Origin of the sequence: Methylotenera sp., assembly GCF_030653755.1 — a bacterium.
GTDB lineage: Bacteria > Pseudomonadota > Gammaproteobacteria > Burkholderiales > Methylophilaceae > Methylotenera.
Window position 1 is genome coordinate 57672 of record NZ_JAURYU010000001.1, and the last position, 57671, is coordinate 115342.

The 57671-nt window shown below is 42.7% G+C and carries 49 protein-coding genes (1 of these 49 only partly in view); 16 read left to right on the forward strand and 33 right to left on the reverse strand.

All coding sequences use genetic code 11. The features are described from left to right. The 4 genes from Q7U33_RS00285 to Q7U33_RS00300 form a co-directional block, all read left to right on the forward strand. A protein-coding gene (locus Q7U33_RS00285; protein WP_304857322.1) for a TonB-dependent siderophore receptor crosses the window boundary here: on the forward strand, nt 1-1186 show its 3' portion. Its footprint begins 800 nt before the window's first position; the window shows 1186 of its 1986 coding nt (coding positions 801-1986); its start codon lies off the left edge, out of view; its stop codon occupies nt 1184-1186. Continuing rightward, complete coding sequence (locus Q7U33_RS00290; protein ID WP_304857326.1) at nt 1186-1704, forward strand: YfiR family protein; 519 nt, start codon at nt 1186-1188, stop codon at nt 1702-1704. Before Q7U33_RS00285 ends, Q7U33_RS00290 begins: the two co-directional genes overlap by 1 nt. 84 nt (nt 1705-1788) lie before the next feature. After that, on the forward strand, nt 1789-3786 hold the full coding sequence (locus Q7U33_RS00295; protein WP_304857329.1) for an EAL domain-containing protein: 1998 nt from the start codon (nt 1789-1791) through the stop codon (nt 3784-3786). A gap of 272 nt (nt 3787-4058) precedes the next feature. Next, entirely contained in the window at nt 4059-5201 is a 1143-nt protein-coding gene (locus Q7U33_RS00300) for a class I SAM-dependent methyltransferase (protein WP_304857333.1), read from the forward strand. Between the two features lie 167 nt (nt 5202-5368). Here the strand turns inward: Q7U33_RS00300 and Q7U33_RS00305 are convergent, their stop codons facing one another. The 8 genes from Q7U33_RS00305 to Q7U33_RS00340 all read right to left on the reverse strand — a co-directional run bounded on the left by Q7U33_RS00305 (nt 5369) and on the right by Q7U33_RS00340 (nt 11949). Next, nucleotides 5369-6490: a pseudouridine synthase gene (locus tag Q7U33_RS00305; protein ID WP_304857336.1), complete on the reverse strand. Its 1122-nt coding sequence runs from the start codon at nt 6488-6490 to the stop codon at nt 5369-5371. Nucleotides 6491-6654: 164 nt separating this feature from the next. Further along, nucleotides 6655-7194, reverse strand: coding sequence for an SMC-Scp complex subunit ScpB (gene scpB / locus Q7U33_RS00310; protein WP_304857341.1), 540 nt, complete (start codon nt 7192-7194; stop codon nt 6655-6657). Beyond that, entirely contained in the window at nt 7187-7975 is a 789-nt protein-coding gene (locus tag Q7U33_RS00315; protein WP_304857343.1) for a ScpA family protein, read from the reverse strand. The genes scpB and Q7U33_RS00315 overlap by 8 nt, the downstream gene beginning before the upstream one ends. A gap of 27 nt (nt 7976-8002) precedes the next feature. Continuing rightward, nucleotides 8003-8335 carry a multidrug efflux SMR transporter gene (locus Q7U33_RS00320; protein WP_304857345.1) on the reverse strand — a complete coding sequence of 111 codons (333 nt, stop codon included), beginning with the start codon at nt 8333-8335 and terminating at the stop codon, nt 8003-8005. An 89-nt stretch (nt 8336-8424) separates the two neighbouring features. Beyond that, nucleotides 8425-9627: a tryptophan--tRNA ligase gene (locus Q7U33_RS00325; protein WP_304857347.1), complete on the reverse strand. Its 1203-nt coding sequence runs from the start codon at nt 9625-9627 to the stop codon at nt 8425-8427. Nucleotides 9628-9698: 71 nt separating this feature from the next. Continuing rightward, entirely contained in the window at nt 9699-10334 is a 636-nt protein-coding gene (locus Q7U33_RS00330; protein WP_304857349.1) for a site-2 protease family protein, read from the reverse strand. A 110-nt stretch (nt 10335-10444) separates the two neighbouring features. Beyond that, nucleotides 10445-11071 (reverse strand): L-threonylcarbamoyladenylate synthase, encoded by a 627-nt coding sequence (locus tag Q7U33_RS00335; RefSeq protein WP_304857351.1) that lies wholly within the window; start codon nt 11069-11071, stop codon nt 10445-10447. 20 nt (nt 11072-11091) lie between these two features. After that, entirely contained in the window at nt 11092-11949 is an 858-nt protein-coding gene (locus Q7U33_RS00340; RefSeq protein WP_304857353.1) for a 3',5'-nucleoside bisphosphate phosphatase, read from the reverse strand. A gap of 205 nt (nt 11950-12154) precedes the next feature. On the opposite strand from Q7U33_RS00340, the gene Q7U33_RS00345 reads away from it, so the two are divergent. The 7 genes from Q7U33_RS00345 to Q7U33_RS00375 all read left to right on the forward strand — a co-directional run bounded on the left by Q7U33_RS00345 (nt 12155) and on the right by Q7U33_RS00375 (nt 17800). Continuing rightward, nucleotides 12155-12736, forward strand: coding sequence for a septation protein A (locus Q7U33_RS00345; RefSeq protein WP_304857355.1), 582 nt, complete (start codon nt 12155-12157; stop codon nt 12734-12736). After that, entirely contained in the window at nt 12736-13035 is a 300-nt protein-coding gene (locus Q7U33_RS00350) for a YciI family protein (RefSeq protein ID WP_304857357.1), read from the forward strand. Before Q7U33_RS00345 ends, Q7U33_RS00350 begins: the two co-directional genes overlap by 1 nt. Before the next feature lie 43 nt (nt 13036-13078). Further along, complete coding sequence (locus Q7U33_RS00355) at nt 13079-13333, forward strand: BolA family transcriptional regulator (protein WP_304857359.1); 255 nt, start codon at nt 13079-13081, stop codon at nt 13331-13333. Nucleotides 13334-13411: 78 nt separating this feature from the next. Continuing rightward, a complete protein-coding gene (locus tag Q7U33_RS00360; protein ID WP_304857361.1) occupies nt 13412-14200 on the forward strand; it encodes a peptidylprolyl isomerase in 789 nt (262 codons plus the stop codon). A gap of 158 nt (nt 14201-14358) precedes the next feature. Further along, a complete protein-coding gene (locus tag Q7U33_RS00365; protein ID WP_304857363.1) occupies nt 14359-14586 on the forward strand; it encodes a FeoA family protein in 228 nt (75 codons plus the stop codon). Between the two features lie 9 nt (nt 14587-14595). Beyond that, nucleotides 14596-16386, forward strand: coding sequence for a ferrous iron transport protein B (gene feoB, locus Q7U33_RS00370; RefSeq protein ID WP_304857364.1), 1791 nt, complete (start codon nt 14596-14598; stop codon nt 16384-16386). Between the two features lie 163 nt (nt 16387-16549). Next, entirely contained in the window at nt 16550-17800 is a 1251-nt protein-coding gene (locus Q7U33_RS00375; RefSeq protein ID WP_304857367.1) for a TIGR03862 family flavoprotein, read from the forward strand. A 43-nt stretch (nt 17801-17843) separates the two neighbouring features. Here Q7U33_RS00375 and Q7U33_RS00380 read toward each other — a convergent pair whose 3' ends face one another. The 6 genes from Q7U33_RS00380 to sucC form a co-directional block, all read right to left on the reverse strand. Then, the gene (locus Q7U33_RS00380; RefSeq protein WP_304857369.1) at nt 17844-18185 is read right to left on the reverse strand and encodes a DMT family protein; all 342 of its coding nucleotides are present in this window, start codon (nt 18183-18185) and stop codon (nt 17844-17846) included. Nucleotides 18186-18290: 105 nt separating this feature from the next. After that, nucleotides 18291-18629, reverse strand: coding sequence for a P-II family nitrogen regulator (locus tag Q7U33_RS00385; RefSeq protein WP_304857371.1), 339 nt, complete (start codon nt 18627-18629; stop codon nt 18291-18293). 120 nt (nt 18630-18749) lie between these two features. Beyond that, nucleotides 18750-20369, reverse strand: coding sequence for an NAD+ synthase (locus Q7U33_RS00390; RefSeq protein ID WP_304857373.1), 1620 nt, complete (start codon nt 20367-20369; stop codon nt 18750-18752). 58 nt (nt 20370-20427) lie between these two features. Beyond that, nucleotides 20428-21381: an ankyrin repeat domain-containing protein gene (locus tag Q7U33_RS00395; protein ID WP_304857375.1), complete on the reverse strand. Its 954-nt coding sequence runs from the start codon at nt 21379-21381 to the stop codon at nt 20428-20430. 28 nt (nt 21382-21409) lie between these two features. Next, complete coding sequence (gene sucD / locus Q7U33_RS00400; protein WP_304857377.1) at nt 21410-22291, reverse strand: succinate--CoA ligase subunit alpha; 882 nt, start codon at nt 22289-22291, stop codon at nt 21410-21412. Continuing rightward, nucleotides 22288-23451, reverse strand: a complete 1164-nt coding sequence (gene sucC, locus Q7U33_RS00405; RefSeq protein WP_304857379.1) for an ADP-forming succinate--CoA ligase subunit beta — start codon at nt 23449-23451, stop codon at nt 22288-22290. Before sucC ends, sucD begins: the two co-directional genes overlap by 4 nt. A 285-nt stretch (nt 23452-23736) precedes the next feature. On the opposite strand from sucC, the gene serB reads away from it, so the two are divergent. Continuing rightward, on the forward strand, nt 23737-24576 hold the full coding sequence (serB, locus tag Q7U33_RS00410) for a phosphoserine phosphatase SerB (protein ID WP_304857381.1): 840 nt from the start codon (nt 23737-23739) through the stop codon (nt 24574-24576). A gap of 106 nt (nt 24577-24682) precedes the next feature. Here serB and Q7U33_RS00415 read toward each other — a convergent pair whose 3' ends face one another. From Q7U33_RS00415 to Q7U33_RS00470, 12 genes are all read right to left on the reverse strand, one after another. Further along, nucleotides 24683-25471 (reverse strand): ferritin-like domain-containing protein, encoded by a 789-nt coding sequence (locus Q7U33_RS00415; RefSeq protein ID WP_304857383.1) that lies wholly within the window; start codon nt 25469-25471, stop codon nt 24683-24685. Nucleotides 25472-25553: 82 nt separating this feature from the next. After that, on the reverse strand, nt 25554-26441 hold the full coding sequence (locus Q7U33_RS00420) for an SMP-30/gluconolactonase/LRE family protein (RefSeq protein ID WP_304857385.1): 888 nt from the start codon (nt 26439-26441) through the stop codon (nt 25554-25556). Nucleotides 26442-26510: 69 nt separating this feature from the next. Further along, the gene (locus Q7U33_RS00425) at nt 26511-27107 is read right to left on the reverse strand and encodes a hypothetical protein (protein ID WP_304857387.1); all 597 of its coding nucleotides are present in this window, start codon (nt 27105-27107) and stop codon (nt 26511-26513) included. An 8-nt stretch (nt 27108-27115) separates the two neighbouring features. After that, nucleotides 27116-28258, reverse strand: coding sequence for a sorbosone dehydrogenase family protein (locus Q7U33_RS00430; RefSeq protein ID WP_304857389.1), 1143 nt, complete (start codon nt 28256-28258; stop codon nt 27116-27118). A gap of 157 nt (nt 28259-28415) precedes the next feature. Then, nucleotides 28416-29696: an FCSD flavin-binding domain-containing protein gene (locus Q7U33_RS00435; RefSeq protein ID WP_304857391.1), complete on the reverse strand. Its 1281-nt coding sequence runs from the start codon at nt 29694-29696 to the stop codon at nt 28416-28418. Further along, the gene (locus Q7U33_RS00440; RefSeq protein ID WP_304857393.1) at nt 29689-30081 is read right to left on the reverse strand and encodes a c-type cytochrome; all 393 of its coding nucleotides are present in this window, start codon (nt 30079-30081) and stop codon (nt 29689-29691) included. Before Q7U33_RS00440 ends, Q7U33_RS00435 begins: the two co-directional genes overlap by 8 nt. A gap of 136 nt (nt 30082-30217) precedes the next feature. Beyond that, nucleotides 30218-30703, reverse strand: a complete 486-nt coding sequence (locus Q7U33_RS00445; protein ID WP_304857395.1) for an ankyrin repeat domain-containing protein — start codon at nt 30701-30703, stop codon at nt 30218-30220. Between the two features lie 126 nt (nt 30704-30829). After that, complete coding sequence (gene purL / locus Q7U33_RS00450) at nt 30830-34753, reverse strand: phosphoribosylformylglycinamidine synthase (protein ID WP_304857397.1); 3924 nt, start codon at nt 34751-34753, stop codon at nt 30830-30832. Nucleotides 34754-35014: 261 nt separating this feature from the next. Then, the gene (gene corA, locus Q7U33_RS00455) at nt 35015-36127 is read right to left on the reverse strand and encodes a magnesium/cobalt transporter CorA (protein ID WP_304857431.1); all 1113 of its coding nucleotides are present in this window, start codon (nt 36125-36127) and stop codon (nt 35015-35017) included. Between the two features lie 46 nt (nt 36128-36173). Beyond that, nucleotides 36174-36749, reverse strand: a complete 576-nt coding sequence (locus Q7U33_RS00460) for a flavin reductase family protein (protein ID WP_304857399.1) — start codon at nt 36747-36749, stop codon at nt 36174-36176. 1 nt (nt 36750) lies between these two features. Beyond that, nucleotides 36751-38124 (reverse strand): P-loop NTPase fold protein, encoded by a 1374-nt coding sequence (locus Q7U33_RS00465; protein ID WP_304857401.1) that lies wholly within the window; start codon nt 38122-38124, stop codon nt 36751-36753. Then, a complete protein-coding gene (locus Q7U33_RS00470) occupies nt 38125-39906 on the reverse strand; it encodes a glutamine--tRNA ligase/YqeY domain fusion protein (RefSeq protein ID WP_304857403.1) in 1782 nt (593 codons plus the stop codon). A 192-nt stretch (nt 39907-40098) separates the two neighbouring features. Between Q7U33_RS00470 and birA the strand changes: the two genes are divergently transcribed. Then, complete coding sequence (birA, locus tag Q7U33_RS00475) at nt 40099-41088, forward strand: bifunctional biotin--[acetyl-CoA-carboxylase] ligase/biotin operon repressor BirA (protein WP_304857405.1); 990 nt, start codon at nt 40099-40101, stop codon at nt 41086-41088. 15 nt (nt 41089-41103) lie between these two features. Here birA and Q7U33_RS00480 read toward each other — a convergent pair whose 3' ends face one another. Further along, entirely contained in the window at nt 41104-43347 is a 2244-nt protein-coding gene (locus tag Q7U33_RS00480; protein ID WP_304857407.1) for a TonB-dependent receptor, read from the reverse strand. A gap of 89 nt (nt 43348-43436) precedes the next feature. Between Q7U33_RS00480 and Q7U33_RS00485 the strand changes: the two genes are divergently transcribed. Both Q7U33_RS00485 and Q7U33_RS00490 read left to right on the forward strand, forming a co-directional pair. Then, complete coding sequence (locus Q7U33_RS00485; RefSeq protein ID WP_304857410.1) at nt 43437-44279, forward strand: type III pantothenate kinase; 843 nt, start codon at nt 43437-43439, stop codon at nt 44277-44279. Nucleotides 44280-44289: 10 nt separating this feature from the next. Next, complete coding sequence (locus Q7U33_RS00490) at nt 44290-44958, forward strand: sporulation protein (protein WP_304857411.1); 669 nt, start codon at nt 44290-44292, stop codon at nt 44956-44958. A 44-nt stretch (nt 44959-45002) separates the two neighbouring features. On the opposite strand, the gene Q7U33_RS00495 is transcribed toward Q7U33_RS00490, so the two are convergent. The 6 genes from Q7U33_RS00495 to aceE all read right to left on the reverse strand — a co-directional run bounded on the left by Q7U33_RS00495 (nt 45003) and on the right by aceE (nt 55849). Then, nucleotides 45003-46397: an FAD-binding oxidoreductase gene (locus Q7U33_RS00495; RefSeq protein WP_304857413.1), complete on the reverse strand. Its 1395-nt coding sequence runs from the start codon at nt 46395-46397 to the stop codon at nt 45003-45005. Next, complete coding sequence (locus tag Q7U33_RS00500) at nt 46394-46903, reverse strand: hypothetical protein (protein ID WP_304857415.1); 510 nt, start codon at nt 46901-46903, stop codon at nt 46394-46396. Before Q7U33_RS00500 ends, Q7U33_RS00495 begins: the two co-directional genes overlap by 4 nt. A 78-nt stretch (nt 46904-46981) precedes the next feature. Further along, the gene (gene lpdA / locus Q7U33_RS00505) at nt 46982-48742 is read right to left on the reverse strand and encodes a dihydrolipoyl dehydrogenase (protein WP_304857417.1); all 1761 of its coding nucleotides are present in this window, start codon (nt 48740-48742) and stop codon (nt 46982-46984) included. Between the two features lie 256 nt (nt 48743-48998). Continuing rightward, nucleotides 48999-51509, reverse strand: a complete 2511-nt coding sequence (locus tag Q7U33_RS00510) for a bifunctional diguanylate cyclase/phosphodiesterase (RefSeq protein ID WP_304857419.1) — start codon at nt 51507-51509, stop codon at nt 48999-49001. Nucleotides 51510-51823: 314 nt separating this feature from the next. Further along, the gene (aceF, locus tag Q7U33_RS00515; RefSeq protein WP_304857421.1) at nt 51824-53152 is read right to left on the reverse strand and encodes a dihydrolipoyllysine-residue acetyltransferase; all 1329 of its coding nucleotides are present in this window, start codon (nt 53150-53152) and stop codon (nt 51824-51826) included. A 12-nt stretch (nt 53153-53164) separates the two neighbouring features. Beyond that, on the reverse strand, nt 53165-55849 hold the full coding sequence (gene aceE, locus Q7U33_RS00520; RefSeq protein ID WP_304857423.1) for a pyruvate dehydrogenase (acetyl-transferring), homodimeric type: 2685 nt from the start codon (nt 55847-55849) through the stop codon (nt 53165-53167). Between the two features lie 287 nt (nt 55850-56136). Here aceE and Q7U33_RS00525 point away from each other — a divergent pair, with 287 nt between their 5' ends. After that, a complete protein-coding gene (locus Q7U33_RS00525; RefSeq protein ID WP_304857425.1) occupies nt 56137-57591 on the forward strand; it encodes a leucyl aminopeptidase family protein in 1455 nt (484 codons plus the stop codon). Nucleotides 57592-57671: the final 80 nt, after the last annotated feature.

Consider the following 57671-nt stretch of genomic DNA (forward strand, 5'->3'; position numbering starts at 1 on the left):
TTGGCTGCTTAGTTCAGGCTACAGCCATCGAGGAAAAGATATTCCCACAGCACCTTATGAGACTGACTTTAATAGCCAGTATCTTTATAACGACACCAGTAAATTTGTCTCTGGGCAATACCATACGGACCTTTCAGAGCATCTGAAACTTTCACTACGAACTGACTATAGTGATTATTTTTACCAAGGGAAATCTTACTACAGCGGTGAAAAATGGCAAGACAGCGCCACAGGCAGAAAATGGGAAACTGACGCAAAGTTTGTCGGAAGCTGGTTTAAAGATCATCAGCTTGTACTTGGTATTACTTACAGAAATGATTATGAGAGAAAAATTAAAACACCAGCAGTTACAACTGATCGCGGACGTCAAAGCACTAGCATGTATATCCAAGATGAAATCACCTTACGCAACAACTTATGGCTCAATCTAGGGGCCAGATATGACTACTTCACCGATGATGGGGATTCAGTGTCACCACGTGTTGCGCTTATTTATGAACCAGCACCATCTTACACCTTACGCCTATCACACAGCGTAGCTCACCGTACACCCACGGCTTTTGAGAAGTATTACACCGATGGTAGCACGCAATCAGCCAACCAAAACCTTAAGATGGAAAGGGTTGCAGCCACAGAGCTAGTGATAGAGCGTCGCTGGAGCAATCGGTCACGTGTACTTGCTACGATATATGAGCAATCTACCGACAATATGATTAGTAGCACCCCTTACGATAATATACAATATTTCAACGCCAAAAATACTCATACAAATGGTATAGAGTTTGAGCTTGAGCACCACGCGCAATACGATGTGCACTTACGTACTAGCTATGCTTATCAGAATTCAAGAGATGCAGAAGGTAACTGGGCAGCCAACTCTCCACATCACCTTGCTAAATTTAATTTATCAGCCCCATTGTTTCATCATTCATTTAGGGCTGGCTTAGAAGTACAAGCAGTTTCTCATCGTACCTCAGCGCAAGACACAAAAGCAAACGGTTACGCACTCACCAACTTCACAGTGAGTGCTCAACAAATACTGCCGAACCTTGATGCGGCGCTCACAGTGCGTAATTTATTTGATAAATATTACGACCATATTGCACCAGACTACACCACGCCCATTTCCGTGATCCCGCAAGATAGACGAAATCTTTGGCTACAATTAACCTATGGGTATAAATAATGATGCGCCGACTAGCTTGCTTCATTGTTGCACTTGTCGGCTTACCATTTATATCCATTGGCTTTGCTGGGCCTTTACCTGAATACGCGATGAAAGCAGCGTTTGTTTACAATTTCACGCTTTTTACTGAATGGCCAACACTCCCGAATAACACGCTAAAAATCTGCACCTTAGAATCAGACACGTTAAAACAAGAGCTAGAAAAATTTAGAAATAACCAACCGCATGGCGCAACACTCCTCATTAGCCGCATAACTAGCCTTGAGGCAATAAAAGAATGTCAGGCACTTTACCTTTCAGAGGAAGATAAGAAACGTCTTCCAGTCATAATGTCACTATTAGAAAATACGCCAGTACTTACAATTACCGATGTACCTGAATTAGTTGGCAAAGGCGTAATGATTGGCATCAAAACTGAAAATAAACGGTTAGTCTTTGTAGTGGATACTCAGGCCGCAAAGAAATCTAGTTTATATTTAAGCTCTAAATTATTGAGTTTAGCTAAAAAGGTTTATTAGGTAAATTAATCACTTATGTTGCTACACGATTTAAAAATTGGAAATAAATTACTGCTGATTAATCTAATCGTAGCATGCGTATCGATGACAATGCTTGTTGTTTGCATCGCGGTTATTGCATTCCATAGCAACCGAACTAATTTAATTCACGATCTTAATGCAGAGGCTCACATTTTAAGTGAAAACTTAACAGCATCACTTGCTTTCAACGATACAAAGTCCGCACAGGCGCTACTTCAAGCCCTGCGCTGGTCACCTCATATCAAACAAGTGATCATATTAGATAGCGAGGGGGAAATCTTTTCCAAATATCCACCAGGTGCTAAACAAAACCTTAATGAAATAGATACGCTATCTAGCTACTTATCCGCTGTGTCAGTACAGCAACCAATTAAAATTGGTACGCAACAAGTGGGACAGATTCAAATTAATGCATCTCTTAACCATATCTATAGCCAGTTAAAACAATTTTTACTATTTATCACGTTTGCAATGCTAATAGCTGGCGGGCTAGGTGCGTTTATGATACGTCGCTTACAAACGTATCTCACCAAGCCAATTATTGAGCTTACAAAGTCTATGCGACTCGTTTCCAATACGGATAACTATGGATTGCGTTTTAACTTAGAAAGCAAAGACGAGCTCGGTGAGTTGGCCACTGGCTTTAACACTATGTTAAGCACCATTCAGTCTCATGAAGCAGAACTAGACTCCGAGCTAACTTTACGAATGCAGGCTGAAAATCGTCTTCAGCAGCTTGCCTATTATGATGAAGTGACTAAGCTTCCTAATCGCCATCATTTCAATGAAAGAATGGCAAAGGTGGTTGCATCATCCATTCAAAATAACGCACTTTGCTGCATCATGGTGATAGATCTTGATGACTTTAAAATAGTGAACGACACGCTGGGACACCATATTGGTGATGACCTACTCTTTGCTGTTGGCAAAAGGCTCGGGCATGACCTGAGAGTAGAGGATATACTCTGCCGTATTGGTGGGGATGAGTTTGCTTTAATTTTAGACAACCTCACCAGCATAGAGCAAGCTCAACATGTCGCAGAGAAAATCATTCAACTGATGGCACTGCCTTTCATCCTACAAGACAGAGAAGTGTTTATTGGTGCCAGCATCGGCATCAGCTTTTGCCCGAACGATGCCACAAATATCCCTGTTTTACTACGTAATGCAGATACCGCCATGTATAACGCCAAAAGGCTGGGGAAAAACTATTTTCAGATGTACTTACCAGAAATGGAAGCAAAAAATATACGGCGCTTTGCACTGGAAAGTGCGCTACATCGCGCATTAGATCACAAAGAACTGTTTCTACATTATCAACCTCAGATTAATATCAAAACTAATCAGGTCACTGGGTTTGAAGCGCTAGTGCGCTGGGATAACCCTGAGCTAGGGTTAATTAGCCCAGTGGACTTCATTCCCCTCGCGGAGGATATCGGCCTCATTATCCCCATTGGTGAGTTTGTTTTATATCAAGCATGCCTGCAATCACAACAATGGCGCGAGCGTTATCAAGTTGATACAGAAATAAGTGTTAATTTGTCTGGCCGCCAACTAATACAGAGTAATATTGTTGAACGTATTATCAGCATCGTCAATTCAACTCAACTACCGTTTAATTTAGTTACCATTGAGTTGACCGAGAGCATTTTGATGGATCACACGAAAGAAACACTTGATAAACTTGAAAAATTATCAGCATCAGGCTTCACAATTTCTATTGATGATTTCGGCACAGGTTACTCTTCAATGAGTTACCTGAAGCGCTATCCTATCGATACTTTAAAAATTGACCGTAGCTTTGTTTCCGACCTTCCCGATGACACGAATGACGTTGCCATCACCCAAGCGATTATTGCGCTAGGTAAAAATTTAGGGATGAAGCTAGTAGCTGAAGGAGTTGAAACAGAAGCACAACTTGCATTTTTAAAAATGCATGACTGTGACACTGCGCAAGGCTTTCTATACAGCCGACCTATCCCTGCCAGTGAGGCTGAGCATTACCTGATTGCGCTTAGCGATGCTAAGAATAATGCAGCAGAAAAAACAACCCTCGCTTAAAACACCGCTAGCTCAGAACCTTTCGCCAGCAATCCGATGCTTGTGATGAAGCGCTTTCCGTCACAAGCAGAACACCCCCTAACGAGGCAAACCGTACGTTCATAGTAAATACTACGAATGCTCACATTACGCTTATAATTCATCCTTAGACTCAAGCTAATTAGCAGAAAAAGCAGAAAGTTCGCTAAAGTCAGTCATAATCACGGCTCAACCAGCAACAATCTGTATTTGTAGAACTGTATATACACAACTATCATCAAGGCTATACCATTTTGAACAACACCCCAACCATCAGCTGGCAAGAAGCTGGCAAAACCAAAACCAGTATCTGGCATTCTGAAAATGAGACCCCCGCACCTAAAAAAGTGCAAATTGCAGATGATACAATTAAAGCAGATGCCGCATACAAGCTATGCTGTGAAGGTACTGCGCTTTTATGGCGAGGTGATTTTCAAAATGCAAAACAGCTGATGCAGGCCATCTCTCGCAGAATAGACCGCCCAGGTAAAAAACCTAAGAAAGCACCTGCCAATATGACAGAGGCCTTTCACTTACACCGTCAAGCCCAGTCTCAAAAAGCTAGAATTTTAGGGATGTTATTACTGGAAGTAAGCGTTGGCTACCACATCAACCTACGCCGTGCGCCAGATATCAAAGCCGCCTGTGAACATGCTTACGGTAAAAGTACACAATCATTTGTTGTATCACTACGCGAGATTTTAGGTTTAATCGGCGCCTATGAGTGGAGCAAAAATGGCGTTGAGATTAGTGTCATCAATCATAAAATTCATCCAAGCTACGGTGTATTCTCACCTATTCGTGGTGAATACCTAACGCTAGTAGATACCGCTCCATTACCTACCCCATGCACCACTGCATTTGATATTGGCACTGGCACTGGCGTACTGGCAGCGATACTGGCAAACCGTGGCGTAAAAACGGTGATTGCAACAGATAACGCGCAACGCGCTTTAGACTGCGCACAAAAGAACATCAATCAACTTGAAATGAAAAATGCAGTGACAGTAATTAATGCAAACTTATTTCCAGATGATTCTTATGGCAAAGCTGACTTAATTGTATGCAATCCACCATGGTTACCAGCAAGACCAAGTTCAGTGTTGGAGTCTGCAATCTACGATGAAAATAGCCAAATGCTAAAAGGCTTCTTAACTGGCCTTAAAGCGCATTTAAATGAGACTGGTGAAGGTTGGCTAATACTTTCAGACTTTGCTGAACACTTAGGCTTAAGAACACGCGACGAACTACTAGCATGGATAAGCGCAGCAGATTTAAAAGTGATTGATAAAATGGACACCAAAGCATCTCACAACAAAACACTAGATGCCAGCGATCCATTGCATGCTGCGAGAAAAGCAGAAGTAACGTCATTGTGGCGACTAGGTAAAGTTTAAAACTAAATAATTAGATACCAATGCGTTGCATGGCGCATCATTGATCTAATCAAAAAAATGGCTAAAGAATAAATCTTTAGCCATTTTTACTAATACAACCAAATCAGACAAATAACTTTTAGAGACTTATAGTCTTTCGATTTTTCTTAAACAATCAGCAAGACAAACTAACCACGCCCACGATTTCGATCACTCTTCTTCTGCATCTGTGGCGCACTTAAATCACTAGTTTGACGCACACGTCGATTAGCTGATTTTCTTGGTGTGGGCTTCTTGGCAGCAGGACTACGTGCCGTATCTGGTTTACCACGATACCCTTTAGCTTCACCTTCAGCGGCATCACGAGGTGGCCGGTCTAATGCACTGATACGCTGCCTACGTACTTTAGGCGTAAATACCGCTGTTGACTTCAATTTCTCGCGCTGTGTTAATTGTCTTAATGGTGCTTTTGGTAGAGGTAAATCTGCCCACTCCAATAAACCAACAACTTCTTTTTGTTCTAATTTAAGCATCTTTCCGCGTTTAACCCGTGGTGGCAAGTTCACTGGGCCAAAGCGCACACGCATTAGTCGGCTTACTGGTAATTGGAACGCTTCAAACAGTCTGCGTACCTCACGGTTACGGCCTTCACGCAAAATTACTTGGTACCAGTGATTAGCGCCCTCACCACCTTGTGGGATAATGCTGTCAAAGTTAGCTGGGCCGTCTTCGAGCTCAATACCTTCTTTAAGCTGTGCTATTTGGCCTTCTGTCAGCTCGCCAAAAATACGTACAGCATACTCACGCTCAACCTCATAACGTGGATGCATAAAACGATTAGCCAACTCACCAGAAGTAGTAAATATTAACAGGCCGCTAGTGTTCATATCTAAACGACCAATCGCAATCCACTTACCATTCTTCACTTTTGGTAACTTATCAAACACGCTGGCACGGCCCTCTGGGTCATCCTGACTGACAATTTCGCCTTCTGGCTTATGGTAAATCAACACTTGTGGCAACTCGGCTTCAAATGGTAAACGTAATGGACGGCTATCCAAACGCACCACATCATGCTCAGTCACGCCCGCACCTACAGTCGCTATTTGACCGTTAACGGTAACACGTCCGCTAGCGATCAACTCTTCCATATCACGGCGCGAACCTAATCCAGCAAGTGCCAACAACTTATGTAACCTTTGCGTTGGTACAGCAGGTGCATTTGGGTCAACTGGTAGTGGCGTGAAGTTAGTAGTTGGTCTGCGTGCGGGACGTTGCGGATCGCGTTGTTGCTTAAAAGGACGTGCCATGATAATTCGCTAATTTGATTGAATGTTGCAATTTTACCGCAGATAAAGTGAATCGCAGTAGATAAAATAGATTTATCACGACTTATACTGATTAGATAGATACTGAAGCTTGTTTACGTAATTTCAGTGATACTAAAGATGCTCTCTTACGTTAAAGAGATACGCTATATTTCAGTCTGAACAAAAGCTTCCATCGGCGGTAATTCTGCTAAAGAACGCAAGTTAAAGTCATCTAAAAAATGTTTGGTAGTCGCGTATAAGGATGGTCGCCCTGGCACTTCGCGCTGACCAACCACATCGACCCAATCGCGCTCTTGTAGCTGCCGCATAACATTAGGGTTAACCGTGACACCACGAATCTCTTCAATATCGCCACGCGTGACTGGCTGACGATAAGCAATAATTGCCAATGTTTCCATCACGGCACGGGAATACTTAGCCTGTTTTTCAGGGTTAAGCCGCATCAGATAAGCAGTATATTGCTCACGCGCCTGAAATCGATACCCAGAAGCCACCTGCACCAACTCCATGGTACGTTCAGCCCAGTCCTGCCTTAACTCATCAAGCAGCATACGTAGGGTTGCTCGCTCCATGCGTTCAGCAAACAAGCGCAACATATCATCTAAAGATAATGGCTGATGCGAGGTAAGCAATGCTACCTCGAGTACATTTTTCAATTCACGAATATTGCTGATTTCACTCATCGCCGTTTATTTGTACATAAATAGGTGAAAAAGCCTGCTGTTGTGTAATACGTAGCAATCCCTCACGCGCAAGCTCTAATATAGCCAGAAAACACACTACTAATTTTGGAATACCATCACTGGCTACATTAAACAACTGGGTAAACTCCAGCATGCGCTCAGATTTAAGGCGCCGTAATATCATACTCATATGCTCACGCACAGAAAGTTCAGCACGCCCTACTTTGTGATGCTGAAAATGACTAGCCCGTTTAAGGACATTACGCCATGCTTCCGTGAGGTCATCTAAACTGACTTCTGGTGGTTTTACCAAGCTGATATGCTGAAAATAAGCACTAGCTATATGGACACCATCACCTACTTTAGGCATTTCATCAAGCCGCTGTGCTACAAGCTTAATCGCTTCGTACTCCATCAGGCGCCTTACCAACTCAGCACGTGGATCATCTTCTTCCACAACCTCTGTAGGCTTGGGCAACAACATGCGTGATTTAATTTCAATCAGCATCGCAGACATCAGCAAATAGTCACCAGCCAGCTCTAGCTTGATGGCACGCATTTTCTCTACATACACCATATATTGACGGGTTAAATCTGCCATCGGAATATCGAGAATATCTAGATTGTGCTTACGGATTAAATATAACAGTAAGTCCAAAGGACCCTCAAAGGCATCTAGATAGACTTCTAATGCATCAGGCGGTATATACAAGTCATGGGGTAATGCTGTAAGCGCTTCACCCTTAATCTTGGCTAGACCTTGAGAAATAGTTTCCGTCATTTAAATTGAATGAACATTGCATCCATACTAGTGACCAACTGCGTTAGAAAACAAATTAATAATCACAACACCTGCAATAATCAAGACTAATCCAAGTATTGCAGGTAAATCCAACACTTGCTTATAGACCACCCAACCTACAACAGTAACCAAGACAACACCTAGCCCAGCCCAAATCGCATACATGATACCAACGGGCAACACGCGCAGACTAATCGTCATAAAATAAAAAGCTACAGCGTAACCAACCACAACAACCAAAGATGGGACAAGCTTTGTAAACTCTGCTGTCATTTTCAAAGTAGACGTCGCTACTACTTCAGCAACAATTGCAATTGCTAATGCCACCCAATGATTCATTTTGGCTATTTCTTTCTAAAATTACATTTAATTAAAAATATAGCCCAGTGTATGGTCACAACACTTTGTTATCACTATAAATCATCATATTAGTTGTAATTCAAACCCATGGCATCACGCACATCGCGCATGGTTTCACGCGCTAATTTTCTGGCACGTTCACAACCATCGGCAACGATATTTTTTACTAATGTTGGGTCTTCAGCATATTCTGATGCGCGTTCTTGAATCGGTTTCAATTCTTTTAACACACCTTCAATCACAGGGCCTTTACATTCTATACAACCAATGCTTGCACCTTTGCAACCTGCTTGTACCCAATCTTGCGTAGATTTATCTGAGTAAATTTCATGTAATTGCCATACAGGACATTTTGCAGGGTCACCTGGGTCTGTACGGCGAATACGCGCAGGGTCAGTTGGCATCGTTTTGATTTTTTTGGCAACGCTATCTACATCTTCACGCAATGAAATCGTATTGTTGTAAGATTTAGACATTTTCTGACCATCTAAGCCTGGCATTTTTGATGCAGGGGTTAGCTTATAATCTGGCTCTATCAAAATCATCTTGCCACCACCCTCAAGGTAGCCAAGCAAACGCTCTTTATCACCCATGCTCATGCCTTGTTGCTCTTGAATCATGGCACGCGCTGTCTCTAAGGCCTCTTCATCACCACTTTGTTGGTAAGCGGTACGCATTTCTTGATATAGCGAACCACGTTTACTGCCTAGTTTTTTAATCGCGGCTTCAGCTTTTTCTTCAAAACCTTTTTCTTTGCCGTAAATATGATTAAATCGGCGTGCAATCTCACGGGTGAATTCAATATGCGGGATTTGGTCCTCGCCCACAGGCACTTGTGTCGCTTTATAGATTAAGATATCAGCACTTTGCAGTAATGGGTACCCTAAAAAACCATACGTTGACAAATCTTTGCTCGATAATTTTTCTTGCTGATCTTTATAAGTAGGGACGCGCTCTAGCCAGCTTAATGGAGTAATCATAGAGAGCAATGTATGCAACTCAGCATGCTCAGGCACGCGAGATTGAATAAAAATGGTGGCACTTGCTGGGTCAACCCCAGCAGCTAACCAATCAATCACCATTTCCCACACGCTCTCTTCAATCACTTCAGGGGTATCGTAGTGCGTAGTTAAAGCATGCCAATCAGCAACAAAGAACAAACATTCATGCTCATGCTGCAAGCGTATCCAGTTTTTCAACACGCCGTTGTAGTGCCCTAAATGCAGATTGCCTGTAGGGCGCATGCCCGATAAAACGCGTTCTATTGCCATGTGATGAAAAACCCTAAAATAAATATGTGCTTATTATACTAACTATGCCTGCAAAACCAACCATACTAAACCTACAAAATACTCACCAGCAAACCATTAACAATAGCAATCAATGGCTGCAATATGCTCCCTAGTAGCCCTGTAAATAAAACTACAATCAAAATAACAAAACCATATGGCTCAATATTCGCGAGAGGTTGTGCAAAACGATATGGGAGCAAACTTACAGCAATTCTACCTCCGTCTAATGGCGGCAATGGAAGTAAATTAAGCACCATAAGGATGACATTAATCGCAATTCCCGCTTTAGCCATCAGCGCTAAAGGATAAGCAAGTGCTTCTGGCGCAAACACAGAATACTTAAGCACCAGTACCCAAAACACAGCCATCACAAAATTTGAAGCTGGACCCGCAGCAGCAACCCAAAGCATGTCTTTTTTAGGGTTACGCAAGCGCCCAAAATCAACGGGAACAGGTTTTGCCCATCCGAATAAAATACCCCCCAACATGATGGTAATGGCTGGCAGTAAAATCGTACCAAAGGGATCAATATGTTTAATCGGATTAAGTGTAATACGCCCTGCATTAAAGGCCGTCATATCGCCGAAATACTTTGCTACGTAGCCATGTGCGGCTTCATGTACCGTGATTGCGAAAATCACTGGTAATGCATAAATCGCTATTTTTTGTATTATCGTTAGTTCCATCAGTTACTCAATTTATTAATTTTAAAACAGGTATTTATCAACTCAATCAATTGGGCCTAGTTATATAGTTAAGAACTTAGTTATATAGCTAAGGCTTAACACAATCAACTTTAAAAAGAAAATGGGCTTAGGTCACCCAAGCCCTCACGAATCAGTGCAGGATTTTCTCCTGTTAAATCAATCACGGTAGTAGCGCCTGCTTCACAATGCTCTACTTCAATCACCAAATCCACGACATGCTCCAAACGCTCACGTATCTCCCACAGCACCATCATCGAGATATCTTCCTCATTAGGTAGACTTAGCGTCATACTAAGCATAGGGGTATCTATCGCCTCAAGCAAAGCCTGTACAACATGATGCTCTGGCACACGAATGCCAATTGTACTGCGCTTAGGGTGCTGCAATTTACGCGGCACTTCACGCGTAGCATTTAAAATAAAAGTGTACGCGCCAGGGGTGTTTGCTTTAAGTAAGCGAAACTGACTATTAGTCACCACTGCATAATTGCCTAACTCGCTTAAGTTTCGACACATTAACGTAAATAAATGCTTATCATCTACCGCACGAATTTGACGTATACGCATTTGTGCATCCGCATGCCCAAGCATGCATCCTAACGCATAACCAGAGTCTGTAGGGTAAACAATCACACCACCTTTACGCAAAATATCGGCCGTTTGTGCAATTAAACGCGGTTGAGGGTTACTCAAATTAATATTAAAAAATTGCGACATGTATCCCTATTTTCTATCTCTTATGACAACTTAATACAAGGCAAGTCTGGCATATTAGCCCAATCCTGCCATACAGGAACACATCCACTAGGCAATGCTGGTAATCGACCCATTTCCATAAAGCTAATGCCTTTACCGTGGTAGTCTGAGCCTTGCGATGCCTTTAAGCCAAACAGTTGCGCATATTTTGCATATTCAACATACTGTGCGGCAGTATGGCTACCCGTCACAACCTCAATCGCTGTACCGCCGAGCGCTCTGAACTCTTCAAGTAACAATAACATATTAGTTCGGCGTATATCATAGCGCCCAGGATGCGCCAACACAGCAACACCACCAGCGTTTACAATCAAACTAACTGCTGATTCTAAATCCATCCATTGGTGGTCCACAAAGCCTGGCTTGCCTTTTACCAGATATTTTTTAAATACAGACTTAGGGTCTTTTGCGTACTGATGTTCCACCAGAAAACGTGCAAAATGCATACGTGTCAGTATGCTTTGTTTAGCATATGCAGAAGCCCCTTCAAAACTACCATGGATGCCAGATTTTTCTAAACCCGCCGCCATCTGCCTTGCTCGATCTAGCCTACTTTGCCGCACTGAAGCTAATTGGGTCTTTAGCGCGTCATTCTCTACATCGATATTTAAACCAACAATATGCAATGTGCGTTTTTTCCAGGTAACAGAAATCTCCACCCCATTAATCAACTGGATATTATGCAAGCGCGCAGCTTGCCTTGCCTCAGACAAGCCGCTGATGTCATCATGGTCAGTCAACGCTAACACACTCACGCCATGCTCGGCAGCATGCGCAATTAGCTCAGTTGGAGAAAATAGACCATCAGAAATATTGGAGTGCGAATGTAAATCTATCATTAAACCATTGGTAATAAACGACTTGCGCCAGCTCAACCCCTAAGAAAGTATCTACCACTAAGGCGTATCAAGTATTTTAATCAATTAAAATTACGCCTTGCAGATGAGTAACTATAATAGCAAAATAGCGCATTCGGCTAAAGTATTGTTTTTAGATTTGTTTTAGCATCTAAGTATCCTAAGTTTTCCTTAATAAAGAGTGAATATGAAGTTTCTATTTGATTTATTTCCCGTCATTTTGTTTTTTGTGGCTTTCAAATTTTTCGGTATTTTTACTGCAACAGCAGTGGCGATTGTTGCAACAATCGCTCAGATTATTTATGTCAAAATCAAACATGGCGTTGTTGAGAAAATGCTATTACTCAGCGGCGTCATCATCACTGTGTTCGGCGGCGCAACTTTACTGCTTAAAGATCCAACGTTTATTCAATGGAAACCAAGCATCTTATACTGGCTGTTCGCAGCTGGCTTGCTCGCATCTCAATTTATCTTTAACAAAAATCCGATGCGCAGCCTAATGGAAAAGCAAGTTAAGTTACCAGATAATGTATGGTCTACGCTAAACATCGCTTGGGCACTACTTTTCACAGCACTTGGTTTTATTAACCTTTATGTGGCGTTTAATTACTCACAAGACACATGGGTAAACTTTAAGCTTTTCGGCATTACTGGCATCATGTTTGGCTTTATTATTTTACAAACCATCATGATCAGTAAATATCTACCAAAAGAAGATACCTCAAAAAACAACAACCCAAAAGAAGCCACCAAGGGAGATGCTGAATAATGTGGTACGCAATTCTTGCAGAAGACACCCAGAATAGTTTAGAGAAACGCTTAGCCGCAAGACCAGAACACCTTAGCCGGCTACAAACACTACAAAATGCAGGACGCTTACTGCTTGCAGGCCCTTTTCCAAGTATCGATAGCAACGACCCTGGTCCAGCAGGGTTCTCAGGCAGTTTGATTGTTGCTGAATTTACAAGCCTTGAAGAGGCAACCACATGGGCAAATAATGACCCATTCGTGACTGCTGGTGTTTATGACCAAGTAACCGTGAAACCTTTTAGAAAAACACTACCCTAACCAACTACAATTAAGCATAAGTTATCTACTATATAAACCTACCATGATTGATGAAATTAAAACACGCCTACAAGCTTTAGCACCGACATCTATTGATTTAATGGATGAAAGTGCACAGCATGCAGGCCACAAAGGTAATGGCGGTGGCGGCCACTACAAGCTCAATATCACAAGCTCGCATTTTTGTGGTAAATCACAGATAATGCGACATCGCCTTGTTTATCAGGCACTAGCTGATTTAATACCGCACAAGATTCATGCACTAAGTATTCACGCAATTGCAACAGATGAAGTTTAAAATACGTGTCAAATTTTTTAACTAAATTTAATACGCTGAATTTAACACTTAAAATTTAATACTAAGGATTCTCTACTAATGAAATTTACCCAAACATTAATTGCCGTTGCTATTTTATCAATGACGCCATCAGCGTTTGCCGCTGATGCAGTAGCAACAGTGAATGGCAAGCAAGTTAAGCAATCACTCTATGATGTCATCGTAAAAGATGTCACTGCTAATGGCCAAAAAGTTGATGCAAATACAAAAGAAGCGATTGTTGATGAGCTTGTTAGTTCTGAACTTGTCTACCAAGAAGCGCAGAGGCTTGGCCTAGATAAACAGGCTGATTTTACCGCGCGTAATGAGTTGGCTAGCCGTAAATTGCTGACCAGCATGTTTTTACAAGACTATGTTAAAAAGAACCCAATCTCAGATGCAGACACAAAAGCTGCCTACGAAAAATACAAAACAGCCTATGGCGACAAAGAATACAGTGCCCGTCACATCTTAGTTAAAACAGAAACAGAAGCTAAAGACATTATTGCGCAACTTGGCAAGGGTGGCGATTTTGCAAAAATTGCAAAGGAGAAATCATTAGATCCTGGTTCTAAAGACAAAGGTGGTGATTTAGGTTGGTTCTCACCAGCAACGATGGTAAAACCATTTAGCGATGTCGTTGCTAACTTACAAAAAGGTGCTACCTCAAACACACCAGTGCAAACTCAATTTGGCTGGCATGTTATTAAGTTGGTAGACACCCGTGCTGCTCAACCACTTGCTTACGACAAATTGAAAGATGGTTTACAAAAAAACTTGCAACAACGTAACCTAGAAAAGCTCATGAGTGATTTACGTGCTAAAGCTAAAATAGATATTAGTAAATAAATTAAGTCAGATCAAAGGCTCCAATAATGGAGCCTTTTTCTTAGTATTTTTCTTAATTTACGCCCTTAGTTATTTTTAGACAACTACCTGCACATTAGTTTTAAATTATGCGATAATAAGAATTGTTATCATCTACAAAATGCATCATTCACACTATTATGCAATTTTTATCACAATTAAAAGCTGGTCAACAAGCGGTTATCTCAGCCATAGAAGCTGAAGAATCATTGTTTCATCGTCTCTCAGCCTTGGGTTTTCGCGTAGGTAAGCCTTTAAGCATTATGCGCCGTGCCAGCTTCAACGGCCCCCTGCATGTGCGTCTTGGTACAACCGATGTCATTCTGCGTGTTACAGAAGCCAACCGCATTCAAATCAACGCAATATAAAGTTAAAAAATGAAGCGTATTGCGCTACTCGGCATGCCGAATACTGGAAAATCCACGTTATTTAATCGCATTAGCGGTGCCTCTGCGCGCGTAGGCAATTGGCCTGGCATCACTGTTGATTTAATGAGCGCTAAAATATTACTTGGTGGCAACATTGCCGAGCTAATTGATTTACCTGGGATTTATGACCTTCATGGCTTTTCAGAAGATGAACAGGTAGTTAGACACTTCATTACCAACAATCCCGTCAATTTGCTAGTGGTATTACTCAATAGCACGCAAATTGACCGCCAGCTATCACTATTACTACAAATTAAAAAACTTGGCTTCCCAATTGTGCTTGTGCTTAACATGGCGGATGAAGCTAAGCGTGCTGGCATTACCATTGACACGGAAAGTTTAAGCCAAACCTTAGGCTTGCCTGTTATCCAGATCAGTGCAAAATATGGTGATGGCCTGCCAAAAGCATTAGAGGCAGCCACAACGATCATTAATCAACAAAATACGACAACTAATCCTCAAAGCATCAGTTTATTGTTAAAAGAAGAGCATGATATTGAACATGAAATGCATGAGCTTATTCAGCAGCATGTTCAGATTCCAGCAACGCTTACGGATGATTCTACCGACAAAATAGACAAAGTATTGCTACATAAATGGTTCGGCTTACCGCTATTTTTTGCCGCCATGTTTTTACTGTTTCAGTTTATATTTACTGTCGGCGCCCCAATACAAGATGGCTTAGCTTGGTTACTAGACCTCATTCGCTCCGAATTGCTAAACCCGCTGTTTAGTGATTCGCCTAAATGGTTAAGTGGCCTGATGCTAGATGGTATCTATAACGGTGTAGCCACGGTTGCAGCATTCGTGCCCATCATTATTTTATTTTTCTTAGTCATGTCGATGGTAGAAGACAGCGGCTACTTATCACGTGCGGCCTTTTTGATGGATACCATCATGGCAAAAATGGGCTTAGATGGACGTGGGTTCGTCATGATGTTGATGGGGTTTGGTTGCAATGTTCCAGCTATTATGGGCACCAGAATCATGCGTTCTCGTAGCATGCGCCTACTCACCATGCTCGTCATACCACTATCATTATGCTCAGCCAGAATGCAAGTATTTATCTTTATGATTGCAGCGCTGTTTAGCCCAAGCCACGCACCATTGGTATTATTTTCGTTATACGTGATGAGCTTTTTCACCATGTTCTTAACAGCCGTCTTATTTCAAAACCAGTATAAAAATACAGAGCCATTTATTTTAGAACTACCGCCTTACCGCTTCCCAACACCACGCCAGATTGTGTTGCGAGGCTGGCATGAGGTAAAACACTTTTTGAACAGAGCAAGTAAGTTCATCGTATTGGGTGTTGTACTTGTATGGTTGTTGACCAACTTCCCAAGCAATGTAGCGCCAGCGAGCGTAGAGACCTACGCAGGGCAAATCGGTGTGTTTTTTGCGCCAATATTGGACCCAATCGGCATTAATCACGAACTTGCCATTGCCCTGATTTTTGGTTTTGTTGCTAAAGAAATTGTAGTTGGCGCACTTGCCGTAATTTACGGCTTACAAGGTGATGCACTGATGGTGCAAATGGCAACACAAATCGACTGGGTGCAAGCCATGAGCTTTATGCTATTCACTTTGATTTACACACCTTGCCTATCTACCATTGCCACCATTAAAAATGAATCCAAAAGCACCGCTTTCATGTGGCTATCTATCATTTGGTCTTTAGGGCTTGCGTGGATTATCAGCTTTGTGTTCTACCAGAGCGCACGCTTACTCGGATATTAAGTCGCCATTCATTAATCACTTTATGGGTCGCTATATTTATTAATGAGTGATCAAAATAATCGCTCATTAATAAATTACCCCTCCACAAAATATAACACCGCTGACAACATCGCTTTACAATGTGACCTTAGCAATTTAGCCTAACCTTTAGCCGCATTGAATCGTGACAAATCCATCTAACATCATTAAATCTTCTAAAGTTGCCATCATCGGCGGTGGTCCTGCTGGCCTCATGGCGGCAGAAACCTTAAGCCTCGCAGGGATCAATGTAGTCCTATATGATGCAATGCCAACCGTGGGACGTAAGTTTCTCATGGCTGGTAAAGGTGGCATGAATATCACCCACTCAGAAGCACTAACACCATTTATCTCTCGTTATGGCACACGTCAAACGCAAATTGCGCCACTACTTAATGCAATGAGTCCACAAGCACTACGTGAATGGATACATGGGCTTGGTATTGAAACTTTTGTAGGTTCCTCTGGTCGCGTATTTCCTACTGACATGAAAGCCGCTCCATTATTACGCGCTTGGTTGCATCGCTTACGTGAAACTGGCGTTAATTTTCACATGCGTCACCGCTGGATAGGCTGGGATAACCAAAAACTAAAATTCAACACCCCAAGTGGAGAGTGCACGTATGAAGCTGATGCAGTTGTGTTCGCTTTAGGCGGTGGCAGCTGGGCACGGCTAGGCTCAGATGGCGCCTGGGTCAACTTGTTGAGTGATCATGGCGTATCCGTATCTCCATTAAAACCTGCCAATTGCGGCTTCAACATGCATTGGAGCGAACACTTCACCTCGCGTTTTGCAGGATCACCGCTAAAAACTGTCGCAATATCAATGACTGATGAGCATGCTCAAACACAACGTAAACAAGGTGAATGTATGGTGACGGCAAGCGGCATAGAAGGTGGCTTAATTTATGCGCTCTCTGCCAATATTCGCGACACGATAGACAGCTACGGCGAGGCAACTATTCATTTAGATCTATTACCTGACAGATCATTAGAACAAGTACTTGCTGACGTAACCCACCCTAGGGGTTCTCGTTCGCTATCGAGCCACCTCCAAAGTAGGCTTAGCATCAAAGGTATTAAAGCCGCCTTATTAAGAGAGTTAATGTCAGCTCAAGACTATACGAACCCGATTAAACTTGGCAACGCAATTAAATCACTCCCACTAAAACTCACCTCAACACGCCCAATTGACGAAGCCATTAGCAGTGCAGGTGGTGTTAATTTTGAATGTTTAAATGAGCAACTGATGATAAAAGCATTGCCAGGCGTATTTTGTGCTGGAGAAATGCTGGACTGGGAAGCACCAACTGGCGGATATCTACTCACGGCGTGTTTTGCATCTGGCCGTAGCGCAGGCTTAGGCGTAATAGACTGGCTAAAAGCTAAGCATTAACATTAGCGCATGCCATCAGACATATGTGCTAACAAGATGCCCATCATGTTCTAAACATGAAATAAACAGCCCCCATCAAACACAGCCCTGCCCATAAAAAATCAAGCTTCATTGGCTGTTGCATATAGAAAACTGCAAATGGCACAAACACGCTTAAAGTAATCACCTCTTGTAATATTTTAAGCTGCGCCAATGACATGACAGTAAAGCCAATACGGTTTGCTGGAACCTGAAACAAATACTCCAATAACGCAACACCCCAACTAACAAGTGCGGCAAACATCCAGGGCTTATTATTCAGGTTTTTTAAATGTGCATACCATGCAAACGTCATAAATACGTTAGAGATGGTAAGTAAAAGGATTGTTTTGAATATAACGGGCATAAACTAGTAGCAATTGATCTTAGTTAATCCAAATACAACAGGGCATGTTGACTAGTCTCGATGCAAAATAGTCGCACCGTTAAAGTGTCCATGCCCAATCAACAACTAAACAGCAGCTTCGCCTGTTTCACCAGTTCTGATACGTACAACTTGCTCTACATTGCTTACAAAGATCTTACCATCGCCAATTTTACCAGTATGCGCAGCGCTAATAATAGCATCTACAGCTTGTTCAACGATGGCATCCGAAACCACTAGCTCAAGTTTGATTTTAGGTAAGAAATCAACCACATACTCGGCACCACGATATAGTTCAGTATGCCCTTTTTGGCGACCAAAACCTTTTACCTCTGTCACTGTTAAGCCATTGACACCGATTTCAGAAAGCGCTTCACGCACTTCATCTAACTTAAAAGGCTTAATAATCGCTTCGATTTTTTTCATACCAGCAAACTCCCAAAATTATTTAGTTTCTATGATTGTATTAATTTATTACTTTAAATGCGCTTCTTTAGATATTCAGAACTACTCACGACACACATCATTACCAGTTTAATTATGCGCTTAGTTTAATCTAGTTTTCCAATATTCGCTCAGCTTCGCTGTAATGGGATAACGCCTGTCCTTACCAAAACCTTTGTCAGTGATACGCACGCCTACTGGCGACTGTCTGCGTTTATACTCATTTCGGTCAATCATGGCAATCACCCGATTAATATCTTCAATTGGGAAGCCCAATGCCACAATGTCTGTGCGAGATAAATCGTCTTCAACATAGGCTTCAATAATTGCATCTAGCACATCATAAGGAGGCAAGCTATCTTGGTCAACCTGGTTGGCCCTTAGCTCTGCGGATGGTGGACGTGTGATAATGCGCTCAGGAATCACCCTCGAAAGCTGATTGCGATACGCACATAGCTGATATACCAATGTTTTAGGCACATCTTTCAGTAACGCAAAACCACCTGCCATGTCGCCATACAATGTACAGTAGCCCACAGCCATTTCACTCTTGTTACCTGTTGTGACGACAATACTGCCAAATTTGTTTGATATTGCCATCAGCAACATGCCACGTATACGTGCCTGTAGATTTTCTTCAGTCGCGTCAAATGGCATAACACCAAACTGTGGTGATAATGCTGTTAAATAGGCATCATATAACGGTTTAATTGCAATCTCGCTATACTCAATATCCACAAGTTCAGCCATCTCACGCGCATCATTCACACTGATATCGGCGGTAAACTCTGATGGCATCATCACAGCGTGTACTTTATCAGCACCAAGGGCATCTACTGCCAATGCTAACGTTAAGGCAGAATCCACGCCGCCTGATAGGCCAATCACAACGCCAGGAAAGCCATTTTTATTCACATAATCAGCAAGCCCTAGTTTTAATGCATGATAAACAGTCGCCTCAAGTGATAAATTTGGCGTTATTTTTCCATATGTTGGCTGAGCATGTTCAAAATGAACGATTTCCAACTGAGGCTCAAATGCGGGTAACTCACACATGAGGTCACCATGCGAATTTAATACAAAAGAAGCACCATCGAATACCAATTCATCCTGCCCACCCACCATGTTGACATAGACGACTGGTAAATTATTTTCTATAGCGCGTTGCTTTAAAACCTCAAATCTAGCACTCTGCTTTTTCATGTGATACGGTGAGGCATTCATGGCGATTAACAATTCTGCACCTGCCATTTTCGCAAGCAATGCGGGTTTTGGCTCCCACACATCTGCACAAATTAAAACACCCACCTTAACGCCACCGTGATTAAAAACTAGCGCATCAGACCCAGCGGCAAAATAGCGCGCTTCATCAAACACACCGTAATTAGGTAATAGCAGTTTATGATAGGTTGCAACAACCCTGCCGCCTTCCAGCACCGACGCAGCATTAAAACATTGCTCCCCTTGTTGATGTGGATGCCCAACAACCACAGTAATATCAGGCAATTGCTTAGCTAATGTAAGCAACGCAATTTCACACGCCAACAAGAAATCTGGTCGTAATAACAAATCTTCAGGAGAATAGCCACATAGGGAAAGTTCTGGGGTCATCATTAAAGTTGCTCCCTGTTCTTTAGCTAAGATGGCATTGGTGACAATTTTTTTTGCATTACCAGTTAGGTCGCCAACTATGCAGTTAATTTGCGCGATTGCAATTTTCATTGATATTTTATTGATAAATGACTACTTCTAAATTGATAGAAACAAATAGCTTATATGCTTAATAACTACCACCAGCGTCTTTAATCAACTTAATTATTTCGGTATGCTGTCCTTTAAGGGCATAAACCAAAGCTGTTAATCCATACTGATCTTTGGCTTTCACTTTTGCCTTATGCTCAAGTAATAACTTCACCAATTCAGTGTCTCCGTTATCTACAGCAAGATGCAGCAAAGGTGTACCATCTGAATCTAGATTATTCACATTAGCGCCTGCAATCACCAACACACGGACGACTTCAATTTGCTTCTTTTTGACAGCCCATGTGAGCGCTGTCCATTTTGATGTGTCTTTTTGATTAACCTGCGCGCCGCGCTTAAGTAGAAAATCTACGACTGGCGCATGCCCCTCACGCGCTGCAATCATCATCGCAGTCACGCCCAAGCTATCTTGCTTATGCAAATCAACTTTGTGATCTACTAACACTTTAACCGTTTCAACATCACCACTTTTAGCTGCATGCATGAGTACAGTTTTGCCATCATCACTTTTAATGTTGACATCAGCACCATGCTTAATTAACAACGCAACTGTTTCTGCGTATCCAGATGAAGCAGCAAGCCCAAATGCGCTCCAGCCTGCACCATCTCTGGCAGAAGAGTCCGCACCCAACTCTAATAGTTTTTTTACACTTGCCACATGGTTCTTTTTGGCGGCAAACATTAAAGCTGTCCATGCATCATTATCTTTAGCGTTAATGTCTGCACCTTTTGCGACAAGCGCAGCAACCACATCGGCATTATCTTTACGAGCAGCATACATTAAAGCCGAAATACCCTCACCGTCTTTAATATTAGGATTAGCGCCACTTGCCAACATTGCATTGACCGTTGCTACATCGCCTTTTGAAGCAGCGGTGAGCAGATAAGCAACATCCTCTGCAGCATACGCCAGCGAAACTGACATAAGTGCGGCTAGTAGCAAGGAAAATAAACGTATGGTCAAAGTTTGCATAGGGTTCACTGGGTTATCGCTCTCTAAATCAAAGATTTTTCTGACGCATTGCAGCGAGAACGGCTTCGCCCAAGCCCGCAGGTGAGCTTGCAACAACCGCACCAGCTATTTCCAATGCACGAATCTTATCTGCCGCTTTACCACTACCGCCAGAAATAATCGCACCAGCATGCCCCATGCGCTTGCCAGCAGGCGCAGTTTGCCCTGCAATATACGCAGCAACAGGCTTGCTTACATTGCTTTTAATGAATTCAGCGGCGGCTTCTTCGTCTGACCCACCGATTTCACCCACCATAATAATAGCTTCAGTTTCAGGGTCGGCCTCAAACATTTCTAAACACTCAATAAAGTTAAGCCCTTTGATTGGGTCTCCACCAATACCAACGCAAGTGCTTTGCCCTAGATTCAATGCAGTGGTTTGATGTACAGCCTCATAGGTTAGCGTGCCTGAGCGTGAGACTACGCCCACTTTTCCGCGCAAGTGAATGCTCCCTGGCATAATGCCGATTTTGCATTCATCTGGCGTAATTACACCCGGGCAGTTTGGCCCAATTAAACGCGTGCCATTGGCTTTCAATGCTGCTTTTACATTTAACATATCTAAAACAGGGATGCCTTCAGTAATACAAATAATGAGCTCAATCCCTGCATCGCTAGCTTCTAAAATAGAATCAGCTGCAAACGCTGGCGGCACATAAATCACACTGGCATTTGCACCTGTTGTACGTACGGCATCTCGCATCGTATTAAATACAGGCAGACCTAAATGTAGCTGACCACCCTTACCTGGCGTTACACCACCGACCATTTGCGTACCGTAGGCAAGCGCTTGCTCTGAGTGGAAAGTCCCTTGTTTACCAGTAAAGCCTTGGCATAACACTTTGGTGTTTTTATTGACTAAGATACTCATGCTACCACCGCCTTTACTGCTTGCTGCGCTGCATCTGTTAAACCCTCGGCAGAAATAATATTAAGCCCGCTTGTTTGTAACATTTTTTTACCTAAATCCACATTCGTACCTTCTAAACGCACAATCACAGGGATTTGCATACCCACTTCACGCACAGCAGCAATAATGCCTTCTGCGATAATATCGCAACGCATAATACCGCCGAAAATATTCACTAAGATTGCTTTCACATTGCTATCAGCCAAGATAATTTTGAACGCCTTAGCCACGGTTTCTGCTGTCGCACCACCACCCACGTCCAAAAAGTTAGCAGGCATGCCACCGTGCAACTTAATCAAGTCCATAGTCGCCATGGCAAGACCAGCACCGTTGACCATGCAGCCAATATTACCGTTAAGCGCGATATAGTTTAAACCTGCATGATGCGCAACGGCTTCTTTGCTATCTTCTTGGCTCCAGTCGCGTTGCTCAGCGAGTGCTTTTTGACGATACAAGGCATTGTCATCGACGCTCATTTTGCAATCTAGCGCAAAAAGCTTGCCGTCAGTGGTCACCACCAATGGGTTAATTTCCAGCAAGGCCAGATCATTGTCTTTAAACAAACGGTATAAGCCTTTTAACAATTTAGCAAAAGCGCCTATCTGATCACCACTTAAATCAAGCTTGAACGCTAAATTTCGTGCTTGAAAATCCACCAAGCCATTGAGTGGATCACAGACTTCTTGCAGAATTTTATCTGGGCTAGTCTGTGCAATCTCTTCAATATCCATCCCACCAGCCACTGATGCCACCACCACGATACGCTCTAATGTTCTATCCACGAGCATCGATAAATAAAGTTCACGAGCAATAGGTAACGTTTCTTCAATCAACACTTGATTCACTGGCTGACCATCAGGCGCATTTTGATAAGTGACTAGCGTTTTACCTAATAACTCATTCGCTACATTTTGAGCCTCGGTGGCTGATTTCACCACTTTCACACCACCCGCTTTACCGCGACCGCCAGCGTGCACTTGCGCTTTAACTACCCAACCGTCGCTAGCGATTTCGGTAGTAACGCCTACCGCTTCTTTCGCAACTGCGACGACCTGTCCGCGAGGTACTGGAATACCATATTTTTGAAGCAACGTTTTGGCTTGATACTCATGCAAATTCATAAAAATAGCTCTATTTAAAGGTTATGCACATTTTCTCGCAATTCAGAGAAATGCGCTAGAGAAACAAGGAATAAGTGAGCGAGCGGGATGAAGTGCTAGGCGCACGGAACACAGAAACCGAGATAGTATGTAGTATACAGCGAGGTTGCGAGTACCGCGCAACGAAGCAATTCGCCTGCGTAGCCATTTACTCCGTGTTTCTTTAGCAAAGTAATGTAAATTGATGCCATTAATGAAGTGGATAGTCGAGTGTATAATAAAACTTTACGTTCTGATTGTTTACTTATGCGTTTAGTTGTTCAAGGCTCAGCCATTACTTTTGCACATTTAGCTCATATTCACCAACTTTGCGCCTCTAGCGTCCAGTTTATTCAAATTGCACAACATGGCTACTACTTAGCCAATCAGTCTGAAATAAATCCATCTATTCAGCAATTTTGTGCGGATCAAAAAATTGACTGCGCTTACGTAGAAAACAATCAATTTATTCAAAATTTTGGTTTATGTGTGATGGATATGGATTCAACACTCATCAGTATTGAGTGTATTGATGAAATTGCAGATATGGTCAGCTTAAAACCACAAGTGGCTGCCATTACTGAACGCGCAATGCAAGGTGAGTTAGATTTTGCACAAAGCCTACGTGAGCGTGTGGCATTATTGAAAGGCCTGCAAGAGTCAGACTTGATGCGTGTGCTTAACGAACGCCTTAAACTTAACCCAGGCGCACAACAATGGATAGACACCTGCAAAGCTAACAACATTACCACCTTGTTGGTATCTGGCGGTTTTAACTTTTTTGCTGACCGTGTTAAGGCCATGTTAGGGCTAGATTATGCCGTAGCCAACACATTAGAAATTATTGATGGCAAACTGACGGGTAAGATTCTAGGTGATATTGTTGATGCACAAACTAAAGCAAACGAGCTGGTTAAATTACGTGACCGCTTAGGCTTGAGCGCAACACAAACCATTGCGATTGGTGATGGCGCCAATGACTTAAAAATGATGTCAGTTGCTGGTGTGGGCGTTGCCTACCATGCAAAACCAGTGGTGCAAGCACAAGCAACTTATGCGATTAATTACGTTGGGCTGGATGGCGTTATCAATTTATTTGCAAGCTAATTCCAATTATCAATCATTCGTGTCCTTGTTGCCTTCGGCTCGCTGTGCTACAGCACTGTCTTCGCCTCGTCACCTAGACACGAATGATTGATAAATGGATAAGGCATTACAGTAGTGCCAGCTCTGCTTCAGTAAATCCAGCTTTGCGTCTGGCCTCTAAATTAAAAGGTTTACGTAAGGTTGGCGCGCTATACCGCTGAGCCAATTCTGCATAAGCTGAGATTGGCTCAAGTCCACGTTGAACACATAACCAGTTAAACCAAGTATTGCCTATCAGCACATGCCCAATTTCATCGCGCAGGATAATATCTAAAATAGCGGCAACCTCGGTATCACCTACTTGTGCAAATTTATTACGTAGCGCTGGACTAGCATCTAAGCCACGTGCTTCCATGGTACGTGGAACCAGCGCCATTCTTGCCAGCACATCATCCTTAGTCCGCTCAGTCATTTCCCACAGGCTGTTATGCCCATTAAAATCACCGTATTGGTAACCTATTGTTTTTAAATAAGCACTCAGCATACCAAAATGATAAGCTTCTTCGGCCGCTACTTTTAGCCAATCGACGTAATACTCTCTTGGCATACCAGCAAACCGCCAAATAGCATCCAGTGCCAAATTAATTGCATTAAACTCAATATGTGCCAAAGCATGAATCAATGCGGCACGGCCTTCAATTGTGCGCATAGAGCGTTTGCCTACTTCTAAGGGTGAAACTAAAGTAGGCTTTTCGGGATGTCCTGGAATCGTTTGTAATGTATCTATCTCAAGCTCAGTATCGAGTTGCAACAAACCTGACTGCCATGACTGATAAAGCGCTGACACTTTTTCAACTTTTTGGTTAAGGCTGCATTCAGCTAGGCTATTTAATGCTTGTTGCCTTAGTTCTTGCATCTATCTATTCCGCTTATCAAAACCTGTTACCTTTACCCATATGACTGCTTAGACAATGCCAGTCCCATATTCCTATTTCTTTTTAATGACGTGATGAGGTAAGTGGGATAAAATCCAGCTCACCAGCTTTCATATCTGGCACTAACAAATACCGCTCATCCTTAGTGATTGCTATATCTGCAGCAGCCTGATAGCCAGATTTAACCAAAGTAACATCACCCATCATATTTACACTAAAGACTTTGCCATTTTTCCAGTCACTCACATACATCGTGCCATTTGAATGGTGAACAACCCCATCGCCACCACCCAAGCCCTCTGCAATATCCGTCAGCGCACCTGTTGATGTATTTAAGCTGTACAACACGCCTGATGTAAAATCCACATAAATCAAATGATTACCAGTATCGTCAGCAAGCAAACCATTCGGCGCTTTTACACGTGCGTCTTGTGTGTCTTTAATTAAGAGCTTAACCTCGCCACTTGGTGTGATTTTATAAATAGCGCCGCCTTTGCCTGTATTAAATACATCACCACTATCACTCACATACAAGTTACCTTGCAAGTCTGCCTCTAAGTCATTTAAGAAATATGGCACATTTGGAAATGCTGTCGCAGGGACAAACTCACTGACCTGACCTGTAGGTGTGATTTTAAGAATCTTGGTTTTATCGGCTGCATACAGATAATCACCAATAATCGCCAGCCCTTTAGGGTCATCTAAGCCGCTCGCAAAAACGGCAACGCTACCATCGTTATTCACAACACTGATTTGGCCATCGCCATCTTTACCAAATTCATTAATTTCTGAGATAAAAATTCTGCCATCTTTTGCTTGAACAACAGATTCTGGCGTTTTTAAGCCTGTGATTTTTTTTGATGTATACGTCATCGGCTTGGTAGATTGGCATCCAACAACTAACGCTCCAACTATCACTAACACACTGAGTTTGATATATTTTTTTAACATTTCCACCCTAACTGTAAATTTCACAACATTAATGATTTCGATGGCAGTATCACTGTCATTAAACAAACCCTAAAACGACATAGCTCTAATTTTTTTAGTCGGAAATAAAGTCACCATGCCGCAAGGTGTGCTTTCTGCCGTGCTAGATTTAGCTTTGTTGCTCATACGCGTTTGCAAAGAAGTATCGGCTTGCATTTTAGCGACTACGTCTGCGACAGCAAGTGCGTAGGCTTCCTCTATGGAGGCTTCAGCATGCATATTCAAAAAACCACGCACTTGAGATTTACCCACATATTCGCCTAGGTGCTCACCGATGCCTTTATAAACATCCGCAGTGACTTCACCATAAAACAATTGTACTTGCGGGTTATAAAACAACTTTGGCTGTAGCCAAACCAAGGCTTTGCCAGACTGGCTAACTTCGCACATGCCTACATCACCATATGCTTCAGTGAATTTTGTTATGGCTACTTTTTCAACCACGGGGCCTTGATACATCCAATAATCGTAATATGGATGCCATAGTCTAATTGGGTTTGTATAGTCAACAGGCTGAATATACATCTGCAGTTGCGAGGCCTTGTTATCCCCCCCCTCCGCTGCGTATGCGTTAACACTGCTGCCAATTGCGAGTAAAGCGATTAATTTAATAATATTTAGTTTCATTCAGCTTCCTACTTAATTTTATAACTAACACGGTAAATGATATTGGCTTTATCATCAGACACATAGAGCGCACCATCAGTACCTACGGCAACATCAACAGGTCGTCCCCATGCTTGCTGACTTTGTAGCCAACCTGTTGCAAAGTCTTCTACTTCAAAAGGCTCATTGCCCTTAAATTTTACTCTCACCAACTGGTATCCAGCCAGCTGTTTACGATTCCATGACCCATGTAACGCTACTATTGCATCTGCTTTATAGGCTGATGGCCAATTGGTTTTATCCAAAAAGACAATGCCAATTGGTGTGGTATGTGCCTTAAAACTAATAGCTGGAGCTTGTGTGGTTTCACAAAATCCAGCAGGCCCTTTAAAGTTAGGGTCTTCAACCTGCGTGCCAATTTCCTTACTACCACCCCAGCAATGAGGCCAACCATAATGCTTACCTGCCTCAATCTTGTTTAAATGCTCTGGTGGTAACTCATCATTCACAGCACCGCCCTGTGTACCGCTACGGTTATCAGCACCATTATTAGTAGCGTACATCGCATTTGTCTTGGGGTGCCATGCAAACCCTTGCGAGTTACGTAACCCGCGTGCAAATATCGCAGACTGCTGGTGACGCCCCAATGTTACCAACGCACCCGCAGGCTTGCCTTCTATTGTATATCTGAGAATAGTTGCGCGCATAGGTTCACTTTCTATGCATACATTGCAACTTGAGCCTACATTCAGGTACAAGAACCCATCAGGCCCTAATCTAATATTCTTAAGGGTATGCCCGCCAGCAGGTAGGTTAGAGATAAAAGCTTGCGGTTTAGACCACTCCTGCTGCGTCTGCGTAAGCTTAACCACACCATCCTGATTAGCAACCAGTAGCGAATCGCCCACAAAAGTGATTCCTTGCGGTGCGTTCAGGTTCTGAGCGATGGTAAGCACTTCATCCGCAACCCCATCATGATTATAGTCTGGTAGCATGACAACGCGATTGCTCCCAACAGCAGATACATAAAGGTTACCCTTTGCATCCAATGCCATCATCCTAGGGCCAGATAAATGCTCACCATTTTTGGTGTTCGTATCTGCAAACACCTCAATTTTGAAGCCCGCAGGTAGTTGAATACTTGCTAAATCAGCAGCTAAAGCTGCTTGCATAGTAAACAATGCAAACCCCGCTATTAGCACTATGTGTATTTTTGATTTAGAAATAAAAAGTTTTAAAACGTGATGCATTTTTAATGGCCTTTGTCCCAAGAATACTTTATTACCTAAAATTAAGACAAAAAATAAAGCCTATCAAATTAAAGACAAGTTAAGTCAATACATCTGACCAAATATTATGTGCCCAAGCTCTGGCATACGCACCCTCTTTAGCAGATGGTGCCAAGGACACGCCTCCACCTTCAGCAGATACCATGATTTTTTTTGCTGCATCGTATCGATAAACATTGGCAACATGCATGGCTTGCTGATCATCCACAAAACTATAACAGGTATTGGCAAACACTGGCGCAGGGTCTGGGCTTCTTCCCTGCATCAATTCCACAATCGCGCTAGCGCATACACGTGCTTGTGAAGTAGCCATATGCGCAGATTTTGGCAAGCCAGAAGCAACACTATCACCGATTACATGCACATTCGGTACTTTTTTAGATTCATAACTTAAAAAATCAACTTCGCACCATGGGTAATCTGATTCAAGTAAATGTGCCATTTGCGCTGGCTTACCAGCACGCTGTGGTGGAATAACATTCAACACATCAGCCTTCACCTGTTCAAACTCTGTGCTCACAGTTTTAGTGCGCACATCAACGGAAACAACTGCGCTATCGTGACGATAGTCAATCATGCCTGTGTACGTATTAGCCCAAACTTTAGTAAAGAGCCCTTTTTTAGACACAATTTCAGCATTAGCGTCTAACACAATAATCTTACTGTTTGGCTTATGGTTCTTTAGATAATGCGCCACTTGGCAGACACGCTCATACGGGCCTGGGGGGCAACGATACGGCGCTTGGGGAATCGTCATCACAAACACACCACCATCAGGCATTGATTCAAGCTGTTGCCGCAAATAAACAGTTTGCCAGCCAGCTTTCCATGCATGTGGAATCTGCTTCTGTGCATCAGCCGTTTGCAACTGTGGCAAGCTGTCATAGATAAAATCTACGCCAGGCGCAACAATCAAACGGTCGTACGTGATATCACCACGCTGCATGGTCACTATTTTTCTATCAGTGTTGATGGCCGTCACAGTATCTTGTACCCACTGAACGCCATGATTCTTTTTCAGTAAATCATAGCCAAAGGTCAAATCATTGATCTGCTGGCTACCGCCTAATACCAAATTGCTGAGTGGGCAAGAAATAAACTGGGGTGAGCGTTCAATTACCACCACCTCAATACTACCCATACTCCACATACGAATATATTTAGCCGCACTCGTACCAGCATAACCACCACCAATCACCACCACTCGCCCAATCGGCGGTTTTTTACCCATTGCAATTGCGTGTGGTGTAAACGATAACGCACCCAACGCGGCGGCTGTCTTAATAAAATCACGGCGATTAAAATCAGTGAACTTATTCATCTTGTGCAGCCTTGAGCGTTTGTGATACTGGCAGATAAGGTTTTACTTTTTTCTGATGCGAGAAATAATCTGCGAGTTGATGAATCTCTTCTAAAGTTAAGCCATTGGCATGCCGATGCATCACCGTTGCCGGCCTAGCTCCACTACGAAAATCAGTGAGTCGCTGAACAATATAAGCTTTATCCAACCCAGCAAGCGAAGTGGCATCAAACTCAGCATTGAAGGTCACAGCGTTGCCCTGTGTACCATGACACGCCGCGCAAGACGATGCTAGTGTTCGGGTATGCAATGCAAAGTCTGCATAAACAAAATCCTCAGCTGCTTTGCCCTGACTAGGCAAAATAACTGAGGATATAAGCATAAGATTTAAAAGGAATTTGTTCATGGGGTCTTAATTAATTGAGAAACTCCACTACTAATCATTAAATCAGGTACTTATTAAATCTGCTCATGACTTAATCTCATTCAAATGACTAAATTATGTGACTAATAAATTGCCAAGAACTAATAAGTTGATAAGACTAGAAACATTTATCTTCTAAACAACCATCATCTTTAACACCAAGTGAAGTTAACAACTCCACCATTTTAGCGTTACCTTCATCTCGCACTGCGCGAACGATAGAAACATCAGCACGCATTTTAATATTGATATCAGCACCTTTACTTGCTAAAAATTTCACAACTTGATCGTGCCCACCAAAAGCTGCCATGTGAAAAGCTGTATTTTTGCTGATTGGGTGTTGGTAATCAAGCTCTGCACCACGCTCAACTAACAACTGAACCACTTTAAGCTGACCTTTAGTCGCTGCAATTTGTAATGCAGACCAACCAAAAAACTTGTCATTTGCTTTTGCATCGCCATCTAAGTATTTCTTCACTAATTTAACGTCACCATCACGCAAAGCTTCTGTGTAACGCATATGGTCATCATCAGTTAATTGCGCCATTGATGTGATTGGTAAACAAAAGGCTAATCCTAAAACAAGTGTTCTAAAAAAATTCATGCTGCTTTTCTCCAAAGTCATTTATTAAAATTTATTTCTATCGTTATCTAAACAGTACTCATTAAAACAATTACATCCAAGCTTACTTTAAGCCTTTTTTAACAAATACTTAGCTAAAATTAATGTTTAAGCAATGTACTTTCTTGCATTGCGGAACATACGAATCCAAGCACTATCTTCAGTGTCATCACTACGTTGCCATGTATTTTGTACATTGCGAATTACACGTTCAGGATGTGGCATCATAATACTAAAACGCCCATCTGTGCTGGTTAATCCAGTGACACCCTGTGGTGAACCGTTTGGATTAAACGGATACATCTCAGTAGCTAAAGATGCATGATCAATAAAGCGCATCGTCACTAATTTCTGTGCTAACAGCTCATTGACAGCGTTAGGCTGAGAAAATTCCGCAAAACCTTCACCATGTGCAACTGCGATTGGCATTTTGCTGCCAGCCATGCCATTAAAGAAGATTGATGGAGACTCTAAAACTTCTACCATGCTTAGGCGTGCTTCAAATTGCTCTGATTTATTTTTCACAAAATGTGGCCAATGCGCCGCGCCTGGAATCAGCTCGCGCAGATTACTCATCATTTGGCAGCCGTTACATACACCCAACGCAAAGCTATCTTGGCGATCAAAGAACGCAGAGAATTCATCACGCGCACGTGCGTTAAACAGGATAGATTTAGCCCAACCCTCACCCGCGCCAAGCACGTCACCGTAAGAGAATCCACCACAGGCAACTACACCTGCAAAGTCTTTCAGTGATACACGGCCTGCAATAATGTCGCTCATATGGACGTCATAAGCGGCAAAACCAGCACGGTCAAATGAAGCAGCCATTTCCACATGACCATTCACACCTTGCTCACGCAGGATTGCCATTTTAGGACGCGCACCTGTTGCAATGTAAGGCGCAGCAATATTTTCACTTGGGTTGTAAGTGAGCTCTGCAAACAAACCGCGGTCTGCATCGTTCAGCAATCGGTCATATTCTTGTTGCGCGCTCACTGGGTTATCACGCAGTTTTTGCATTTGGTAGGTTGTTTCAGACCACATACGATGCAAGTTAACGCGTGTATCAGCAAACACCACTTGGCCATTTTGTTTGATCTCAATTTGGTTAGTCGCGGTCACTTCAGCCACCACATGTGCTAAACCATTAAACTGTGCAACAATCGCTTGCGCATCTTCTGCACGCACTTGAATCACCGCACCAAGCTCTTCATTATACAAAGCATCTACAATACTGCCTTGCAAGCTAGATACATCCACATTTAAACCACAATGCCCAGCAAACGCCATCTCAACTAAGGTGGTAAATAAGCCGCCATCAGAACGGTCATGGTAAGCCATAATCTTGCCAGACTTATTCAATTGCTGAATCGTATTGAAGAAGTGTTTTAATTGCTTAGCATCATCAACATCAGGCGCTACATTGCCAATTTCACCATATACCTGTGCAAGGCTTGAGCCACCCATGCGGTTTTTACCTGCACCTAAATCAATTAAAATCAACTTAGAGGCACCATTAGTTTGCAATTGTGGTGTGAGTGTTTTACGTGCATCAGGTGTCGCCGCAAATGCTGTCACCACCAATGAGATTGGTGAGGTTACAGACTTATTCTGACCATCATCATTCCATACCGTCTTCATGCTCATCGAGTCTTTACCAACTGGGATGCTGACACCCAATTGTGGGCATAACTCCATCCCCACTGCTTTCACTGTTTCAAACAGTGCAGCATCTTCGCCAGCATGGCCAGCTGGTGCCATCCAGTTGGCTGAAAGTTTTAAATCGCTGATATCGTCAATCAAGCTTGCGGCAATGTTGGTAATAGATTCACCAATCGCCATGCGGCCAGATGCTGGTGCATTGACCAATGCGAGTGGTGCTTTTTCGCCAATGGCAAAAGCTTCGCCACGGTAAGTTTCATAGCCAGCCAAGGTAACACCAACGTCAGCCACTGGCACTTGCCATGGGCCAACCATTTGTTCACGAGCAACCAAGCCAGTCACAGAACGGTCGCCAATGGTAATCAAGAATGTTTTATCTGCAACACCTGGTAAACGCAACACCCGCGCCGCCGCGTCTTTTAAATCTATTTTGCTGGTATCAAATGCTTTCAGTGTTTGCACCGTGCTTTTCACGTCACGCGTCATTTTTGGTGGTTTACCTAGCAATACAGATAAATCCATATCGACTGGCTTGTTATCAAAATGACTGTCAGCGACCGTTAAATGGCGCTCTTCTGTAGCGTAACCCACCACAGCATAAGGACAGCGCTCACGCTCACAAATCTCTTTAAAGCGCGGCAAGTCTTCCTGTGCAATCGCCATCACATAGCGCTCTTGCGCCTCATTGCTCCACAGCTCGCGTGGTGACATGCCTAGCTCTTCGTTATTCACATCGCGCAATTGGAATATTGCACCTACGCCAGCATCGTTCACTAACTCTGGAAATGCATTTGAAATACCGCCTGCACCTACGTCATGAATACTTAAAATCGGGTTGTTTGCACCCAACTGCCAGCAACGGTCAATCACTTCTTGTGCTCTACGCTCCAACTCAGGGTTACCGCGTTGTACAGAATCGAAGTCTAAGTTTTCAACGTTGCTACCTGTATCCATACTAGATGCAGCACCGCCACCCAAGCCAATCAACATTGCTGGGCCGCCTAGTTGAATCAGTGCAGCACCCGCTGGAATTGGGTTCTTTTTAGAGTGTTGTGCAGAGATATTACCAATACCACCCGCCAACATAATTGGTTTGTGATAGCCACGCACTTCAGTATTGCCATTTGCACTTGGTGCTTCAATTTCCAAGGTACGGAAATAGCCAGTAATGTTAGGGCGACCAAACTCGTTGTTATAAGCCGCACCACCTAATGGGCCATCCACCATAATTTGCAATGGTGAAGCAATACGGTTTGGTTTGCCGTAAGCGGCTGATTCCCAAGGTTGCGTAAAGTTTGGAATATTCAAATTAGACACTGAGAAGCCAGCCAACCCTGCTTTAGGTTTAGAGCCGCTACCTGTTGCACCTTCATCACGAATCTCGCCACCCGCACCAGTTGCCGCACCTGCAAATGGTGAAATTGCGGTTGGGTGGTTGTGTGTTTCCACTTTCATCAAGAAGTGCATGTCTTCTTCAATAAAGCGATATGCGCCATCTTCAGCTGGATAAAAACGTTTGGTTGGTTCGTTTGCTTGCTGACCCGCCACAATGGAAGCATTATCAGAGTACGCGACCACTGTTTTACCTGGGTTTAATTTGTGCGTATTGCGAATCATCGCAAATAGAGACATCTCTTGTTGCGCGCCATCAATCACCCAATCTGCATTAAAGATTTTATGACGGCAATGCTCAGAGTTTGCCTGTGCAAACATCATTAACTCAACATCCGTTGGGTTGCGTTGCATTCTAGTGAAATTATCAAACAGATAATCCACTTCATCTGGCGACAATGCCAAACCCATCTCATTATTGGCTTGATCAAGCGCAGCCTTGCCACCTTGTAAAACATCAATCGTGCTTAAAGGTTTAGGCGTATCGGTATGGAACAACTTGCCAGCATCTTGCTTGTTATCAAACACAGATTCTGTCATACGGTCATGCAACAACGGCAACAATAACTTACGTTCATCCGCTGTTAGTGCTTGACCATTTTTTGTTTGCACATAATAAGCAATGCCGCGCTCTACGCGCTGAGTAGATGGCAACCCACAATGCTGCACAATGTCTGTGGCGCGTGAAGCCCAAGGGGAAATCGTACCAACGCGCGGCAACACTAAAATGAATTCACCGCTAGGCTCTTCTGCCTGCATGCTAGGACCATACGTTAAAATTTGGTTTAGCGTGTTTTCTTGCTGGACTGATAGCTCACCATCCACCCATATAAAATGCCAAAATTCAGCGTAAACATGCCCAATATTCGGGCAAATTTCACTAAGCTTATTTTGAATTTTTTCAATTCTGAAAGGTGATAAAGCAGCACTGCCACGCAGGCTAATCATTTGTGGGTTTGGATTAGATTGGCTCATTAAACTCAGCTAAATATCAAGGACATAAATAAACCAAGATTTTAACAGATTAGCGCCTGTTAAGTCGCTAATCTAGCAGGCAAATTAATGAAGATATTTTTGAAGAAATTAATACGGAAAATAATAGAGAGCAGCCCAAACAACAGCACCACGGCAAAAGCCGCTTAACGCGCCAAGCCTGACTAGACCATTTAAATGTCGATTCAAACCCATACATCTAGCAATGCCTTTGCCAGCGCATCAAGCTTTAAAAACATAACGTTAAGGTTGTGTTTGGCTAGTTAACCACTGCCTGCGCCAAAAAATCAACAACATGACTAAAGCAATTGCTCCCATCATTACCATCGCCCACCAAAAGCCATTCGGCTCACTAATCCACGGCATATAGTGAAAGTTCATGCCAAAAATACCAGCAATTAAGGTGGCTGGCATAAACAACATCGCCACCACGGTTAATGCGCGCAATTCCAAGTTCACGCGGTTACTGACGCCCGTCATGTAAATATCCATCAAGCCACCCAAGCCATCACGAATCGACTCTAAAGACTCAATAAAGTTAACCGTATGGTCGTACACATCGCGCAAATAAGGGATGGTCGTTGTGCTAAAAAAACCGCTTTCATTGCGGGTAAGGTGATTAACCACTTCTCTTAGCGGCCATACTGTACGGCGCAACTCAATACTGGCACGCTTTAATTGGTGAATACTGTGCAACTGTGTAATGTTAGGTTTTGCCAACAAAGCATCTTCAAGCTGCTCACTATCGTCACTCATTTCTTCTAGTACGTTAAAGTATTTATCAACAATACTATCCAATAAAGAATATGCTAAATAATCAACACCCAGTGCTCGCATTGGCGAATGTTCGGCACGTAAGCGCTCACGCACAGGGGCAAACGCACCAGTAGAACGCTCTTGAAAGGTAAGGAGAAAGTTGCGCCCAAGCACAAAACTAATTTGCTCGGAGCTAACAGACAAGCTTGCTTGTTCGTAATAAAAATAACGCGTCTCAAAAAACACATAATGACCAAACTCATCAAGCTTTGGGCGCTGCTCAGTATTTAGAATGTCTTCCAGCACTAATGGATGCAAATCAAACGCAAGGCCTATCTGCTTAATTAGACCAACATCATGAATACCATGCACATTCAACCACAGCTTTTTTGAGGCATCAAGATTTAACCCTGCCAATACCTCCACAGTAATCGCTTGCTCTTGCAAGCCTGTTTCATCGTAACTCATCAAGGTAAGTTTAGGCACCCCCAAACTTGCAACATCCTCATCAGCCCGCCCCACATAGACTAAAGAACCTGGTGGCAAACCACTCTTTTTGGCGTGCTGTTTTTTTCGTTTATTGAGGCGTGGTTTTTTCATCATCAGCTACCTGTAAGAAAAATGAACATGACCACCGTAACAAAATTTAAGCCTCATGACCAGCCTCATGGCTTTCACCTGTCGCAAAAAAGTGACCGCCTGCCACATGGTGAATCGTGCGTAAATCAGGATACCCCTCAAAATGCCAACGTCCATCCGAAAACACCCGCTCATCTGCATAAGCTGCCACCACCTCGGCAACAAATAAATCATATGTGTTCTGAATATGCGGCTCTGGGATGATTTTACACTCCAACCATGCCACACAACCTTGAAGCAATGGCGCGGTGATGTGCGTTGAAGTAAAAGCATCTAAACCATACTCAGCAAATTTATCCGTGCCTTGTAAATCTCGCCCAGAGTTAGTGCCCACTTTTTGCACCACCTCAATTTGCGCAATACACGGCACATTAATCGCAAACGTACCTGAGGCCTCAATCAACTCTCGGGTATAGGTATTTTTATCAATCACGACTGTAACTTTAGGTGGGTCAAAATCTAGCGGTGTTACCCATGCGGCCGCCATGATGTTTTGGTTGCCATTGTGGGCAGAGGAAATGAGGACGGTGGGGCCGTGGTTTAGGAGGCGGTAACAATATTTTAAATCAATTAAATATTGCAAATTAGCTCACCAATTGACCAGCTAATTCAATTTTATTTGAAAGGTATTGCAAGTTAATCCTGCGATACCTTCTCCTGAGATGACTTATTAAATCAAGCATATCTTTCGCATTAGAGGTCACCTCTTTTTGAGCTTCATAAGCATCCAACTCTGCATTTGTATCGTAATGAGAATCAAGCTTGGAAAGAATTAAATATGCTTCGATAAACATTCCTTCTCGGGTTTGAAGAAATGCATCACCACCATCCCTTGATCTTATCGATGACAAAACATTGGCAGGTACTCCACTACCAAACACAAAATTTCTGTAAGTTACGTTATCTTTGATACTTAGTATTGTTAATGTAGTGAGCAGCTCAGGATATAAATGGTAGTCATGAGGTGTGCTATTTAACGCTAGTGCTATTTTAGTAAAACATTGCTCTCTCGCTCTTAGACTCAAGTCAAAAATTTTACTTAGCGAATTAAATGTCTCTATGAAGTGATTTAAATCGTATCGAAGATCACCTTGCCGCTGTTCAAAGTACTCTTTGAAAGCGAATTTAGATACTAAATAGTTCGTGAATGAATTACTGTCAGCTATCGGAAGATTAAATTCAATATCTATGAAACGTCTTAAATATTCGCTTGTATTTAAGCCTTCACCATATACACCTTGCAAACTCACACTTAATTGCTCTTTATCAAGTGCAATTACAAAAATAACGTTTTCAATATTAAACAAATGCTTCACTCTTTCAAGCAATTCAATCGCATATGTTGGCCTACATCTATCTAGTTCATCAATAAATACAATTAATGTTGGATGATGACCAGACTCCTCTAGAGTCTGTATTGTTGCATTAAGTCTTTCATGGAATTGTTCCATGAGGCTTTTTTCAGCTGTATATAAATCAATGGCATCAGAAATGCCTGTCGCAGCAGCATCTCCAATCACCTCTTCACTGAGCTCATCTAAATCTATTAAGCCAGCAGAACCAAGCCTTAATGCCGTAGGCAATGCTCTTTTTGCTAAAGCAGTAGCAAGCTTTCTAGCTTTAGCTAAATGAGGCTTATATGAACCTTTTTCTTTTTGTGTTTTTTCCATTAAGTCGCTAATTTCAGCGACAAACGCTACTAGTGGATCTGTAGAAAAATCAGACTGCCAAGAGTTAAAATACAAGCTAGCAACTCTTTTACTAGCTAAGTGAGCTTGCCACATTTTTACAAATGTCGTTTTCCCTGTCCCCCAGGGAGCGTCAATTGCTAAAACAAATGGCCCAGTTAAATTAGAAACAAAATTTGTAAGAGCTTCAACAGAAGCTTTACGCTTTAAGGCATCTGATGCAAATGGGTCATTTGCATCAATAACTAAGGGCTCTGCTTTAAATTTCATTTACTTCTGCCAAGCATCCCGCAATGTCACCGTGCGGTTAAACACTGGCTTACCCGCCACACTGTCTTTTTTATCAGCTACAAAATAGCCATGACGCTCAAACTGGAAGCTTTCTTCTGCTTTTGCGTCTTTCAGGCTTAACTCCAGCTGTGTCTTAATCACTTTCACAGAGTCTTGATTGATATCAGCTAAGAAATCACGGTCGCCTTCGCCTGGGTGTGCTTCTTTGAATAAGCGGTCATATAAACGCACTTCGGCTTCATAAGCATGGGCAACGCTTACCCAGTGAATATTGCCTTTTACTTTCACTGAGTCAGACCCTGGTGTACCTGACTTGGTATCTGGCAGATACTCACAATGCACCACGGTCACATTGCCATCTGCATCTTTTTCGCAACCAGTGCATTTCACGACATAGCCGTAACGCAGGCGCACCATGCCACCTGGCGTTAACCTAAAGAAACCTTTGCTTGGCGTTTCCATAAAATCTTCACGTTCTATCCAAAGCTCTTTAGTGAGTTGCACTGTGCGCTTACCTAGCTCTGGTTTGAGTGGGTGGTTAGGCGCAAAGCAGTCTTCACTTTGAGACTTTCCATCAGAATCTAGTGGGTAGTTATCAATCACCAGTTTAATTGGGTCTAACACTGCAATACGGCGCTCGGCGTCTGTATTGAGCACTTCACGCATGCAGTCTTCAAGTATGCTGTATTCGATCCAAGAGTCGGCTTTACTGACACCGATACGGTCGGTAAATAATTTAAAGCCAGCTGGTGTATAGCCACGGCGACGCGCACCCGCAAGCGTTGGTAAGCGTGGGTCATCCCAGCCGCTCACATGTTTTTCTTCTACCAATTGAATCAATTTGCGTTTTGAAAGCACCACGTAGGTGAGGTTTAAACGTGCAAATTCGTATTGTTTCGGTAACGGATGTGCCAATAAGCCAGCTTCTGCTAAGCGTTCTAATAACCAATCGTAAAATGGACGTTGGTCTTCAAACTCTAGCGTACAAATAGAATGGGTAATGCGCTCGAGTGCATCTTCAATCGGGTGCGCAAAAGTGTACATTGGGTAAATGCACCATTGATCGCCAGTGTTATGGTGATGCGCGCGTCTTACGCGGTAAATGGCAGGGTCGCGCATATTGATGTTAGGCGATGCCATGTCGATTTTAGCGCGTAGCACCATGCTGCCATCCGCATGTTTACCATCACGCATCTCACGGAAGCGTGCCAAATTGTCAGCAACGCTACGGCTGCGATAAGGTGAATCTTTACCTGCTTCAGTTAAGGTGCCGCGATTAATACGCATTTCATCTGCACTTTGCTCATCTACATAAGCATGGCCAGTTTCAATCAGGCTTTCCGCCGCGCGGTACATTAAGTCAAAGTAGTTGCTGGCAAAGTACAAGTTGGTTTCGCTGGTGTTATCCCAACCAAAACCTAACCATTTCACTGCGTCTGAAATACTATCGACGTACTCTTGGCTTTCTTTCTCTGGGTTGGTGTCATCAAAACGCAAATGACAAATGCCGTCAAAATCACGCGCTAAGCCAAAGTTTAAGAAAATAGACTTAGCATGACCAATATGCAAATAGCCATTAGGCTCTGGCGGAAAGCGTGTGCGAATTTTAGCAACATCAACAACACCCGTGTCTTGATGTGCCGCATCGCCTGGGCTACCTGCCCATTTTTTGGTGGCGTATTTATTTTGAGAAAGGTCTTTTTCAATAATCGCGCGGATAAAGTTAGAGCCAGCAGGAATCGGTGTTTTTTCAGATGACATAGCAACAAATTCAATTTAAGTTGCCGCTATTTTACACCAGCTTACTTACTTGTATGTGTACCTGTATAAATTGATTATACGCATCTCAATTCAAACCATTTCCGCCACATTAATCATAATGAACTATTGAATAAATCAGAGTGAGATATCGTCAAACGAGGCTTATCAACATGCCTATGCTAAACTTAGCTCATGATGAACAGCTTAACTTTTCCCATATTAAAATTGCTCGCGGATGGTAAGTTTCACTCTGGTGAGGCGATTGCACAACATTTTAATGTAAGCCGCGCCACAGTTTGGAACGCCATACAACATGCAGAAAGCTTGGGCATAGAGGTTTTTTCAGTGCGTGGCCGAGGCTACAAATTGCCACAAACGCTCACGCTGATAGACAAGCAATCTATTGTAAACAAGATGAGCCCACAACTTAATTGGCTTAATGTAGAAGTGTTTGACACCATGCCTTCCACCAACAGTTACTTGATGCAAAATATGGGCGCAAAAACGCACGGCACATGCGTCGTCACCAATTTACAAACCAGTGGTCGCGGCAGACGTGGCCGCGAGTGGCAAGCCAGCCTAGGCGCAAGCTTAACTTTCTCGCTTTTATGGCGCTTTCAGTGTGGGGCTGCTACACTCTCTGGCCTAAGCCTTGCGGTAGGTGTGGCGCTCATCCGTAGCTTGCATGAGCTAGGCGCAACCGAGGCTAAGCTTAAATGGCCTAATGACATATTGATCAATCAGAAAAAACTGGCAGGCATATTAATTGAGCTACAAGGCGACATGGAAGGCCCCAGCACAGCGGTTATCGGCGTAGGTATCAACTTACAATTACCCGAAAGCGTGTTACAAAAAATAGATCAGCCAGCCACCGATTTACACCAAACATTAGCGCACACCATCAACTCTAACGCACTGATGGCAACGCTACTAAAACATCTAGTGGATGTGCTGTTAACATTTGAGAAAACTGGTTTTGACGAACTGCGTGACGAGTGGACCGCGCATCATGCTTACCACCAACAGCCTGTACGCATGCTGATGCCTGATGGCAGCGAAGTCACTGGTGTTGTACAAGCGATTAGCGAGAACGGCTCACTGATGATAGAAACAACCAATGGTATGCAAAAATTTATGTCTGGTGAAATTAGCTTGCGCAGCTATAACACCACGCAAGCCTGAACAACTATTACTTAACTAATATTTGAGTGTAAGCCCTACGTTCACAGAACGACCCATACCAGGTACTTGCAGACCATACTGCTGAGCACCAGTTGCAGCATTACCTGAGCTCATCGTTGAACCCTGACCAAGGTATGCACCACCTAATGGATCAAAATAGAACTTATCAAAAATGTTTTCCACACCCAGATCTAGGCGCGCATGCTTCCAATCATAGCTAGTGTATAAATTAAATAAAGTATAGCCAGCAGTTTTAAGCTCTTTACGTACCGCTTGAACATTATCTTTACTATCTACGATTTTTGCCTGAATACTATTAGACCATCCGCCCAATTGATGCTGAATACTCAATTTAGCGTTAAGTGGCATAATATTGTACAAATCATCACCTGTTGTGCGGTTTTTTCCGCGTACATAGCTCAACAGCCCTGTCGCAGTGAAACTACCATACCCATCACCGCTGGCTAATAGCTTTTTACCTGAAATATCAACACCATATAAACGCGCAGACTGATTATCCAAGCTTAAATTCACAAAACCATCTGCTCTAGTCGTTGGACAAACCTTACCGACCTTGTCGCAAGTTACCGCATCAATGTAATTATCTACATAGGTAAAATACGGCGTAACTTTAAGATTCCAATCTTTTTGTGCTGCATCATGCCAATTTCCTGTCGCACTGACTGTATGGGCTTGCTCTGGTTTTAAATCTAAATTACCTACATACCCATTACCATCGCCAACCCAGTTCACCATATTCATCACCATGGTATTGCTATTTGACCAAGCAAATCTCTCATATACATTCGGTGAACGTGTTTTCATGGCGTAACCTACTTCAAAAGTTTTACCAGCATCGGGTGTAAAACGTGTAATTGCTGTTATATCAATATTGTGGTCAGTTTCTGAACGGTCTGCTGCATTAAAAGCTGCGGCGGCTGCACCATACATTCCAACGTTATAACCTTGCACACTACCTGCATCCATTTTTACAGTGCTGTGACGTAAACCTAATTGCGAAAACCACACATTACTCCACGCTGCATCCCACTCTGCAAAGATGTCATAACGGTCCCTCTGCCCATTGTTGATATTCCAAAAGGTGTTTGGAGACATCATCATCGAAGGAGGTGCTGCATTCCAATAGTCATCTAAACGATAGCGTTGAATTTCTGTACCCACTCGCAAAGTATCACGACTAGATAGCACGACATCACCTTTCAGTGCCAACCCTGTCGTTTTACCTTCAGTATCCATTGGCATGCCTGGTACATTCAAACCTGCGCCATACCAATATCGCTTATCGTCACCAAACTGCATGCTATGACGCGTTCTTTCATGGTACGCACGCGCTTCCAACTTACCCCAGCCATATTTACCTTTGTAGCTCAGGTTATATTGCTCGGCATCATTACCTGTCATATCCATACGCTGATTTACAAAACCTTGATATGGAATATCCTGCAAACCTAATTTAAACTCAAGCAAGTGATTTTCATGTCGCAGGCCAAAAGCTAAAGCATGATTACGTGACACATAAGCAGTTGACCCGACCTCATCGCCACTTAACCAGCCTCTTAATGTTGCAGATTGCCCTGCGGGTTTAAATTTACCCCCTGCTTTATAGTTATTCGCCTCAACCGTAGAGCCTGTATAGCGCATATAAGCTTGATCGTTGGCGACACTAGCCGATATATTCACGCCACGCGCAGCATTATTACTGCGGTAAAAAGTATTAATCTTGCCGTCTACCAATAAGCCATGGCCAGGTTCGGCGAACTCTGGAGATTCAGAATCAACCTTTATTGTGCCAGCAATACTATCACCACCCATACTAACTGGCGTAACGCCAGCAAGCACCTCTATTGCCGCGACATTAGCAGGGTCTATATATGAAAGTGCTGGGTTCATATGATTAGCACAACTGGAAATTAAATCCATCCCATCCACTTTGATACGAATACGATCATCAGCCAACCCATGAATGACAGGCAAACTAGAAACGCCACCAGCACGATACAAGCTCACGCCAGGTTCATTAACCAACAAAGAAGCGGTATCACTGGTATTCACTGAATCGGCTGGCTCATTTGCTAATTTCTCAGCGACAACATCAACACTTGGTAAGTCCAAATGCTCGGCATATGCAACCATTGGAGAAATACCAAGTAAGCAAGACGTTAAAACACTGGGTACAAAAACGCTTGGTGTTAAAATAGCGTGAATAATCGTTTTTTTCTTTAATGCAAACTGCTTCATAACCGCGCCCCTATTGATGAACTGCGCGAATTATACGCTTTGGGCAATTGACTGGAATGTGGCATATTGTCGCATCCGCGTGGATACTAATGGTTCTAACAATTGATGCTGGCAACACAAAAACAAAATGGGCTTTATTTGATGATGACGGAGAAATCAGCCATCAAGGCGCATGTCTAAATGCACATCTCTCCACGGCCAACCTACTGCCTGACTCGCTAACGTGTGACCAAATTGTGATTTCTAATGTTGCAGGTGAAGCCCATGCTAAACAACTGCAACAACTCACCTCTATTTATGAAGTAACAACGCACTGGCTTACAGCAAGCAAACAATTAGGCTATGTCATTAACAACTACACTACCCCAAAATCACTAGGCAGTGATCGCTGGGCCGCCTTAATTGCAGCTTGGCACATGCAACATACAACATGCGTGGTGGTAAATGTAGGCACTGCAACCACAATAGATGCAATTTTGAGCACTCAAATTGACGGCAAAACTTTTGGCGTATTTATTGGTGGCATGATCTTACCAGGCATAGACCTGATGCAACAAAGTTTAGGTGTTGCCACAGCACAACTGCCCAAAATACCAACAGAAATCTCTACAAACCCAAAAACTACTGATAGCCCCCAATTTACTGTTAACCCCTTTGCCACCAACACTACTCATGCAATCTACAGCGGCGCGGTGAATGCAACATTAGGTGCAATTCAGCAAATGAGTCAGGCTGTTGAACAACAATACAGGCAAACACCTGAACTCATCATCAGTGGCGGGAACGCTAGAGTGATAGCACAACATCTTACAAACGAAAATTCATCAGACATCACTACTCATCAGACAAAAAAACCTGTTACGATTACTGAAAATTTAGTATTGCAAGGCCTGTACTTATTCACAAAGCTTGCAGTTAAACAAACCTCATAAAGCACATGTCATGAAATACTTTTTTTGGCTACTCGTACTCATCAATATTGGGTTATTTGGCTACTTCAATATTGATGTTGTGCTACCAAAGCCAGCGCAAACACAACAGGCAGAAATTTCCCCTGAAAGAATCAAAGTTTTGTCACTGCAAGAAGTTGACTCCCTCGCATCCAGTCAAAAGAAAGTAGTGGTTACTGAGCCACCACCAGTAATTGATGTATGTTTTGAATGGAGTGTTTTTTCTGAAACTAATTTAATCAACGCACAAACTGCGCTAGAAAAATTAGCACTACAAGCATCTGTCAAAGAGCAAACTGTGCAAGCGTCTAAGCGCTTTTGGGTGTACCGTCCCCCTTTAAAGTCAACGGCTGAGGCAATTAAAAAAGCCGCAGAATTAAAATCGCTTGGCGTCACTGATGTCTTTGTAGTACAAGAACCTAGATGGAAAAATGCAATTTCTTTTGGGATTTTCAGTGATGAGCAATTGGCGATTAACTTGCAAAAAGAACTGCAAGCCAAAGGGATTAAGAACGTTGAAAAATCTTTACGCAGTCAAGGTAAAAGCTATTCCAGTTTATTGCTGAAAAACCTGACTGAAAATGAAATTGCTGAAATCAAAAAACTCAACCCAGATTTCCCTGCAGCAGAACTTAAAGAAGTTAGCTGCGACGCACTCTAATTCACTAAACCAAAATTTACTAAGTCCAAATCTACTAAATATGGTTAAGCAGGAAACAACTTCCCTGGATTTAAAACATTATTTGGGTCAAACGTTAACTTGAGTGATTTCATTAAGTTCATGGTAGTCGCATCAATTTCACGTGGCACAAATGGACGTTTTGCCATGCCTACGCCATGCTCACCCGACAGCGTGCCTTGCAAAGACAATACCAAACTAAACACCTCATCCAAACACTGATAAGCGCGTTTCATTTCATCTGCATTATCTGGGTTTACCAGTAAATTCACATGAATATTTCCATTCCCTGCATGGCCAAAATTCACATTTGAGATTTGGTGCAATGCCGCAAGCTTCTCTAAACCAGTCAGCAATGCTGGCAAGTGAGACACTGGTACGGCAATATCTTCGTTAATTTTCTTAGGTGCAATATCTTTTAATAAAGGTGACAAAGCCTTACGTGCAGCCCACAGCGCTTTAGTATCATGCGCAGGCTTTGCTTCAATCAAGCCTGCCACTTGGCAGGCTTGCAATATTGCATCAGTTGCCTCAATAATCTCTTGCTGCGAGCCATCAACTTCTATCATTAAGTACGCACGTGCATTCTCAGGCAGTAAGTTTTGATGACGGCTACGAATTAGTGTGAGCGCTCCGTTATCTAAAAATTCTAATGCACTTGGCGTGTAAGGCTGCGCCATAATGGCTGCAATTGCTTTAGCACAACTTTCGGTGTCAACAAACTCTGCGGTAATACCACCAGTCGATTTAGGCAATGGCGTTAATTTAAGCGTTGCCTCACAAATTACCGCCAAGGTACCTTCAGACCCTACCAATAGACGCGTTAAATCGTAACCAACAACACCTTTACTGGTATAGCAGCCTGTTTTGATAATATCGCCATTACCAGTGACTGCTTTCAAACCTAGAATATGGTCTCGCGCTACACCGTATTTCACGGCATGAGGCCCAGCTGCACAGGTGGCTAAGTTACCACCAATACTGCAATAAGCCGCACTGGATGGGTCAGGTGGCCAAAAGAAACCTACAGGCTTAATCTCGTCTTGTAGCACTTGGTTCAACACACCAGGCTCAACAATCGCCATGCGGTTATCAGGATCAATACTGATAATTTTATCCATGCGCTCTAACGAAAGCGCAACGCCACCTACTTCAGGCACACTGCCACCTGCCGTGCCAGTGCCACGCCCACGCGGCACTACAGGCACTTTATGTGCATTACAGAGTAAAATGACACTTTGCACTTCTTCTATCGTGAGCGGGAAAACAACAGCGATGGGGCTATGGTAATTGCGCGAGTTGTCATATGCATAGGCATAGCAATCCACAGGGTCGGTAAATACTCTATCTTTTGGTAAAACTGAGCTCAGTTCACTTAAGAATATATCATTTGAAAATGGACTGTTAGGCGTATTGGTCATGGCAAATAATATAAGACATTTTCTACAAGAGTTTTTTTGTCGTTTGGCACCAATGGGCTACCAAGCATCAACTGACCTTTTTCATTATGCTTGCGATCAAACACCAAATTGTCACCCATGACGACTCTAATCCAATCAGGATAACTGTAAGCATTCCCGTTGTGATGATCTATCATTGCACCGATACCACCACCTAAAAGTATATTACCGTACATGCCATCATTGGCACGTGATATCAAGGTCGCATATCCAGTTGCTTCTCCCTCTTTCTCGCAACTCAATAGTAAGTTTTGATCAGAGCGATGCACTGTAAGGATACCTGATGTAAAAACCACCCATTCACCATACTCGTTTTTAGCTCTACATTTAGCATTGCTAACAAGGGCGTTATTCTTTGAATAAGTTTCAATCTGCATACGCTGATAGGTATCTTTAGTGAGTGATGCACAGCCACTAAAGATCATGACAATCAGCGCTAGAGAACTATATTGAAACAACTTGTTCATTGAAACGGCCTTCTTGAATTAAAACTAGCCTGCATAGCGATATGACAGGCTAGTTAAATGTTGAAACAATATTAAAAACTAACGTTTTTTGATGTACAGATCGGTAATGGTGCCCTCTTTCATCTCAGCCGCAAAACACACGGTTTCAGATAAAGTTGGGTGTGCATGAATGGTTAAACCCAAATCATGCGCATCTGCGCCCATTTCAATGGCTAATACCGCCTCAGCCAACAACTCACCTGCATTAACACCCACGATACCCGCACCAATCACTCGATGTGTTTCTTTGTCAAAGATCAACTTAGTTGAACCTTCAGTACGTGCAATCGATAAAGCGCGGCCACTGGCTGCCCATGGGAAGCTTGCTTTCTCAATCGCAATGCCTTTGGCTTTTGCTTCTGTTTCAGTCACACCTACCCAAGCTACTTCAGGGTCTGTATAGGCAACCGATGGAATCACGGATGCTACAAACTCTACTTTTTCACCAGCAATCACTTCTGCCGCCACTTTGGCCTCATGCGTTGCTTTATGTGCCAACATTGGCTGGCCTACAATATCCCCAATCGCGAAGATATGCGGCACATTGGTGCGCATTTGTTTATCTACGTTGATAAAGCCATAATCATCGACAGCCACACCTGCATTTTCTGCACCAATGTTTTTCCCATTCGGGCGGCGACCAATCGACACCAACACACGGTCATACACTTCAACACCTTTAGGCGCATCGGCATTGCCATTAACACCTTCAAAAGTGACATGAATACCACCTTTCTTAGGCTCCATTTTTGCCACTTTGGTATTAAGCATAATCGCTTCAAAACGTTTTTCCATACGCTTTTGTAATGGGCGCACAAGGTCACGGTCACACCCTTGAATCAAACCATCGGTAAATTCAACCACACTCACTTTTGTGCCTAACGCATCGTAAACCGTACCCATCTCTAGGCCAATAATACCGCCGCCGATTACAAGCATGCGCTTAGGCACATCAGCTAAAGCCAAGGCTCCAGTGGAATCCATGATACGTTCATCTGCTTCTACGCCTGGGAATTTTGTCGCTTGTGAACCTGCTGCAATAATCGCATTCTCAAAACCAACAGTAGTCACTTTACCGTCAGCCGCTGTCACCGCAATTTGATTAGGGCTAGTAAATGCACCAACACCTTGCACTACGGTCACGCCACGTTGTTTCGCCATTGCCGCCAAGCCACCTGTTAACTTGCCGACCACATCATTCGCTTTCCAGTTACGTAGTTGGTCTAAATCAACTTTCGGCGCGCCAAAACTTACACCATGATGGCTAGACTCTTCAGCCTCAGTAATCACCTTTGCAGTATGTAATAAAGCCTTAGATGGAATACAGCCCACATTAAGACACACACCACCCAAGGTAGCGTAACGCTCAATTAAGACTACTTGTTTACCTAAATCTGCCGCACGGAAAGCCGCAGTATAGCCACCAGGACCACTGCCTAACACTACCACCTGCGTGCTGATATCACTGCTGCCAACGGCCGCAGCAACAGACGCAACTGCTGGCTGTGCAACAACGGGCGAGGCCGCAGGTGCCTCAACTTTAACTTGCGCTACGACATCAGCAGCCTCAACTAGTAACATTAGTGACCCTTTTGCCACCTTGTCGCCTACTTTAACTTTAATTTCTTTTACAACACCAGCATGTGAAGATGGGATATCCATAGAAGCTTTGTCAGACTCTACGGTAATCAAAGAGTCTTCTTTAGCAATTGTGTCACCAGCTTTGACCAGCACTTCAATCACATCAACACTATCAAAGTTACCGATATCCGGCACCAATACTTCAACTAAATTACTCATGCATACCCTTTGTAAACTTTGGTTATTTTTTGCAATTTTAACATCAAACCTCTCACTTTATCGCTTACTAACATGCAATAACCTTGATGCAACATAGCAATATCGACACCTAATTGCACTAATGTCGAGCAAAAAACCTAAAGAGTTGTGAGTATCTTAGTCAAAATTTGATTAACTAACCTAACGACTTTCAATCGCATAGATTAAAGTTTATGCGTGCGATTGAGCGTTGATAACACTAAGCAAAAATCAACGATTAGTTAATAGAAAATTGAAACTGATCGATAGGCACAGGTTTACCAAACAAATACCCCTGATAAAGCCTACAACCATAATCTTTCAAAATGGTCAATTCAAGCTCAGTTTCAACACCTTCAGCAATCACATTAATACGGAAGTTGTTCGCCAAATCGATAATCGTCTTGACCATAATGGCATCGTTAGGGTCGTATGCCAAATCTCGTACAAAACTCTGATCAATCTTCACCTGATCAAGCGGTAGTTTTTTCAGATAAGAAAGCGAAGAATATCCTGTACCAAAATCATCCAACGACAATCTGACACCTAGCGCTTTAAGGGCATGCATTTTGGCAATCACCTCATCAACATCTTCAAAAATCACACTTTCGGTCAACTCTAGCTTCAAACGAGAGGCATTAACCTCATGCTTCACAATCGCATGATGGACAGACTCTACAAAGTCTAGCGACCTAAACTGATGAGCACTCACATTTACCGCAATAATTAAATGATTTTTCTCAACACTTTTTGCCCACTCAGCAAGTTGAGAACAAGCCGTATCGATAACCCAATGTCCGATATCAAGAATTAGCGTAGTTTCCTCTGCAATTGGAATAAATTCTACTGGAGAAATAACCCCTCGTTCAGGGTGTATCCATCGAATCAAAGCCTCAGCGCCGATGGGACGGCTATTATCATCAACCTGTACTTGGTAATATAGCGCTAACTGTTGCTTATCAATTGCATATCTCAACTCAGCTTCCAAACTAGCACGGACACTTAACTTTTCCTGCATAACCGGATCGAAGAATCGCAATGTATTCCTACCAGCTTTCTTTGCCTGATACATCGCAATATCAGCTTGCTTCAACAACTCTTCAATTTCGTACTCTTCACCGCCGAATAAAGTAATTCCAATGCTAGAAGTACTCTGATACTGGTGAGAGCCGAACACACAAGACTCATGTAAAGCTAACAAAATTTTATTAGCAATCTGCTCAGCAATAGCCGCAGCTTCTGAAGCACACGCCTCTAAGGCTTCAAGCACCACGACAAACTCATCACCTCCAAAACGGGCTACGGTATCACCTGCTCTCACAGCACTGCTGAGTCTATCAGCTTGAAGCTTAAGCAATAAATCGCCCGTACTATGTCCTAATGTATCATTCAGCACTTTAAAGTGATCCAAATCAATAAATAGCAATGCTCCTTTTTTAGCGGTACGACCACTAGTAGAAAGTGCCTGACGCATGCGATCTAATAGCAACAAACGATTAGGGAGGTTAGTAAGTGAGTCATAAAAGGCCAGATGCTCAATCTTTTCAGATGATTCTTTACTTTCACTGATATCTGTAAAGACTGAAACATAATTAGTTACTTTGTCATCTTTATCCTTAACGGCTGATATCGTCATTCTTTCAGGATAAACCTGACCATTCTTGCGTCGATTCCAAATCTCACCACACCACTTACCAGTGCTATTAATTTCTTTCCACATGCTATCGTAGAATGAAAGATCATGCCTACCAGAGCTTAATACACTGGGCTTTTTACAAACAACATCCTCTGAGGAGTATCCTGTAATCTTAGTAAACGCAGAATTCACTTGAAGAATAAAACAGTTAGCATCAGTAATTAATATCCCATCAGATGACTCGAATGCAGTTGCAGCGATGCGTAAAGATGTCTCGGCTGTTTTAAGATCTGTAATGTCTGTAGAGATTCCGCACAATCCCCAAACCCTAGACTGCTCGTCTTCTTGATAAATCGGTGCCTTAATTTGCCAAAATATATGCTTTTTATGATCATGAGAAATCGCTTCTATTTCTTCGTAAGCATCCACTCGATCCTGAATGACTTTTTTATCAACCTCTTTAATTCTAAGAAGCGTTTTGGACGAAAAATACAAAGACTCATCTATAGCGCCAAGCTCGTGTATTGAGCAATTAAAAAAATCTAAAGTCATACGATTAGCGTAAACATACTTACCATTAATATCTTTGATATAAACAAAAGCTGGAATATGGTCCAAAGCCTCACTTAAACGATGGCTTTCGTTTAACGCGGAGGTTAATTCATTAGTCCTTGCTAGAACTCTAGCCTCCAACTCCGAATGTGAGCTCGCTAATGCTTCGTTAAGTATTTTTAGTTGTTGTGAAGATGGAGCCTCCAAAGCTGCCGGCATAATTCGCCATACGGCAACAGCCGTCACAAAAGAGACAATTGCAGTAAAAACCTTTGCATATGCACTTGCCCAATACGAGGGCCTCCATATGTTCAGAATATCAAAGATATGAGTAATGCCGCACGCTACAATAAACACACCAAAAACAACCATCAACCATCGATAGGGTATATCTGGTCTTTTTTTAGCAAAATACCATAGGGCAAAAGGAGTCGAAAAATAAGACAAGGCAATGAGTGCATCTGAAGCGACCAATGTCCAAAGTAATGCTGGATTCCAAGTCAGACAAAAACCATGCGGAATAAGCGATTGCCCGTCTAATACTTGACCAACCCAATCCATACAGCCTCCCAGCTATTGGCTAATTGCCAAAAAATATTTTCATTAGTTATATCTAAAAAATCTGGGACTAGTAAATCTGCAACTCGTTCATGCTTAAAATGAAACCTATCACCCTAAATTTACTTTAGTCGATAATTGATACATCGGCAATCTTAATTCAATAAATCAGGTTATTTTTTAACTAGATATCAATACCTAGAGTCTGAATCGATTACTTAAAACAAAAAAGACTTGTTTTTAAAAATAAAAACAAGTCTTTTGAGTAAACCTTGCAAATAAAAGATTAGCTAATTCTTCATAAACATTTAACCTAATTAGAGCAACAATCTACGCACATCACTTAACATCATCCGCATATGACTTGTAAATCTTGCCCCATCTGCACCATCAATCACTCGATGATCATATGACAATGACATCGGCAAAATCAAACGCGGCTCAAAACCATTTGTCTCTTTATTATAAACAGGCTGCATAGATGAGCGTGAAACACCCAAAATTGCAACTTCAGGACAATTGATAATTGGCGTAAACATCGTACCGCCAATACCACCTAAGCTAGAAATCGTGAAGCATCCACCCTGCATTTCTTCTACTTTCAACTTGCGCTCACGTGCTTTTGCAGATAAATCCATCAAATCACGCGCAATATCCAGCACATCTTTTTGATGCACATCACGCACCACTGGCACCACCAAGCCGTCTGGCGTATCGCAAGCAAAACCAATATTAAAATAATTTTTCAATATCAAGTTATCGCCGTCAGGAGAAAGTGAAGCATTGAAGTTAGGGTATGCTTTTAACGCATTCACTGAAGCTTTAATCAAGAATGCAAGCATGGTCAACTTAACGCCGCGCTTCTCAGCATCCGCTTGCATAGACTTACGGAAATCTTCTAAATCTGTAATATCAGCTTCATCAAATTGCGTCACATGCGGTGCTGTCACCCAGTTGCGGTGTAGATTAGCCCCTGAAAGTTTTTTGATTCTTGAAAGCGGCTTGGTTTCTACTGCGCCAAACTTGCTGAAATCAATCACAGGCATTGGTAACGCAGCTAAACTACTCACACCAGCACCCATATTTTCGGTGCGAGGTTTTGCCAACTCACCTTTCACATAAGACTGCACATCACTTTGTAAAATACGGTTTTTTACACCAGTGCCAGTCACTAATGCCAAATTCACGCCTAATTCACGCGCAAACTTACGAATCGAAGGACTCGCATGCGAAAGCTTGCCAGAGACAACCACAGCACTTTCACCAACGGGTGCAGGCTGTTGAGCTGGTTGTACTGGCTTAGGTGGTTCTGGTGCAGGTCTTGTTGGCTCTGGAATTGCCACTTTAGGCGCTTCTTCCACAGCAACTGCTGCAGGCTTAGCCTCAACTACAGGCGCAGCAGCGGACTCAGTCACATCCATGGTCATTAACAACGTACCTTGAGCAGCTTTATCACCGACCTTGATTTTCACTTCTTTTACTACACCAGCAAAAGGTGCAGGAATATCCATAGAAGCTTTATCAGACTCAACCGTAATCAGCGAATCGTCTTTGGCAATCACATCACCAGCTTTAATGAGTACTTCAATTACATCCACACTATCGAAATTACCAATATCAGGGACAAAAATATCTTGAACGGCCATCTATGTATATCCTTAACCTGTCGTTGGGTTTGGCTTGTTAGCGTCCAAACTGTATTTTTTAACCGCTTCAGCCACTTTAGCAACTGGCAATTTACCTTCATCACTTAGCGCTTTTAACGCAGCTACAACCACATAGTAACGGTTCACTTCAAAGAAGTCGCGCAAAGCTTCGCGGCTATCTGAGCGACCAAAACCATCTGTACCAAGTGCAACAAATTTGTTAGGTACAAAACGTTGAATCTGCTCAGCAAAGCTCTTCATGTAATCAGTAGATGCAACAACAGGCCCTTTAGCATCTTTCAAGCAAGACGCAACATAACTTACTTTTTGTGTTTTCTCTGGATTCAACATATTCCAGCGATCACACTCCAAACCTTCACGACGAAGCTCAGTAAAGCTAGGTACACTCCATACGTCAGCAGAGATAGCCCAGTCTTTTTCCAACAATTCCGCGGCCGCAATCACTTCGCGCAGAATCACGCCACTACCCATCAACTGTACTTGCTTATCTTCAGTTCCTTTGCCCTTTAGTTTAGATTTACTAAAGCTATACATCCCTTTAAGAATACCTTCAGCACTGCCTTCTGGCATCGCTGGGTGGGTATAGTTCTCATTCATCAAGGTAATGTAGTAATACACATCTTCTTGATTTTGCACCATACGACGCAAACCTTCTTGAATAATCACTGCCAATTCATAAGAGAAGGTAGGGTCATAAGAAATACAATTTGGAATGGTTGCAGACATCAAATGGCTATGACCATCTTCATGCTGTAAACCTTCACCATTTAAAGTAGTACGGCCAGCCGTCGCACCTAACAAGAATCCACGTGCGCGTGAGTCACCAGCCATCCACGCTAAGTCACCAACACGTTGGAAACCAAACATTGAGTAGTAGATGTAGAACGGTATCATTTGCACACCCGTCACAGAATATGACGTTGCCGCAGCTAACCAGCTAGAGAATGAACCCGCCTCGTTAATACCTTCTTCTAAAATCTGACCATCTTTTGACTCTTTGTAGTACATCACTTGATCAGAATCTTGTGGCTCATACAACTGGCCTTGGCTCGCGTAGATTCCCAACTGGCGAAACATCCCTTCCATACCAAACGTACGCGCTTCATCTGGCACGATAGGTACAACATACTTACCAATTTGCTTGTCACGCACCAATGTAGACAAGATACGTACAAACGCCATCGTGGTAGAAATCTCACGGTCACCAGTTGCTGTCAGCATATTTTCAAATGCAGTCAATGCAGGCACAGTAAGCTCATTACCTTTACGACGACGTTGTGGCACAAAACCACCCATCGCTTCACGACGTGACGCCATATATTTCATTTCAGGTGAGTCTTCAGCTGGTTTGTAGAAACTCAAGCTCTCTACTTGCTCATCAGTTAATGGCAAATCAAAGCGATCACGGAATTTCTTAAGTGATTCGATATCCATGCTTTTTTGTTGGTGTGTCGTATTTTGACCCTCACCAGCATCACCCATGCCATAACCTTTAACCGTTTTAGCTAAAATAACAGTTGGCTGACCTTTATGATTTACTGCGGCATTGTAAGCTGCAAACACTTTATGCGGGTCATGTCCACCACGGTTTAAGCGCCAAATGTCTTGGTCACTCATTGCCGCAACCATTTCTTTCAGCTCAGGATATTTCCCAAAGAAATGCTCACGTGTATATGCGCCACCTTTTTGCTTAAAGTTTTGATACTCACCGTCCACGCACTCTTCCATGCGTTTTTTCAGCAAGCCATCTTTATCCATCGCCAATAATGGATCCCAATAAGAACCCCAGACCACTTTCAATACATTCCAGCCAGAACCACGGAAGTCAGACTCTAACTCCTGAATGATTTTGCCATTACCACGAACTGGTCCGTCCAAACGTTGTAAGTTACAGTTGATGACAAAAATCAAGTTATCAAGTTTTTCACGGCTCGCTAATGAAATAGCTCCTAATGATTCAGGCTCATCCATCTCGCCATCACCACAGAACACCCATACTTTACGATCACTCGTATCTGCAATACCACGGTCATGGATATACTTAAGGAAACGTGCTTGGTAAATACCAGCTAAAGGTCCTAAACCCATAGACACCGTAGGGAACTGCCAAAAGTCTGGCATTAACCAAGGATGTGGATAGCTAGGTAAACCATTACCACCAGTTTCTTGGCGGAAATTATCCATTTGCTCTTCTGAAATTCGGCCTTCTAAAAACGCACGTGCATAAACCCCTGGAGATGAGTGTCCTTGAAAATACACACAGTCGCCGCCAAAGTTCTCATTCGGCGCACGGAAGAAATAGTTAAATCCAGTATCATACAAAGTAGCAGCAGATTGGAAGCTAGCAATATGCCCACCAACACCCGGCGACTTCTCGTTCGCACGCAATACAGTCATCACGGCATTCCAGCGCACCAATGCACGCACTCTGCGCTCCATTTCTGGGTCGCCAGGCAATTTCGCCTGCAAGTGGGTTGGAATTGTATTTAAATATGCAGTCGTTGCTTTATAAGGTAAGTTACTACCTGAGCGACGCGCCTTATCAATCATCGCCTCTAATAAAAAATGTGCACGCTCTGTGCCCTCATTTTCAATAACGGCCATCAGTGCATCAAGCCACTCTTGAGTTTCTTGACTATCAATATCGGGATTATTCAAAGGTGTGTTCAATGACATTCAGTTGTAGCTCCGTGTAACTATATTTGCCAATTCATTTAATCGTATTGCACTTACATCAACAATGCCATCAGTAAGTATAATATCCAATCGAATAATGAAACAAAAACAAATACAGCGTGTCTGAAATACCGCGCATGTAAAATGCGTTGCAATTTAATTTTTTATAAAACAGTAGTGTGGCTTTTTTAGTGGTTTTGGTCAAGTTTACTAGCGTTTTTTAAACAATTTTCACATGTATCTTATATATAATCACTACATTCAATACAAGACTACAAGGGCAAAGAATGTCAGTTAAATTACGACAAAATGCAGCGATCGCAAACGAAAGTACATTAAAAGATAGCCAACACATACTCTTTGTACTTTCTAGCATTGATGACAAAAACATTCCTTTTAAAGACAATTTGGTCATAAAACTCAAACGTATCAAATCCAAGTTCAATGACTTAAATAAAACCCCTTTAACAATAGAGCTACCTAATGGTGGAGTTGCTAGTTACGTCATATTAGACCATCAATTAAATATGTTTCAGCGCCATACTTTACTGCGTAAAGCAATCAAGCCTATTATCTCAGAGCAGGCAGAAAACATCGACATTTGCGTTTTTGGAGAAGAAGCCATAAAAGAAGCGCATACATGTGCGGCCTATTATGTGGTAACTGTTAATGCTGCCAATTTACCGTCTAGAAAAAAAGAACATAAACCAAACGCTCTAAAATGCGTAACTATTCATGGTTACAAAGCTACACATGACTACGCCTATGTTAACGCGCGTGTTGCTGGCAATACGCTATGTCGTGAACTTACTATCACACCCCCCAATGATTTAACGCCTACAGTATATCGTCAAAAGATTGCCAAACTGGCCTCAGAAAATGGCTGGAACCATAAAGAATACGACATGAATGCACTTAAAGAAATGGGTGCTGGCGCCTTTATTGCTGTAGCGCAAGGATCAGAACAGCAAGATGCTGCAATTGTACATTTAACCTACAATCCAGCTAATGCTCAAAAGCATATCGCTATTATTGGGAAAGGCATTTGCTTCGATACTGGCGGACACAATCTTAAGCCTTCAAAATACATGCTTGGAATGCATGAAGACATGAATGGCTCTGCGGTAAGTCTCGGTATTCTACTTGCAGCATCACAAATGCAGCTACCTATCAAGCTGGATTGCTGGCTAGCCATCGCACAAAATCACATTGGCCCTAATGCATTCAAGCAGAATGATGTCATTACTGCATTAAACGGCATGACAATAGAAATTGTACATACAGATGCAGAAGGACGAATGGTATTAGCCGACACACTTACACTTGCGTCTCGTGAGAAACCTGATGTAATGATTGATTTTGCCACACTCACAGGCAGTATGATTACTGCTGTAAGCGATCGCATGAGTGGTGTTATTACGAACAGATCAGAGCTAGCGACTAAGGCAACCGATGCAGATTCAGAGTCCGGGGAGCGCATTGTCATGTTCCCATATAACGATGACTTTGACAGTGACTTAGATAGTGATATAGCAGATATTAAGCAATGCACACTAGAAGGTGATGCCGATCATATTCATGCTGCACGCTTTCTAGGAAAGTTTATTGAAAATGATACTCCATGGATACACACAGATCTTTCATCAGCAAACCGTAAAGGTGGATTGGGCGCTGTAGAGTCAGATACAAATGGATTTGGAGTCGGATTTGGTTTAGCACTTATCAAACGCTTGATAAATTAATCAGTTTTTTGTTATCAAAGTCACTTTTAACAACTGAACGATTAAAATTCGTTATATATATACATTCGTCAGCTTACAAG

Bases quoted from the DNA above. Each gene is read 5' to 3' on its own strand.
- Q7U33_RS00440 (WP_304857393.1), bottom strand. From the start codon at position 30,081: ATGAACAAATTCCTTTTAAATCTTATGCTTATATCCTCAGTTATTTTG.
- sucC (WP_304857379.1), bottom strand. From the start codon at position 23,451: ATGAATTTGCATGAGTATCAAGCCAAAACGTTGCTTCAAAAATATGGT.
- Q7U33_RS00415 (WP_304857383.1), bottom strand. From the start codon at position 25,471: ATGCAAGAACTAAGGCAACAAGCATTAAATAGCCTAGCTGAATGCAGC.
- Q7U33_RS00480 (WP_304857407.1), bottom strand. From the start codon at position 43,347: ATGAAGCAGTTTGCATTAAAGAAAAAAACGATTATTCACGCTATTTTA.
- feoB (WP_304857364.1), top strand. From the start codon at position 14,596: ATGAAGCGTATTGCGCTACTCGGCATGCCGAATACTGGAAAATCCACG.
- Q7U33_RS00380 (WP_304857369.1), bottom strand. From the start codon at position 18,185: ATGCCCGTTATATTCAAAACAATCCTTTTACTTACCATCTCTAACGTA.
- Q7U33_RS00315 (WP_304857343.1), bottom strand. From the start codon at position 7,975: ATGACGGAAACTATTTCTCAAGGTCTAGCCAAGATTAAGGGTGAAGCG.
- purL (WP_304857397.1), bottom strand. From the start codon at position 34,753: ATGAGCCAATCTAATCCAAACCCACAAATGATTAGCCTGCGTGGCAGT.
- Q7U33_RS00340 (WP_304857353.1), bottom strand. From the start codon at position 11,949: ATGATAGATTTACATTCGCACTCCAATATTTCTGATGGTCTATTTTCT.
- Q7U33_RS00485 (WP_304857410.1), top strand. From the start codon at position 43,437: ATGGTTCTAACAATTGATGCTGGCAACACAAAAACAAAATGGGCTTTA.
- Q7U33_RS00335 (WP_304857351.1), bottom strand. From the start codon at position 11,071: ATGTCGCAATTTTTTAATATTAATTTGAGTAACCCTCAACCGCGTTTA.
- scpB (WP_304857341.1), bottom strand. From the start codon at position 7,194: ATGAGTGAAATCAGCAATATTCGTGAATTGAAAAATGTACTCGAGGTA.
- aceF (WP_304857421.1), bottom strand. From the start codon at position 53,152: ATGGCCGTTCAAGATATTTTTGTCCCTGATATTGGTAATTTCGATAGT.
- Q7U33_RS00525 (WP_304857425.1), top strand. From the start codon at position 56,137: ATGTCAGTTAAATTACGACAAAATGCAGCGATCGCAAACGAAAGTACA.
- Q7U33_RS00365 (WP_304857363.1), top strand. From the start codon at position 14,359: ATGCAATTTTTATCACAATTAAAAGCTGGTCAACAAGCGGTTATCTCA.
- Q7U33_RS00350 (WP_304857357.1), top strand. From the start codon at position 12,736: ATGTGGTACGCAATTCTTGCAGAAGACACCCAGAATAGTTTAGAGAAA.
- Q7U33_RS00435 (WP_304857391.1), bottom strand. From the start codon at position 29,696: ATGAATAAGTTCACTGATTTTAATCGCCGTGATTTTATTAAGACAGCC.
- lpdA (WP_304857417.1), bottom strand. From the start codon at position 48,742: ATGAGTAATTTAGTTGAAGTATTGGTGCCGGATATCGGTAACTTTGAT.
- Q7U33_RS00465 (WP_304857401.1), bottom strand. From the start codon at position 38,124: ATGAAATTTAAAGCAGAGCCCTTAGTTATTGATGCAAATGACCCATTT.
- Q7U33_RS00445 (WP_304857395.1), bottom strand. From the start codon at position 30,703: ATGAATTTTTTTAGAACACTTGTTTTAGGATTAGCCTTTTGTTTACCA.
- Q7U33_RS00420 (WP_304857385.1), bottom strand. From the start codon at position 26,441: ATGTTAAAAAAATATATCAAACTCAGTGTGTTAGTGATAGTTGGAGCG.
- Q7U33_RS00500 (WP_304857415.1), bottom strand. From the start codon at position 46,903: ATGAACAAGTTGTTTCAATATAGTTCTCTAGCGCTGATTGTCATGATC.
- Q7U33_RS00330 (WP_304857349.1), bottom strand. From the start codon at position 10,334: ATGGAACTAACGATAATACAAAAAATAGCGATTTATGCATTACCAGTG.
- Q7U33_RS00470 (WP_304857403.1), bottom strand. From the start codon at position 39,906: ATGTCATCTGAAAAAACACCGATTCCTGCTGGCTCTAACTTTATCCGC.
- Q7U33_RS00510 (WP_304857419.1), bottom strand. From the start codon at position 51,509: ATGGATTGGGTTGGTCAAGTATTAGACGGGCAATCGCTTATTCCGCAT.
- Q7U33_RS00290 (WP_304857326.1), top strand. From the start codon at position 1,186: ATGATGCGCCGACTAGCTTGCTTCATTGTTGCACTTGTCGGCTTACCA.
- Q7U33_RS00325 (WP_304857347.1), bottom strand. From the start codon at position 9,627: ATGGCAATAGAACGCGTTTTATCGGGCATGCGCCCTACAGGCAATCTG.
- Q7U33_RS00305 (WP_304857336.1), bottom strand. From the start codon at position 6,490: ATGGCACGTCCTTTTAAGCAACAACGCGATCCGCAACGTCCCGCACGC.
- Q7U33_RS00320 (WP_304857345.1), bottom strand. From the start codon at position 8,335: ATGAATCATTGGGTGGCATTAGCAATTGCAATTGTTGCTGAAGTAGTA.
- Q7U33_RS00295 (WP_304857329.1), top strand. From the start codon at position 1,789: ATGACAATGCTTGTTGTTTGCATCGCGGTTATTGCATTCCATAGCAAC.
- Q7U33_RS00390 (WP_304857373.1), bottom strand. From the start codon at position 20,369: ATGAAAATTGCAATCGCGCAAATTAACTGCATAGTTGGCGACCTAACT.
- Q7U33_RS00495 (WP_304857413.1), bottom strand. From the start codon at position 46,397: ATGACCAATACGCCTAACAGTCCATTTTCAAATGATATATTCTTAAGT.
- Q7U33_RS00425 (WP_304857387.1), bottom strand. From the start codon at position 27,107: ATGAAACTAAATATTATTAAATTAATCGCTTTACTCGCAATTGGCAGC.
- Q7U33_RS00395 (WP_304857375.1), bottom strand. From the start codon at position 21,381: ATGCAAACTTTGACCATACGTTTATTTTCCTTGCTACTAGCCGCACTT.
- birA (WP_304857405.1), top strand. From the start codon at position 40,099: ATGATGAACAGCTTAACTTTTCCCATATTAAAATTGCTCGCGGATGGT.
- Q7U33_RS00345 (WP_304857355.1), top strand. From the start codon at position 12,155: ATGAAGTTTCTATTTGATTTATTTCCCGTCATTTTGTTTTTTGTGGCT.
- Q7U33_RS00385 (WP_304857371.1), bottom strand. From the start codon at position 18,629: ATGAAAAAAATCGAAGCGATTATTAAGCCTTTTAAGTTAGATGAAGTG.
- Q7U33_RS00355 (WP_304857359.1), top strand. From the start codon at position 13,079: ATGATTGATGAAATTAAAACACGCCTACAAGCTTTAGCACCGACATCT.
- Q7U33_RS00430 (WP_304857389.1), bottom strand. From the start codon at position 28,258: ATGCAAGCAGCTTTAGCTGCTGATTTAGCAAGTATTCAACTACCTGCG.
- aceE (WP_304857423.1), bottom strand. From the start codon at position 55,849: ATGTCATTGAACACACCTTTGAATAATCCCGATATTGATAGTCAAGAA.
- sucD (WP_304857377.1), bottom strand. From the start codon at position 22,291: ATGAGTATCTTAGTCAATAAAAACACCAAAGTGTTATGCCAAGGCTTT.
- serB (WP_304857381.1), top strand. From the start codon at position 23,737: ATGCGTTTAGTTGTTCAAGGCTCAGCCATTACTTTTGCACATTTAGCT.
- Q7U33_RS00490 (WP_304857411.1), top strand. From the start codon at position 44,290: ATGAAATACTTTTTTTGGCTACTCGTACTCATCAATATTGGGTTATTT.
- Q7U33_RS00360 (WP_304857361.1), top strand. From the start codon at position 13,412: ATGAAATTTACCCAAACATTAATTGCCGTTGCTATTTTATCAATGACG.
- corA (WP_304857431.1), bottom strand. From the start codon at position 36,127: ATGAAAAAACCACGCCTCAATAAACGAAAAAAACAGCACGCCAAAAAG.